At 67.1% G+C, this 56000-nt stretch carries 57 protein-coding genes, 1 tRNA gene and 1 pseudogene (1 of these 59 running past the window's edge); 30 read left to right on the top strand and 29 right to left on the bottom strand.

Features of this window, described 5'->3' with window-relative positions; translation table 11 throughout:
• A protein-coding gene (locus J2751_RS08265; RefSeq protein ID WP_209485035.1) for a methyl-accepting chemotaxis protein crosses the window boundary here: on the top strand, positions 1 to 1538 show its 3' portion. The gene continues 355 nt to the left of window position 1, outside the view; 1538 of the gene's 1893 nt are visible here — the last part of the coding sequence; the start codon falls outside the window, past its left edge; its stop codon occupies positions 1536 to 1538.
• 47 nt (positions 1539 to 1585) lie between these two features.
• Here J2751_RS08265 and J2751_RS08260 read toward each other — a convergent pair whose 3' ends face one another.
• Positions 1586 to 1984 (bottom strand): hypothetical protein, encoded by a 399-nt coding sequence (locus J2751_RS08260; RefSeq protein ID WP_209485033.1) that lies wholly within the window; start codon positions 1982 to 1984, stop codon positions 1586 to 1588.
• Positions 1984 to 2436 (bottom strand): DUF2240 family protein, encoded by a 453-nt coding sequence (locus J2751_RS08255; RefSeq protein WP_209485030.1) that lies wholly within the window; start codon positions 2434 to 2436, stop codon positions 1984 to 1986. The genes J2751_RS08260 and J2751_RS08255 overlap by 1 nt, the downstream gene beginning before the upstream one ends.
• Positions 2437 to 2561: 125 nt before the next feature.
• Between J2751_RS08255 and J2751_RS08250 the strand changes: the two genes are divergently transcribed.
• Positions 2562 to 3551 (top strand): NOG1 family protein, encoded by a 990-nt coding sequence (locus J2751_RS08250; RefSeq protein ID WP_209485028.1) that lies wholly within the window; start codon positions 2562 to 2564, stop codon positions 3549 to 3551.
• Between the two features lie 58 nt (positions 3552 to 3609).
• Here the strand turns inward: J2751_RS08250 and J2751_RS08245 are convergent, their stop codons facing one another.
• Positions 3610 to 4884 carry a TIGR00341 family protein gene (locus J2751_RS08245; protein ID WP_209485094.1) on the bottom strand — a complete coding sequence of 425 codons (1275 nt, stop codon included), beginning with the start codon at positions 4882 to 4884 and terminating at the stop codon, positions 3610 to 3612.
• Between the two features lie 183 nt (positions 4885 to 5067).
• Between J2751_RS08245 and J2751_RS08240 the strand changes: the two genes are divergently transcribed.
• Positions 5068 to 5319: a hypothetical protein gene (locus tag J2751_RS08240; RefSeq protein WP_209485092.1), complete on the top strand. Its 252-nt coding sequence runs from the start codon at positions 5068 to 5070 to the stop codon at positions 5317 to 5319.
• 129 nt (positions 5320 to 5448) lie between these two features.
• Complete coding sequence (locus J2751_RS08235) at positions 5449 to 6330, top strand: homoserine kinase (RefSeq protein ID WP_209485026.1); 882 nt, start codon at positions 5449 to 5451, stop codon at positions 6328 to 6330.
• 547 nt (positions 6331 to 6877) lie between these two features.
• Here J2751_RS08235 and pdxS read toward each other — a convergent pair.
• On the bottom strand, positions 6878 to 7786 hold the full coding sequence (gene pdxS / locus J2751_RS08230; RefSeq protein ID WP_209485024.1) for a pyridoxal 5'-phosphate synthase lyase subunit PdxS: 909 nt from the start codon (positions 7784 to 7786) through the stop codon (positions 6878 to 6880).
• A gap of 141 nt (positions 7787 to 7927) precedes the next feature.
• On the opposite strand from pdxS, the gene mobA reads away from it, so the two are divergent.
• Complete coding sequence (gene mobA / locus J2751_RS08225) at positions 7928 to 8662, top strand: molybdenum cofactor guanylyltransferase (protein WP_209485022.1); 735 nt, start codon at positions 7928 to 7930, stop codon at positions 8660 to 8662.
• A 6-nt stretch (positions 8663 to 8668) separates the two neighbouring features.
• Here the strand turns inward: mobA and J2751_RS08220 are convergent, their stop codons facing one another.
• Positions 8669 to 9190 (bottom strand): J domain-containing protein, encoded by a 522-nt coding sequence (locus J2751_RS08220; RefSeq protein WP_209485020.1) that lies wholly within the window; start codon positions 9188 to 9190, stop codon positions 8669 to 8671.
• Between the two features lie 165 nt (positions 9191 to 9355).
• Between J2751_RS08220 and mutS the strand changes: the two genes are divergently transcribed.
• The 3 genes from mutS (at position 9356) to J2751_RS08205 (ending at position 15765) form a co-directional block, all read left to right on the top strand.
• Complete coding sequence (gene mutS / locus J2751_RS08215; protein ID WP_209485018.1) at positions 9356 to 12244, top strand: DNA mismatch repair protein MutS; 2889 nt, start codon at positions 9356 to 9358, stop codon at positions 12242 to 12244.
• The gene (mutL, locus tag J2751_RS08210) at positions 12234 to 14000 is read left to right on the top strand and encodes a DNA mismatch repair endonuclease MutL (RefSeq protein ID WP_209485016.1); all 1767 of its coding nucleotides are present in this window, start codon (positions 12234 to 12236) and stop codon (positions 13998 to 14000) included. The genes mutS and mutL overlap by 11 nt, the downstream gene beginning before the upstream one ends.
• A 91-nt stretch (positions 14001 to 14091) precedes the next feature.
• Positions 14092 to 15765 carry a DNA-directed DNA polymerase II small subunit gene (locus J2751_RS08205; RefSeq protein WP_209485014.1) on the top strand — a complete coding sequence of 558 codons (1674 nt, stop codon included), beginning with the start codon at positions 14092 to 14094 and terminating at the stop codon, positions 15763 to 15765.
• Between the two features lie 907 nt (positions 15766 to 16672).
• Here J2751_RS08205 and J2751_RS08200 read toward each other — a convergent pair.
• From J2751_RS08200 to J2751_RS08185, 4 genes are all read right to left on the bottom strand, one after another.
• Positions 16673 to 17305: an IMPACT family protein gene (locus J2751_RS08200; RefSeq protein ID WP_209485012.1), complete on the bottom strand. Its 633-nt coding sequence runs from the start codon at positions 17303 to 17305 to the stop codon at positions 16673 to 16675.
• Positions 17306 to 17344: 39 nt separating this feature from the next.
• On the bottom strand, positions 17345 to 17848 hold the full coding sequence (locus J2751_RS08195; RefSeq protein WP_209485010.1) for a hypothetical protein: 504 nt from the start codon (positions 17846 to 17848) through the stop codon (positions 17345 to 17347).
• 4 nt (positions 17849 to 17852) lie between these two features.
• Complete coding sequence (gene pspAB / locus J2751_RS08190; protein WP_209485008.1) at positions 17853 to 18458, bottom strand: PspA-associated protein PspAB; 606 nt, start codon at positions 18456 to 18458, stop codon at positions 17853 to 17855.
• Between the two features lie 81 nt (positions 18459 to 18539).
• Positions 18540 to 19451: an MBL fold metallo-hydrolase gene (locus J2751_RS08185; protein ID WP_209485006.1), complete on the bottom strand. Its 912-nt coding sequence runs from the start codon at positions 19449 to 19451 to the stop codon at positions 18540 to 18542.
• Between the two features lie 197 nt (positions 19452 to 19648).
• Between J2751_RS08185 and J2751_RS08180 the strand changes: the two genes are divergently transcribed.
• Positions 19649 to 20593, top strand: a complete 945-nt coding sequence (locus J2751_RS08180; protein WP_209485004.1) for an NAD(P)H-binding protein — start codon at positions 19649 to 19651, stop codon at positions 20591 to 20593.
• On the top strand, positions 20590 to 21264 hold the full coding sequence (locus J2751_RS08175) for a DUF7530 family protein (protein ID WP_209485002.1): 675 nt from the start codon (positions 20590 to 20592) through the stop codon (positions 21262 to 21264). Before J2751_RS08180 ends, J2751_RS08175 begins: the two co-directional genes overlap by 4 nt.
• Before the next feature lie 60 nt (positions 21265 to 21324).
• On the opposite strand, the gene J2751_RS08170 is transcribed toward J2751_RS08175, so the two are convergent.
• Positions 21325 to 21492 (bottom strand): DUF5786 family protein, encoded by a 168-nt coding sequence (locus tag J2751_RS08170; protein ID WP_245202686.1) that lies wholly within the window; start codon positions 21490 to 21492, stop codon positions 21325 to 21327.
• Positions 21493 to 21627: 135 nt separating this feature from the next.
• Here J2751_RS08170 and J2751_RS08165 point away from each other — a divergent pair, with 135 nt between their 5' ends.
• Positions 21628 to 22677: a DUF5784 family protein gene (locus tag J2751_RS08165; RefSeq protein ID WP_209484999.1), complete on the top strand. Its 1050-nt coding sequence runs from the start codon at positions 21628 to 21630 to the stop codon at positions 22675 to 22677.
• 84 nt (positions 22678 to 22761) lie between these two features.
• On the opposite strand, the gene J2751_RS08160 is transcribed toward J2751_RS08165, so the two are convergent.
• On the bottom strand, positions 22762 to 23046 hold the full coding sequence (locus tag J2751_RS08160; RefSeq protein WP_209484997.1) for a DUF5789 family protein: 285 nt from the start codon (positions 23044 to 23046) through the stop codon (positions 22762 to 22764).
• A gap of 134 nt (positions 23047 to 23180) precedes the next feature.
• Here J2751_RS08160 and J2751_RS08155 point away from each other — a divergent pair, with 134 nt between their 5' ends.
• The 6 genes from J2751_RS08155 to J2751_RS08130 all read left to right on the top strand — a co-directional run bounded on the left by J2751_RS08155 (position 23181) and on the right by J2751_RS08130 (position 29253).
• Complete coding sequence (locus J2751_RS08155) at positions 23181 to 24032, top strand: PHP domain-containing protein (RefSeq protein ID WP_209484995.1); 852 nt, start codon at positions 23181 to 23183, stop codon at positions 24030 to 24032.
• A 25-nt stretch (positions 24033 to 24057) separates the two neighbouring features.
• Positions 24058 to 24222 carry a DUF6757 family protein gene (locus J2751_RS08150; protein ID WP_209484993.1) on the top strand — a complete coding sequence of 55 codons (165 nt, stop codon included), beginning with the start codon at positions 24058 to 24060 and terminating at the stop codon, positions 24220 to 24222.
• Between the two features lie 101 nt (positions 24223 to 24323).
• Entirely contained in the window at positions 24324 to 25304 is a 981-nt protein-coding gene (hemB, locus tag J2751_RS08145) for a porphobilinogen synthase (RefSeq protein WP_209484991.1), read from the top strand.
• A 221-nt stretch (positions 25305 to 25525) separates the two neighbouring features.
• A complete protein-coding gene (gene serA / locus J2751_RS08140) occupies positions 25526 to 27133 on the top strand; it encodes a phosphoglycerate dehydrogenase (RefSeq protein WP_209484988.1) in 1608 nt (535 codons plus the stop codon).
• A 647-nt stretch (positions 27134 to 27780) separates the two neighbouring features.
• Complete coding sequence (locus J2751_RS08135; protein ID WP_245202685.1) at positions 27781 to 28311, top strand: metal-dependent hydrolase; 531 nt, start codon at positions 27781 to 27783, stop codon at positions 28309 to 28311.
• A 135-nt stretch (positions 28312 to 28446) separates the two neighbouring features.
• Positions 28447 to 29253, top strand: a complete 807-nt coding sequence (locus tag J2751_RS08130; protein WP_209484984.1) for an N-acyl homoserine lactonase family protein — start codon at positions 28447 to 28449, stop codon at positions 29251 to 29253.
• A 38-nt stretch (positions 29254 to 29291) separates the two neighbouring features.
• On the opposite strand, the gene J2751_RS08125 is transcribed toward J2751_RS08130, so the two are convergent.
• From J2751_RS08125 to upp, 5 genes are all read right to left on the bottom strand, one after another.
• The gene (locus tag J2751_RS08125; protein WP_209484982.1) at positions 29292 to 29696 is read right to left on the bottom strand and encodes a PIN domain-containing protein; all 405 of its coding nucleotides are present in this window, start codon (positions 29694 to 29696) and stop codon (positions 29292 to 29294) included.
• Complete coding sequence (locus tag J2751_RS08120; protein ID WP_209484980.1) at positions 29693 to 30019, bottom strand: antitoxin VapB family protein; 327 nt, start codon at positions 30017 to 30019, stop codon at positions 29693 to 29695. The genes J2751_RS08125 and J2751_RS08120 overlap by 4 nt, the downstream gene beginning before the upstream one ends.
• 42 nt (positions 30020 to 30061) lie before the next feature.
• A complete protein-coding gene (thrC, locus tag J2751_RS08115; protein WP_209484978.1) occupies positions 30062 to 31345 on the bottom strand; it encodes a threonine synthase in 1284 nt (427 codons plus the stop codon).
• A 95-nt stretch (positions 31346 to 31440) separates the two neighbouring features.
• Positions 31441 to 31662: a DUF7569 family protein gene (locus J2751_RS08110; RefSeq protein WP_209484976.1), complete on the bottom strand. Its 222-nt coding sequence runs from the start codon at positions 31660 to 31662 to the stop codon at positions 31441 to 31443.
• Positions 31663 to 31734: 72 nt separating this feature from the next.
• Positions 31735 to 32412, bottom strand: a complete 678-nt coding sequence (gene upp, locus J2751_RS08105) for a uracil phosphoribosyltransferase (RefSeq protein WP_209484974.1) — start codon at positions 32410 to 32412, stop codon at positions 31735 to 31737.
• A 115-nt stretch (positions 32413 to 32527) separates the two neighbouring features.
• Between upp and J2751_RS08100 the strand changes: the two genes are divergently transcribed.
• From J2751_RS08100 to J2751_RS08085, 4 genes are all read left to right on the top strand, one after another.
• A complete protein-coding gene (locus J2751_RS08100; protein ID WP_209484972.1) occupies positions 32528 to 32689 on the top strand; it encodes a hypothetical protein in 162 nt (53 codons plus the stop codon).
• A 100-nt stretch (positions 32690 to 32789) separates the two neighbouring features.
• Positions 32790 to 33476, top strand: coding sequence for a DUF5828 family protein (locus tag J2751_RS08095; RefSeq protein ID WP_209484970.1), 687 nt, complete (start codon positions 32790 to 32792; stop codon positions 33474 to 33476).
• 3 nt (positions 33477 to 33479) lie between these two features.
• Positions 33480 to 33719 carry a hypothetical protein gene (locus J2751_RS08090; RefSeq protein ID WP_209484968.1) on the top strand — a complete coding sequence of 80 codons (240 nt, stop codon included), beginning with the start codon at positions 33480 to 33482 and terminating at the stop codon, positions 33717 to 33719.
• A 75-nt stretch (positions 33720 to 33794) separates the two neighbouring features.
• Positions 33795 to 34169 (top strand): helix-turn-helix domain-containing protein, encoded by a 375-nt coding sequence (locus J2751_RS08085; RefSeq protein WP_209485091.1) that lies wholly within the window; start codon positions 33795 to 33797, stop codon positions 34167 to 34169.
• Between the two features lie 9 nt (positions 34170 to 34178).
• Here J2751_RS08085 and J2751_RS08080 read toward each other — a convergent pair whose 3' ends face one another.
• Together J2751_RS08080 and J2751_RS08075 are read right to left on the bottom strand one after the other, a co-directional pair.
• Positions 34179 to 36338, bottom strand: a complete 2160-nt coding sequence (locus J2751_RS08080) for a S9 family peptidase (protein ID WP_209484966.1) — start codon at positions 36336 to 36338, stop codon at positions 34179 to 34181.
• Between the two features lie 76 nt (positions 36339 to 36414).
• A complete protein-coding gene (locus tag J2751_RS08075; RefSeq protein ID WP_209484964.1) occupies positions 36415 to 37005 on the bottom strand; it encodes an IMP cyclohydrolase in 591 nt (196 codons plus the stop codon).
• A gap of 165 nt (positions 37006 to 37170) precedes the next feature.
• On the opposite strand from J2751_RS08075, the gene J2751_RS08070 reads away from it, so the two are divergent.
• Positions 37171 to 37243 (top strand) — tRNA-Gln (locus tag J2751_RS08070).
• Positions 37244 to 37464: 221 nt separating this feature from the next.
• Here J2751_RS08070 and cgi121 read toward each other — a convergent pair.
• From cgi121 to J2751_RS08050, 4 genes are all read right to left on the bottom strand, one after another.
• Positions 37465 to 38052, bottom strand: a complete 588-nt coding sequence (gene cgi121 / locus J2751_RS08065; protein ID WP_209484962.1) for a KEOPS complex subunit Cgi121 — start codon at positions 38050 to 38052, stop codon at positions 37465 to 37467.
• Complete coding sequence (locus J2751_RS08060) at positions 38049 to 40535, bottom strand: ATP-dependent DNA helicase (protein WP_209484960.1); 2487 nt, start codon at positions 40533 to 40535, stop codon at positions 38049 to 38051. The genes cgi121 and J2751_RS08060 overlap by 4 nt, the downstream gene beginning before the upstream one ends.
• A 308-nt stretch (positions 40536 to 40843) precedes the next feature.
• Positions 40844 to 41098: a hypothetical protein gene (locus J2751_RS08055; RefSeq protein ID WP_209484958.1), complete on the bottom strand. Its 255-nt coding sequence runs from the start codon at positions 41096 to 41098 to the stop codon at positions 40844 to 40846.
• Positions 41099 to 41123: 25 nt separating this feature from the next.
• The gene (locus J2751_RS08050) at positions 41124 to 41903 is read right to left on the bottom strand and encodes a helix-turn-helix transcriptional regulator (protein ID WP_209484957.1); all 780 of its coding nucleotides are present in this window, start codon (positions 41901 to 41903) and stop codon (positions 41124 to 41126) included.
• 222 nt (positions 41904 to 42125) lie between these two features.
• Here J2751_RS08050 and J2751_RS08045 point away from each other — a divergent pair, with 222 nt between their 5' ends.
• Together J2751_RS08045 and J2751_RS08040 are read left to right on the top strand one after the other, a co-directional pair.
• Positions 42126 to 42368, top strand: coding sequence for a ferredoxin (locus J2751_RS08045; protein WP_209484955.1), 243 nt, complete (start codon positions 42126 to 42128; stop codon positions 42366 to 42368).
• Between the two features lie 93 nt (positions 42369 to 42461).
• Positions 42462 to 43742: a hemolysin family protein gene (locus tag J2751_RS08040; RefSeq protein WP_209484953.1), complete on the top strand. Its 1281-nt coding sequence runs from the start codon at positions 42462 to 42464 to the stop codon at positions 43740 to 43742.
• A gap of 6 nt (positions 43743 to 43748) precedes the next feature.
• Here J2751_RS08040 and J2751_RS08035 read toward each other — a convergent pair whose 3' ends face one another.
• Entirely contained in the window at positions 43749 to 45260 is a 1512-nt protein-coding gene (locus tag J2751_RS08035; protein WP_209484951.1) for a flippase, read from the bottom strand.
• A 171-nt stretch (positions 45261 to 45431) separates the two neighbouring features.
• On the opposite strand from J2751_RS08035, the gene J2751_RS08030 reads away from it, so the two are divergent.
• Positions 45432 to 46349 (top strand): tetratricopeptide repeat protein, encoded by a 918-nt coding sequence (locus J2751_RS08030; protein ID WP_209484949.1) that lies wholly within the window; start codon positions 45432 to 45434, stop codon positions 46347 to 46349.
• Positions 46350 to 46649, top strand: coding sequence for a DUF424 domain-containing protein (locus J2751_RS08025; RefSeq protein ID WP_209484947.1), 300 nt, complete (start codon positions 46350 to 46352; stop codon positions 46647 to 46649). It abuts the gene before it with no gap.
• Positions 46650 to 47259: 610 nt separating this feature from the next.
• On the opposite strand, the gene J2751_RS08020 is transcribed toward J2751_RS08025, so the two are convergent.
• Positions 47260 to 48444 carry a DUF2157 domain-containing protein gene (locus J2751_RS08020; protein WP_209484945.1) on the bottom strand — a complete coding sequence of 395 codons (1185 nt, stop codon included), beginning with the start codon at positions 48442 to 48444 and terminating at the stop codon, positions 47260 to 47262.
• Positions 48445 to 48531: 87 nt separating this feature from the next.
• Positions 48532 to 49641 carry a pyridoxal-phosphate-dependent aminotransferase family protein gene (locus J2751_RS08015; protein ID WP_209484943.1) on the bottom strand — a complete coding sequence of 370 codons (1110 nt, stop codon included), beginning with the start codon at positions 49639 to 49641 and terminating at the stop codon, positions 48532 to 48534.
• Between the two features lie 304 nt (positions 49642 to 49945).
• Between J2751_RS08015 and J2751_RS08010 the strand changes: the two genes are divergently transcribed.
• Positions 49946 to 50233, top strand: a complete 288-nt coding sequence (locus J2751_RS08010; RefSeq protein WP_209484941.1) for a hypothetical protein — start codon at positions 49946 to 49948, stop codon at positions 50231 to 50233.
• Between the two features lie 109 nt (positions 50234 to 50342).
• Here the strand turns inward: J2751_RS08010 and J2751_RS08005 are convergent, their stop codons facing one another.
• On the bottom strand, positions 50343 to 50543 hold the full coding sequence (locus tag J2751_RS08005; protein WP_209484939.1) for a DUF7534 family protein: 201 nt from the start codon (positions 50541 to 50543) through the stop codon (positions 50343 to 50345).
• 54 nt (positions 50544 to 50597) lie between these two features.
• On the bottom strand, positions 50598 to 50855 hold the full coding sequence (locus J2751_RS08000) for a DUF7561 family protein (protein WP_209484937.1): 258 nt from the start codon (positions 50853 to 50855) through the stop codon (positions 50598 to 50600).
• Between the two features lie 193 nt (positions 50856 to 51048).
• Here J2751_RS08000 and ligA point away from each other — a divergent pair, with 193 nt between their 5' ends.
• The 3 genes from ligA (at position 51049) to J2751_RS07985 (ending at position 55148) form a co-directional block, all read left to right on the top strand.
• A complete protein-coding gene (gene ligA, locus J2751_RS07995) occupies positions 51049 to 53184 on the top strand; it encodes an NAD-dependent DNA ligase LigA (RefSeq protein WP_209484934.1) in 2136 nt (711 codons plus the stop codon).
• Positions 53185 to 53280: 96 nt separating this feature from the next.
• Positions 53281 to 54336 carry an ABC transporter ATP-binding protein gene (locus tag J2751_RS07990; protein WP_209484932.1) on the top strand — a complete coding sequence of 352 codons (1056 nt, stop codon included), beginning with the start codon at positions 53281 to 53283 and terminating at the stop codon, positions 54334 to 54336.
• Complete coding sequence (locus tag J2751_RS07985; protein ID WP_209484930.1) at positions 54333 to 55148, top strand: ABC transporter permease subunit; 816 nt, start codon at positions 54333 to 54335, stop codon at positions 55146 to 55148. Before J2751_RS07990 ends, J2751_RS07985 begins: the two co-directional genes overlap by 4 nt.
• 107 nt (positions 55149 to 55255) lie before the next feature.
• On the opposite strand, the gene J2751_RS07980 is transcribed toward J2751_RS07985, so the two are convergent.
• Positions 55256 to 55441 (bottom strand): hypothetical protein, encoded by a 186-nt coding sequence (locus J2751_RS07980; RefSeq protein WP_209484929.1) that lies wholly within the window; start codon positions 55439 to 55441, stop codon positions 55256 to 55258.
• A 55-nt stretch (positions 55442 to 55496) separates the two neighbouring features.
• Positions 55497 to 56000, bottom strand: a pseudogene (locus tag J2751_RS07975) (ISH6 family transposase); the annotation flags it as partial.

Genomic DNA, 56000 nt, shown 5'->3' with positions numbered 1-56000 from the left:
GATTCATCGAGGCACACTTCCACTACTTCGTCGCAATCGTTTGGCTGGCCATGTACGAGGACTGGGTGCCGCTTGCGATCGGCGTGGCGGTCGTCGCCGGTACCCACCAGCTGTTTTCGATACTCGAGATGGGGATGATGTTCAACCACGAGCCGGCGATGCAAAACCACGGCTTCTGGGCGAACGTCCACGCGGCGTTCGTCCTCGCCGGCGTGTTCGGCATTCTTCAGCTGTGGTCGTCGATAGAGTCGTCACGGCGGGACGTCGAGGAGAAACTCGACACCGTCGCGGAGCAGAAGGCGGAGATACAGGACGTCGAGGCGGCAAAATCGGAAGTCGAGAAGCGCCGCGAGGAGGTCGAACGCCTGAACCAGCACCTCGAAACGAAGGCCGACGAGTACCAGACGGGCATGGACCGTGCCGCTGCCGGTGACCTGACGGTTCGGCTCGACGCCGACAGCGAGAGCGAAGCGATGGAGCAGATCGGCGCGGCGTTCAACGAGATGATGGACGATATCGAGGCGACGATGGAGGAGATCCAGTCGTTCGCCCACGAGGTGTCCGACGCGAGCAGCAAGGCGATGTCGAACGTCGACACCGCCGAGGGACTCAGCGAGGACGTGACCGAGTCGATCGGAGAGATCGCGGAGGGTGCCGACGAACAGCGGGAGATGCTCACGCAGGTGTCGAGCGAAATGAACAACCTCTCGGCAGCGATCGAGGAGGTCGCCTCCTCGACCGAAACTGTCGCTGACGCCGCCCAGCAGACGGCCGGGATCGCAGATGAGGGTGAAGACACCGCCGAGACGGCGATCGATAGCGTCCAGGAGTCGCAGGCGGCGATCGAGTCGACCGCGGAGAACGTCCGGCTGCTCGAAGAGCGGATGGACGACATCGGCGAGATCGTCGACCTCATCGGCGATATCGCCGAGCAGACCAACCTCCTCGCGCTCAACGCCAACATCGAGGCCGCGCGCGCCGGCGGCGACGGAACGGGATCGAGCGACGGCTTCGCCGTCGTCGCCGACGAGGTGAAACAGCTCGCCGAGGAGACGAAGGATGCGGCCGAAGAGATTGAGGAGCTGATCGAGGGGACCCAACGACAGACAACGGCGACGGTGGAGGAGGTCCGCACGGCGAGTGAACACATGGACGCCGGTGCGGACGCCGTCCGCGACACGGCCGACGCGTTCACTCGGGTCGCCGACAACGCCGCCGAGACCGACGAGGGAATCCGCGAGATCAGCAACGCAACCGACGATCAGGCCGCGAGCACCGAGGAGACGGTGTCGATGGCCGAGGAGGTGGCGGGAATCAGCCAGTCGACCGCCGAGGAGGCGGATGAGGTCTCGACGGCGGCCGCCGACCAGCTATCGGCGATGTCGCAAGCGACGACCGAAGTCGGATCCCTCGTCGATCAGGCCGAGCGGCTCCAAGAGCTGCTCCGAGCGTTCGATGTCAGCGACGGGTCGAGCGACGGTCCGTCGGCCGGGTCGACACGCGACGTGGCCATGGGCGATGGCGGGAGCCCGGAGTAGGCGAACCGCTCGGCTCGGAGCCACCGCGGACCGCCTCGATTCCCGTACTACGTGTCACTGTTTGCGGAACGGCTTCCCGTTTCGAGTACGGCTTCGAGCACCGGGAGGACTCGCTTTACTTCTGCGCCGCTCTCGACGAACACCAGCGTCCGCGGCGGCTGGGTCGCCTTCGGCCTGACGCGGAGCCCCGCAGTTCCGGCGGCGTCGGCGGCGGCGTCCGGCGCGACCCGGAACTCGACCCTGACGCGGTCGGGCTGGACGAACGCCTCGCCGAGTCGATTGTTGCCGTCGACGAGTGCGTACGCGAGCGCACCGTCCGGCGTCGGCTCTACGTCGGGATCGGCGTCTGTCACCGACAGATCCCGGAGCCGTCCGTGGTTCCCGGTCACCTCCGAGGCGAGCAGTTGCGCGATCCGGACGCCGTCGGTCAGGCGCTCTTCAGCCATCACTCGCCCCCCGTGAGTTCGGACCGAACGTCGGCAGCGAGGTGGTCGACCGCCGCTCCCCGCTCTTTCGCGTAGAGGACTGCCGCCGCCTCGATGGTGATCGCGAGCGCGCGCTGTCGCTCGTTGATCCCCGCGACCGCGCGCTGTTTCTCGACGCCGGCGTCGACGATGGCGTCGAGCGCGGTCTCGAACGTCGACTGCTCGCGCAACACGTCCTCCGAGGGGTGAAACCCCTCGGGTATCGTCACCTCGTCCGGGTCGAATCGGGCAAGCAGGTCACCGTCCTCTTCCTCGACCAGTCCCCGCCCGACCGCCACGTCGACGAGCCGCTTCGCTTGGTCCGGTGAGAACCAGTCACGCTCCAGCGAGAGCGCCACCACGAACTCGCCCTCGCCCAGCCGCTCCGCGGCGTGCCACTGGAACGGGGCGGCCACGGTGGCTTCAAGACTCATGTCACAGGGGCGGCCACGGACGTGCGTAAACGTATCGGAGCGTGTCGAGGGTCCGTTTTCCCCTTCGCGTCCCGCATGGCCCGGAAACGGACGCCCTTATCCCTCTCGGCGGGGTACACCGGCGTATGATATTTGAGGGCCTCCCGACGACCCCCCGCTCAGAGGAACTCGTCGACAAGGCATTCTCCCGTGCGGCACGCGCGGGTCGCGCCAAGCGTGGCCACGAGGCCCAGGAGTCGATGCTGCGGACCGCCGGCAACATCCTCTCGGACAACTTAGAGAACGTCGTCGTTTCGTGGCCGGATTTCGGCTTCGACGTCGACCCGTTCTACTACGAACTCGCGGACGCCATCGTCGATGTCGACCGCCTCCGACAGGCACTTTCACAGGTAATGTGGGCGAGTCGGCAGATAGAGGACCTCCGTGACGAGTACACGACGAAGATCCGCAACTCCGACGTCGACACCGCTCGGAAACACCGCAAGCAGGCGTTCGCCCGGATGGCGGACGTCATGGACCAGATCGAAGACGACCTCCGCTACATCGGTGACTCTCGTGACGACCTGCGGGACCTACCGGACATCCGCCCCGACGAACCCGCTATCGTCGTCGCGGGCTACCCGAACGTCGGCAAATCCTCGTTCGTGAACCACGTCACCCGCGCCGCAAACGAGATCGCCGAGTACCCGTTCACAACCCGCGGCGTTCAGGTCGGACACTTCGAGCGCGATCATATTCGTTACCAGATCGTCGATACGCCTGGACTGCTCGACCGTCCTGAAGCGGAGCGCAACGACATCGAGCGGCAGGCGGTGAGCGCGGTGGCCCACCTCGCGGATGTCGTCCTCTTCGTGCTCGACCCGTCCGGAGACTGTGGGTACCCCCTCGATGTCCAACTCGAACTCCGCGAGGAGGTCCGTGCGCTGTTCGACGAGTCGATCCCGCTTCTCACAGTCGCGAACAAACACGACCGCTTCGACGCGGTTCGTGCCGAGGCTGTCGACGCGACGATGAGCGTCACCCAGAACGAGAACGTCGAGTCCGTCCTCGATATGGTCGTCGACGCGGTCGAGTACGACCCCGACTTACCCACGCGAGACGGCGAGGAGCGGTGAGCCGTCGGAACGCCCGGACAGTCGGATAACACAGGACGCTCGCGAGTCCAGTCGTGGGCTATGCCCGGTCAACCGTTACTACTCTGACCTCCACGTCCACGCGGTCACCGGTCACCGCCTCGATCTGCTCGTCCAACCGTGTTGCGAGTCCGTCGATGGTCGTTCCTGGGGGTGCGCCGATCGTAACTACGACGCGATCAGTCGACAGCGGCGGGACGGTACCGCTCCGCTGGACGTCGAGTTCCAACAGCTCCATTCCGCCGTCGATGGCCGCCAACTCGTCGCCGACGGCGTTTCGGATGTCGGTTTCGGTGGTCGACGCGACGTACGATTCGTAGGTGACGCCGCCGAGAAACACGGAGAGGAGCGCGATAGCGACGACGAGCACCCCGACGCGCTTGACGAGCGCCGCCCGTGCGTCGTCCTCACGGAACCACTGCTGGGGTCGATAGCCGTTGTACCACAACACGACGAGCGCCGAGAGGTTGATCGAGAGGACGTTCACCGCCACGATCACGCCCGCGCCGACGACGAGCCGGGGGATCCCGAAGGCGATCCCGATGCCGACGGCGGCGGCGGGCGGGATCAGCGCCACCGCAATCATCACGCCGACGAGCGTCGCGGAGACGCCGGTCATCAGCGAGACGATACCCGCGATGCCGGCTCCGATGGCAACCGCGAGCACGAGCACGTTCGGGGCGAGCCGTTCCGCGACCTCCGCGAGTTCGAGCGGGTTGAGTCCCGGCGGAACCAACGCGAGCGAGCGCAGGGCTGCGGCGAATAGCGTCGCCGAGAGGACGGCGACACCGACGCCGATCACCTGCATTCGGACCCCACGACGGAACATCGTCTCGTCGTCGACGACGGTCCCGATGGCGGCCGACATCGCCGGCCCTATCAGCGGCGCGATCACCATCGACCCGACGACGGTCGCCGGCGAGTTCAACAGCAACCCCGCCGTCGCGATCACCGCCGAAATAACGGTCATGAGGACGTACGTCCGCATTCCGGAGGCAAGGTCGGCCGCCTTCGCCTGTAGCTCCTCACGCGATATTCGGTCTTCCGCGCGATCGGACTCCCTCGCGTACTCCTCCTCTAGCGCCTCGAACCGCCGCGATATCACCGTCTCCGCGGCGACGATGACGGTGTAGGTCCGTTCGTCGATCCCGGCCTCGCGGAGCCGTTCGAGGACCGGCTCGACCGCTGCGGTCGGGAGGGGGAACGTCGCCACCGCCGTGTACTCGCGGCCGCTGGTCTCGTCGGTGACGACGTAGTCGACCCCCTCCTCGTCGAGCGCGCGGACGACCGCCGCGCGTTTCCCCGCCGGGATCATCACTTGAACGAGTCGCACGCTTCGTGGTCGACGCGGCGGGGCTTATAATCAGGGATCGACGAGCCGCCGGAAACGCGGCAGGAGATCCGTGTATCCCGTCACGATACACCTGAGTCCGTCGATATTACGCCCCTCCCGCGAAACGGAACTTTAATGCGCGAATCCCTCCCACTCCTCGACAAGATGCTCTCGCCGCTGACCATCGACGCGTTCCTGCTCGATTACCACCTCGGGCACGCCCTGCTGCTCGCGTTCGTTGTCTCGCTTCTGGGCGCGGCCCCGTTGAAATCACAGAAGGTGATCGCGACGGTCGTCATGGGCTTCGGCGCGATCTTCCTCATGGCCCCGTTCACGACGCTGCCGGCGGTCTACGTTCTCTTCGGAATCGGCCTGGCGGTCGTCGGTCCGCTGCTCTGGACCACCGCGGACTCGTAGTCACCGTCGTCGGTTTCGCTCCCGCTCTCTCCTCCCGCTCGTGTTCCCGTTGCCCTCGATCGCGTCCCGTGCCCGCCCCACGCTTGTTCGATCCCGCTCCTTTTTGATGCCCCGGATCGACTCCCCGCCATGGTCACGGTACGGGCACCCGCCACCAGCGCGAACCTCGGCAGCGGCTTCGACGTCTTCGGGGTAGCGCTCTCGCGCCCGGCCGACGTTATCACGGTCGAACGCGCTGATCGGACCACCATCGAGGTGACCGGCGTCGGTGCCCAGTACATCCCCGAGGACCCCGATTCCAACACCGTCGGTGCGGTCGTCGATGCGCTCGACGCGCCCGCACGCATCCACATCGACAAGGGCGTTAGACCCGCCTCCGGGCTCGGATCCTCGGCCGCCAGCGCCGCGGGGGCCGCCGTCGCGCTCAACGAACTCTACGACCGGGGGCTCTCCCGACACGAGCTGGTCCCCGTCGCTGCGGAGGGCGAGGCGGTCGTCTCCGGCGTCGCTCACTCCGACAACGTCGCGCCCTCCATTCTCGGCGGGTTCACCGTCACCGCCGCCGACGGGACCACCGCAGTCGACGCGGACGTGCCGCTCGTCGTCTGCCTCCCCGATGTCGCCGTCTCGACGCGGGACGCCCGCCGCGTCGTCCCCGAGACGGCCTCGATGGACGACCTCGTTGCGACCGTCGGCAACGCTGCCACCCTCGCGGTCGGGATGTGCCGGTCCGACCCTGATCTCGTCGGATCGGGAATGTGCGACCCGGTCGTCACCCCCGAGCGCGCACGCCTCATCACCGGCTACGACGACGTTCGCGAGGCCGCGTTCGACGCCGGCGCGACCGGCGTCACCGTCAGCGGAGCCGGTCCCGCGATCATCGCCGCCTGTCACGACGATCGGCGGCAGGCCATCGCCGCTTCCATGCTCGACGCCTTCGCCGCCGCCGGGATCGAGGCCCGCGCGTACCAGACCAAGATCGGCCGCGGTGCGACGATACTGGAGGAGTGAGGCGAGGCGTTCGTTGGGTTCCACGAGTAGTGAGTGATCTCGGGAGTGAGTTTCTCACATCGGCAGCGACGTGATCGAATGTAAAAGACTGTGAGCGGCCGCGACGATCGATTATAAATGGACGACACGGTGGCGTCATCGGCGGCTCCGCCGCCGGTTGCTAGCGAGAGCGTCGCTCTCGCCCCGCGCCTCGGTGAGCGGCTCTCCGAGCCCCGAACCGCGAGGGAGTCGCTGGCGGCTGCCGCCGCCAGCGACGAGGCTGGGGCTTTGGAGGCCTTCACCGTCGATCCGCAGTCTCCGACTTATAAACGGAGAGCTGGGGATTTAGAAGAGATATCCCTTGCCTCGTTCATTTATAAACCGCCGCCAGCAACACCGCTCTCTCGCTTATAAACACCACCGTCTCAGTATATCCGATCTACTCCCGGTATCGAGTACAGAGGTTCGAGTAGCGCGAAGCGTCCAGTGGAACGGAGTCGACATTCGCCGGGAGACCGCTCGCAGCCATTTATAAGACACCGCACCGGCTCAGAGCCCGGATTCCCTTTTAAACGCCGCGGCCTTGGAGCTTCTCCTCCTCGGCCATGTCCTCGTTGGACTGCCCCTTCATGCCCTTGCCCGTCCCGGAGGCGATCCGCGCGAGCTCCTCGGGGTCGTCCCAGTTATTGACGGCCTCGACGATGGCCTTGCCCATCGCCTCGGGGTCCTCCGCGCCGAAGATGCCGGAGCCGACGAAGATGCCGTCACAGCCGTGATACATCATCAGCGCCGCGTCCGCTGGCGTGGCGATGCCGCCCGCCGCGAAGTTGACGACCGGGAGCCGACCGGCCTCCGCGGCCTCGTGGACCAGATCCCGCGGCGCGCCGTGCTCGCGGGCCCACTCCTCGCGCTCCTCGTAGTTGAGCCCGGTGAGGGTGCGGATCTGCTTTTTGATCGTCCGCTGGTGTTTGACGGCCTGGTTGACGTCGCCGGTGCCGGCCTCGCCCTTCGTCCGGATCATCGCCGCGCCCTCGCGGATCCGGCGGAGCGCTTCGGGGAGGTTCCGAGCCCCGCAGACGAACGGAGACGTGAAGTCGCGCTTGTCGGTGTGGTACTCGTCGTCGGCGGGCGTGAGCACCTCGCTCTCGTCGATCATGTCGACGCCGAGCGCTTCGAGGATCTCCGACTCCTTGCGGTGACCGATCCGGGATTTCCCCATCACCGGGATCGACACCTCGTCGATCACTTCCGGAACGCGTTCCGGGTCGGGCATCCGCGCGACGCCGCCACGCTTCCGGATGTCCGCCGGGACGTTCTCGAGCACCATCACCGCGACCGCCCCTGCGTCCTCGGCGATGCGGGCCTGCTCGCGGTTGACGACGTCCATGATAACGCCGCCCTTCTGCATTCGCGCGAAGCCGCGCTTGACCAGTTCGGTCCCCCGCTTCAGCTCCTCCAGATCCGTTGCCTCTGGCATGTGTATCGGTAGGGCTGCCGGCCACTTAACGGGTCGCTTTCGGCGGAACGAACGCCGGAAACGGGGATCCGTTCCCATCGCTCCCCGACCCCGATACCCCCGACCGCAAACCAGAAGCCGCTCCGCTTCGACCGGGTTCGTATGCCAACCGGTGCCATCGTCGCCGGCGGCCGGTCGACCCGCTTCGGCGACGTCGACAAGTCGGTCGCCGAGCTCGGCGGCGTCCCGATGATCCGTCGGGTTGCGAACCGCCTTGCTGGCGTCGACGATCCGGTCCCCCCGGGAGCCGACCGCGCAAGCGGCTGCGACCCGGTCGTCGACGACCTCGTGGTGAACTGCCGCCCCGACCAGCGGGACGCCATCACCGCGGCGATGGAGGGAGTCCCCCTGCCGATCCGCTGGGCACTCGACGACGACAGCGATCGGGGGCCGGTCGCGGGGATCCGCAACGCCTGTCGGGCCGCACCCGACGAGTACGTCCTCGTCGTCGCCTGCGACATGCCGTTCGTCGACCCCTGGTTCGCGGCCTCCCTCTTCGACGACGCCCGGGGCCAGGGAGTCGACGGCAGCGACGGTGCGAGCGGCACCGGTGTCCACGACGACGCGCGCCGCAGCTACGACGCCGCAGTCCCTCGACTCTCCGACCGATGGCTCCAGACGACGCAGGCGGTGTATCACGCGGACGCGATGGCGACCGCCTGTGACCGGACGCTCGCCCGAGGGGAGCGCAAGGTCCTCGACACGGTCGAGGGGCTCGACGCGGTCGTCGTCGACGACGCCACCATCCGCAGCCGGACGACCGAGCGGACTTTCACCAACGTCAACACGCAGGCGGAGCTCGACGACGCGGAGGCGTTCCTCGCTCCCCACGTCTGACCTGCTTCAGTCGGTCAGAACCTCGTAGGCGCGGTTCAGGTCTTTGAACGCGTCCTCGTCCCCGTCTTCCCCGTCGGGATGGAGTCGTTTCGCGCGCTCCCGGTACCGCGATCGGATCGCCTCGCGGTCGGCGGTACGGTCGAGATCAAGCGTCTCGTAGGCCTCGCGCTCGGACATGCCGTTCGTGCGGGGTGCCCGCTCTCGCCGGTCCCGGCCTCCTCCCGTCCCGCTCCGGCGTCCACCGCGTCCCCCGGCACCGGCCGCCCGATAGGCGTCACGTCGGTTCTCGGCCGCCCTCGCGCGCTGTCTGGCGCGCTCGCGCTCCGTCGGGCCGATCCGGTCGGCCTCGACCCGCACTCGATCGCGGAGCCGACCGCTGGCGTGGTACCACAACAGGTACGCGACGACGCCGAAGGGGACGGCGACCGCGAGGAGGACGGGACTGACGACGACCCCGCCGACGAGCAACAGTGCCGTGAGCCCGATGAACGTCGCCGCCAGCCCGACGAGTATCGTACGGTTCTCCACGTCCCGGATCACGGCGTCGAGGACTGTAAGACTCTCGGGAGACGGGCCTCATCCGCTCGACACCGACCGCCGCCCGCTCGTCCGTCCGAACCGCTCGTCCGCCCGAACCGACGGTCGTTTCGGTGCTCCGTGCCGTTTATGTTCTCGGCCGACCCGATCGGTGGTATGTCAACGCCGGATCGGGAGACAGTCACGGGGCTCCCGCCCGGGATCGCGGCGGCCCGCGAGGAGCTCACGCCGATGCTCTCGCAGTACGCCGACCTCTGTGCCGCCCACGAGGACGCGCTCGTCCTGTTCCAGGTGGGTGACTTCTACGAGGCGTTCTGTGAGGCCGCCGAGACCGTCGCCCGCGTCTGTGAGGTGACGCTCACCGAGCGAACCGACTCGACCGGCGAGTACCCGATGGCAGGGATACCCATCGACAACGCCGCGCCCTACCTTGACACGCTGCTCGACGCGGGCTACCGCGTCGCGCTCGGCGATCAGGTCGAGGACGCAGAGCAGGCCTCGGGGCTCGTCGACCGCGCCGTCACCGAGGTAATAACGCCCGGGACCGTCGTCGAGGACGACCTGCTGGAGTCGGGCACGACGAACTACGTCGCCGCGCTGGCGTCCGGATCGGCCGAGGAAACCACCTCCCACGACGAGCCCGATCCGACGCTCGGGCTCGCCGCCGTCGACGTCTCCACCGGTGAGTGTCTCGTTACCGCAGGGGATCCCGACACCGTAATCGGGGAGCTCGACCGGGTCGCGCCCGCGGAGCTGATCGTCGGACCGGACGCGGCCGCGTTCGCTCCCTCGGACGCCGCCGGCAACTGGGAGCGCCACGAGTACGATCCCGAGGCGTTCGACCGCCGGGCGGCCCGCGATCGACTGGAGCCGTACGTTTCCGCGCCCGAGCGTCGGTTCGAGTACGACGCCGAACTCCGTGCCGCGGGCGCGGTGTTGGCGTACGCCGAGTACACGCAGGGCGACGACGGGCCTCTGGAGTACGTCTCGCGCGTCCGCCGGTACGACCCTCGCGACGGCCTCCGGCTCGACGCGGCGGCCCAGCGCAGCCTCGAACTGTTCGAGAACCGCGGGCTCGGCGCGAGCGACACGCTGTTCGACGTGCTCAACGAGACGAACTGCGCGCTCGGTCGCCGGCGTCTGGAACGTTGGCTCCGCCGTCCCTTGGTCGACGCCGACGCGATCCGGAGCCGACACGACGCGGTCGGCGAGCTGGCGGACCGGACCCTCGCTCGGGAGGGGATCGCGGACGCGCTCTCGACCGCGTACGACCTCGAACGGCTGATCGGACGGGTGTCCCGCGGCCGTGCCGACGCCCGCGACCTCCGGTCGCTACACGCGACCCTCGACATGGTTCCCGAGCTGAAGGCGACGCTCTCGGAGGCGGCGACGGACGCCACGGACACCGCCGGAGCGAGTGGGAACTCGCTCCCCCGAACCGACCACCTCACGAACCTCCGTGACCGCCTCGACGAACTCGGCGAGATCCGCGAGCTGATCGACGACGCGATCGCCGCGGATCCGCCACAGGAGATCACCGATGGCGGAGTGATCCGCGACGGGTTCGATCGCGACCTCGACGAGCTGCGCGCCACCGAGCGCGAGGGTCGCGAGTGGGTCGCCGAGTTGGAGGCGAGCGAGCGCGATCGGACCGGGATCGACTCGCTCTCGGTCGGACACACGCAGGTCCACGGCTACTACATCGAGGTGACCGACGCCAACCTCGACCGAGTGCCGGACGACTACCACCGCCGGCAGACCCTAAAAAACAGCGAGCGCTACTACACGCCGGAACTGAAGGAGCGGGAGGAGGAGATCCTCGGGGCCGCCGAGCGCGCCGATGCGCTGGAGTACGAGCTGTTCGTCGAGGTGCGCGACCGGGTTGCCGAGGAGACGGAGCGGATCCAGGCGCTCGCGGACGCGCTCGCGGATCTGGACGTGCTCGCGTCGCTTGCGGCGGTCGCGGTCGCGAACGATTACGTCAGACCCGAAGTGACCGAGGATCCGGACGCTGGAATCCGGATCGAGGGCGGTCGGCACCCGGTCGTCGAGCGGACGGAGGACGCGTTCGTCCCCAACGACGCGGACCTGCCGCGCGGCTCGGTCGCCGTGATCACCGGCCCGAACATGAGCGGGAAGTCGACGTACATGCGGCAGGTGGCACTCGCGGTCGTGCTCGCACAGACCGGCTCGTTCGTCCCCGCGCAGGCCGCCCGGCTCCCGGTACTCTCGCGGCTGTTCACGCGGGTCGGGGCCTCCGACGACATCGCCGGGGGGCAGTCGACGTTCATGCGCGAGATGAGCGAGCTGACCGAGATCCTCCACGACGCGGGCTCCGACTCGCTCGTCCTCCTCGACGAGGTCGGCCGCGGTACCGCCACGACGGACGGACGAGCTATCGCCCGCGCGGCCGCCGAGTTCGTCCACGACGAGCTGGGCGCGACCACGCTCTTTGCGACACACTATCACGAGCTGACCGACCTCGCTGCGGAGCGCGAGCGTGCGTTCAACCTCCACTTTTCCGCCACCCGCGAGGACGGCGACGTGACCTTCCTTCATCGGGTCGTTCGGGGCGCGTCCTCGTCGTCGTACGGAGTCGAGGTGGCCGAGCTGGCTGGGGTTCCCGCTCCCGTCGTCGACCGGTCGCGCGAGCTGGTCGCGGTCGACGAGGGCGAGAGCGACTCCGCTGCCGGCGGAAGCGCCGTCGGCGGCGACGACGCGGACTCCACTGACGCGGACTCCCATGACGACGACGCTCCCGGTGACGTTGACGATGCTCTCGGTGTTGACGATGCCCCGGACGTCGACGACGCCTCGCTCCGCGAGTTCCTCACGGAGGAGACGGAGGGAGACGAACGAGCCGACCCGTCGCTGACGGACGCGTCCGGGGGCGGATCGTCCGCGGGCGACTCCCCGGAGTCGACGGCGGATATCCCACCCGACGTCGCCACGATCCTCCGCGACCTCGATCTCGCGAGAACGACTCCGATGGAGGCGCTGAACACACTCTCCGACCTCCAGGACCGCCTCGCACATGACGACTGATCGGCCCGACGCCGAGCGCAACGCCGACGCCGACAGAGAGCCGATCCGCCGGCTCGACCCCGCCACCGTCGATCGGATCGCCGCCGGCGAGGTGATCACCCGACCGGCGCGGGTCGTCGCCGAGCTCGTCGACAACGCGCTCGACGCGGGGGCCTCGCGGGTCGAGATCGCGGTCGACGGCGACGGAACCGATCGGATCCGGGTCGCGGACGACGGTCGGGGGATGTCCCGAGCGGACGCCCGGCTCGCGGTGGAGCGACACGCGACGAGCAAGCTCGCGCCCGACGCCGACCCCGTCGGGGTCGACTCGCTCGGCTTCCGCGGGGAAGCGCTCGCGGCGGTCGCCGACGCGGCTCGTCTCGAGGTGACGACCAACGACGGCGGTGCGGTCGGAACCCGGGTCGTCGTCGACCCGCGAGACGGGGGCGGAGCTGATACGGAGGATCGCTCCGACCCGGACGTCTCCGATGTCGGCCGCGCCCGCGGCACGACCGTCGTCGTCCGTGACCTGTTCGCGACCCGGCCGGCCCGCCGGGAGGCGCTCGCCGGGTCGCGCGCGGAGTTCTCGCGGATCTCGGCTCTCGTCGCCGACTACGCGCTCGCGAACCCCCACGTCGCCGTTACCCTCGATCACGACGGCTCGACGACTCTGTCGACGCCCGGAACCGGGGTCACCGACGCCCTGCTCGGCGTCTACGACCGGGAGACCGCCAGCCGGTCCACCGCGGTGTCCGCGAGCCACACCCTCGAATCCGGCGACGACGCGGTTCCCGTCGAGATGGGCGGCGTCCTCGCGTACCCCTCCGTCACCCGCGCGTCGCGTGACCACCTCCGGGTCTCGGTGAACGGTCGCCCGGTCCGTGACGACCGGGTCGCCGGCGCGGTGCGGGCGGGCTACGACCGGCTGCTCCCAGACGGCCGCGAGCCGGTCGCCGCGGTCGACGTCGGACTTCCCCCGGACCGGATCGATCCGAACGTCCACCCGGCAAAGCGGGAAGTCGGCCTCCGCGACGCCGACACCGTCGCCGACGCGGTCGAATCCGCGGTCGCGGACGCGCTCACCGGCGCGGACCTCCGGCGGCAGGCCGAGGTCGCGACGGACCTCGACACCGCGCTCGACCCGGTCGGTGAGGCGGACGGGTCGCGGTCGGCGACGTTCGCCGACGCCGAGCCGATCGGAACTTTTCGAGACCTCTACGCGCTCGTCGAGTCGGGCGACGAGCTGCTCGTGGTAGACGCCCACGCCGCACACGAGCGAGTGAACTACGAGCGGCTCGCCCGCGCGTTCGACGGCGACCCCCTCCCGACCGCCGAACTCGACCCCCCGGCAGCGGTGTCGCTCTCGGCGTCGGAGGTCGCGACCGCCGAGACGCACGCCGACGACCTCGCCGCGCTCGGCTTCGAGACGGAGCCGTTTGGCGGTGGAACCGTCAGGATCCGGACGGTGCCCGCGCCGTTCGGCCGCACCGCCGATGTCGGGGCGTTCCGGGACGCGCTCGCGACGCTGTCGGACCCCGGCTCGGGATCCGGCGGCCGGAGCGGTCGCGATGCCCGTGACGCCCGCGAGCGCCTGCTGGCCGACCTCGCCTGTCACCCGTCGTTGAAGCGTGGAGAGCTCACCGACGCCGACGCGACTCGCGCACTGCTCGACCGCCTCGGGGAGTGTGAGCGTCCCTTCGCCTGTCCGCACGGCCGACCGACGGTCCTCTCCGTCTCCGAGGCGACGTTCGCCGCCGGGTTCGAACGGGATCGGTAGTCGTCGAGCCACTCTGCGACCGATAGCAGGACGTCTATCGGCCCCGCCCCGCTCCGCAATCGTTTTGCGTCGCTCCCCCCTCACCTCTCTCGTGCCGCTGGAGTCGAACGCCCGGGTCGTCAGCGAACTGGCCAGCCGCGGGTACAACGCCGAACGCGAGGCGGTAACGTTGCTCGCGGGCGCGGAGCGACCGGCTGCGACCCTCGAAGCGGTCGTCGACGCCGCGCCCGACGACGCCCTCCGGATCACGGCCGACCACGTCCGCGCGGTCGTCGACGAGCGAAGCGACGGCCCGGCCGACGACCCCGCCCCGCCGTCGAGGGACAGTGACGATCCCGATCCCTCGCCGACGAATCCCGACCCCTCGCCGACGAATCCCGACCCCTCGCCGACGAATCCCGACCCCTCGCCGACAGAGGCGACCGGATCCTTCGAGAGAGACGATGAAAACGGCGGATCTCCAGTCGAAACGAAGGGGTCCGGGGACGCGGTTCGGGACGGTTCCGACGCGTCCAGTGCTCCTGAACCCGGGTCCGCCAGCGCTCCGGCCGACCCCTCCCGCCGCGAACTCGAGATCGCCAACGACATGACCGGCCGGAGCACCGGCACCGGAGAGTACGACGACTTCGTTCGGACGTTTCGGGACCGCTACGAGCGGCTCTCGAAGCTGCTCCGGGGACGCGTCAACCACCGGCCGGCGACGGCGATCGCCGATATGCCCGGCGGGAGCGAGGCCGCGATGATCGGGCTCGTCAACGACGTCCGCTCGACGAAGTCGGGCCACTGGCTGATCGAGTTGGAGGACAGCACCGGAACGTTCCCGGCGCTGGTGATGAAGGACAAGGGCCTCGCCGACGTCGTCGATGAGATCCTGATGGACGAGTGTGTCGCCGTCGACGGCACGCTCGCCGACGATTCCGGGATCCTCTTTGCCGACTCGCTCCACTTCCCCGACGTCCCCCGAAGCCGCGTCACCGGCGGGGCCGACCGCCACGTACAGGCGGCGCTGATCTCCGACGTCCACGTCGGCAGCGACGAGTTCGTCGCCGACGCGTGGAGTCGCTTTACCGACTGGCTCCACACGCCAGAGGCTGAGCCCGTCGAGTACCTGCTGATCGCCGGCGACATGGTCGAGGGCGTCGGCGTCTACCCGGACCAGGACGAGGAGCTAGAGATCGTCGACATCTACGACCAGTACGAGGCGTTCGCGGAGCACCTCAAGGAGGTCCCGGCCGACACCGAGATCGTGATGATACCCGGGAACCACGACGCCGTCAGACTCGCGGAGCCACAGCCCGGGTTTAACGAGGAACTCCGCTCGATCATGGACGTCCACGACGCGCGGATCGTCTCGAACCCCGCGACCGTGACCGTCGAAGGCGTTGACGTACTGATGTACCACGGCGTCTCGCTCGACGAGGTGATCGCCGAACTCCCCGAGGAGAAGGCGAGCTACGAGGAGCCGCACAAAGCGATGTACCAACTCCTCAAGAAACGCCACGTCGCCCCGCAGTTCGGGGGACATACCCGTGTCGCCCCGGAGGAACGGGACTACCTCGTCATCGAGGACGTGCCCGACGTGTTCCACACCGGCCACGTCCACAAGCTCGGCTGGGGGAAGTACCACGACGTGCTCGCGGTCAACTCCGGCTGCTGGCAGTCACAGACCGACTTCCAGAAGTCCGTCAACATCGATCCTGACGCAGGCTACGCGCCGATACTCGATCTCGACACGCTGAACATGACCGTCCGGAAGTTCACTTAATATACCCGAGTTCAATGGCGGCGACGCAGCGAACGATGGCGGGAGTGGGTATATCGATATGGCCGATCGGTTGTTTATAAGTGATCTAGTGGTGTTGCTGTCGGCTGTTTATAAGTCGTTGCTGACGCGGTGAGTGCGTCCAAAGCCCCAGTCGCTCGCTTATAACTGGCTGCTGGCGGATCGGCGGTAAACGCCTCCAAAGCCCCAGCCACGAGGACTCGCGCGACTCGCTGTGCTCCTCAGTCGCTCGTTTCACTCGCTCCTTGCGGTGTCGCCGGCGGCTCCGCTACCGGCTTCCCGTGGCGCGTAGCGCCACGCTGCTTGCGTCGTCGTGCTTCGTCCTCGTGGCTCACGGGCCTCCGGCCCGTTCGCTGTCGGGGCCTCCCTCCGGTCGGCCCCGCTCCCTGCCCCTTTTAGTCCCACCCCGCACAGCACCCGCACCTCACGCCTCCCCAGCCTCGTCACCGGTGCTCCGCGCCGGCGACTCCCTCGCGCCGTCGTCGCCGGCGCGTAGCACCGGCTGCCAGAGGGGCCTTCGGTCCCTCGCGGTTCGCGCCTTTATAAGGCACGAACCGGGGCGCAGGGCGAGAGCGAAGCTCTCGCTAGCAACCGGCGGCGGAGCCGCCGGTGACGCCGATAGTATCGCTCGTTTATAAGTGGTCGTCGCTACCGCTCATACTCCTTTTAAATACGATCTCGTCGCCGGCGATCTGCTATACCCACTCCCGAAATCACTCACTAAACACTCTATGAAGATCAGTCGGTCCACTGAGCCGTCTATTTATAACCGAAGCCGCGGCCAACTCCTCCGTGACGTGACCGTCGCCCGCGGCGCACTGGACGGGAGCGCGACGCCCCGCCGCGGAAAACACACAGCGGCCGCGTCGCCTGTTCGTCATTTCCGCGCTCACCGGTCGATCTCGACCCGCCCGCTCGTCGCACTGTTGAGTCGCTCGACGAGGGACTCGATTTCCTCGACTGGTATCCGCAGTTCGAATCGAACCCGTTCGTCGTAGTCGGCGTCGAACTCGACGCCGGACGACTCGATCAGTCCGCGAAGGGTCCCGGAGTCGTCGTAGTCGGTTCGGACGATCAGCCGCCGGTGTGGACGCTCCTCGATCACGCCCGCCTCGTCGACGGCTTCCTTGACCGCCCGCGAGTACGCCCTCGCGAGCCCGCCCACGCCGAGGTTCGTCCCGCCGTAGTACCGGGTTACCACGCAGACGACGTTGCGAACTTCCCGCTGCTGGAGAACGTTTAATGCCGGCTTTCCCGCCGAGCCGCTCGGCTCGCCGTCGTCGTCGCCGTACTCCCGGAGCATCACGTCCGAATCGGGCGTCCGCTCCGACGCCTCCCCGGCTGGTACCCGGTACGCCGGGACGTTGTGCGTTGCGTCCGCGTACTCCGCCCCGACGGTCTCGATGAACGCCTCGGCCTCGTCGACGCTGTCCGCGGGCGAGACGTGGCCGAGGAACTCCGAGCCACGGACCTCGAACGTCGCGGTCGCCCGCCCGCCGACCGTCCGGTAGGTGTCGCTCACTACCGAAGGATCCGCCGTCCGGCTAATAAGTCGTGTCGGTCAGTCCTCCCTCTCGCCGCCATCATCGACGGGACGGGGGTCGGACCCGTCTGCCCCGCCGGAGTTACGACGCTCCACGACGACGTTCGTCGGCGGTGCCAACCGGTAGAGCGCGAGGAACGCGACCACGCCTACGAGCTCCGCCCCCTTCCCGACGATCGCCAGCGGATCGCCCACGAGCGCGGCAGCCACTTCCCCGCCGTGCCAGCCGACGTAGCCGAGGAGGTACGCGGAGAGCGTCCCCGCGCCGAGCGCGTACAGCCGCCGGTACTCGTCGGCTTTCAGCGTCGCTGCCGCCACGAGGACGGTGAAGACTGCGCCGAGGACGAACACGTACGGCCGGGGATCGGCCGGTTCCGCGAGCTGTGGCCACGCCCACAGCAGGTGGACCGCCGCGCTCAACACCGCGGCCTGAGCGGCGACCGCGCGGAGGACGCGTTTGTGGGCGGCGTCGCGGCCGTCGTTCCCGCCATGGGTTGACGCGGCCGAGGGGTCCACACTCATCCGATCACTCCCACGGGTGTCGTCCCGGAGCGTCCGGCCACAGCGGGTACCAGTAGGACTCGTCGTCCTCAATGCCCAACTCGCCGTCGAGAACGGACTGGAGCTTGAACTCCCTCCGCTGGTTCCGACTGTTCGCGCCGTCGGGCGCGAACGGGTAGTACGCGCCGCGGCGGAACGAGTAGATCCAGTACGCGTCGCCACTGTCGTCCTCAAAGCCGAAGACGGCCGCGAGGAGTCGCGATCCGAACCCTTCCTCGATGAACTGGTCCGCGGCGAAGTGGATGCTGGTCACGAGATCCTCGGGGTCGTCGTCTTCGAGGACGAACCAGTGGTAGCCGTGGTCGTCCTCGTGACGATGGAATCCCGTTCCGGTTTCCACCTCGCCGGCCGCGAGGATCTCCTCGACGGTGCTCACGGCGTCGTCGAAGCGGGTGCTGTCGACGCCGGAGAAACACAGCGCCGCCTCGCCGCAGTGGTCGTAGCCGAGGTCGGCCTCCATCGTCATGTACGCCGTCGACATCCCGAAGAGGTCCTCGGGATCGGCTTCGCGGGTTGCGCCGGCCTCCGCGTTCGTCCCGAGCACGGCTCGGATCGTATCGAAGATGCCCATTCGTTATCGAACCCTACGCGGCGTGGACTTTAGGGCGTTTCTACGTCGACCCGCCGGATCGTCCTCGCACCCGGCGTCGTCTCACTCTTCGGTGCGATCGAGATACGTCAACACGCCGCGCGTGTTCAAGCTGGCGTCCGCCCGTGCCCGCTCGGGATTCCAGAATTCCACGTCCGCGCTCGTCGACTCGAAGTGTTCGACGACCGCCTCGTCGTCACCGTCGAGCTCAGCGCGCTTGGCTCGCACCGCCTCTACCCACTCGACGTAGGCTCGCTTCGCCTCGCCGATCAGGGACTCGTCGTACTTGCGGGGACCAAAGTGGCCGAAACAGCAGTACTCCGGCTCCAGATCGGCGACGGCTCCGAGGTCCCGAAGACACTGGTCCAGATCGAACTGCGGCGGTGGTGTCGTCTGCCGGACTGTGTCGACTTCGGGCACGTAGATCCCGGCGGCGTCGGCGGTAAAGACGACCTCCGCGTCGGGCTCGTGATACACCGCGTGGTGGGGGGCGTGTCCCGGCGCGTCGTGGACGACGAGTTCGCGATCCCCGAGATCGATCCGATCGCCGTCGGCGAGCCCGGTAATTCGGTCTTCGGGAACCGGCTCCGGATCGTCGTAGTAGCGCCACTGGTCTCCGACCGCGGACTTCGTGCCGGCGACGAGAGCCTCGGGATCGACGAGGTGTCCGACACCCTGTTCGGGGACGACTACTTCCGCCTCCGGATATCGTTTCGCCAGATGTCCGGCCCCGCCGGCGTGATCGAGGTGGGCGTGCGTCGCGACGATCCACGCGAGGTCGTCGCGCTCGATCCCGACCTCGTCAAGGGTCTTGAACAGCGTCTCCCGATTCGCACCGGTGCCCGTGTCGATCACGGCGGGCTCGTCGGCGTCGTACACGTACACGGAGCCGTACTCGTCGGTGTCGAACATTCCGGTGTCATGTACGAACAGATCTGGGACACCGTGAACCGGCTCGAACTCGCCAGCGTTCATATCGGTTCGACATCGGGCGTGCCCTTTTACCAATCGGTCGACGACGGGCGTTTCGACGGTCCGCTGATCACCGCCCGTCCGTCACGCCCGGAGTCGTCGGCGTCGGCGTCGACGGTGCCGAGCGAGACGACCCGGCGACACTGCCGACGGCCTCGACCGTGGCAGGGTCTTATATTCGCCTAGACCGTGTATGATGTATGCGCGTTCTCGTCACTGGCGCGACCGGGTTCGTCGGAACTCGACTCGTTCCCACGCTGCTCGATCGGGGCCACGAGGTCGTCACGCTCGTCCGCGATGCCGACGGCTACCACCCGCCGGAGGGCGTCCACGTCGTCGAGGGGGATCTCCTCGAACCCGAGACGCTTCCCCCCGCGTTCGAGATCGATGGGGAGACCGTGGACGCGGCGTACTACCTCGTCCACTCGCTCGACGGGGGGCCCGGATACGAGGAGCGGGACCGGAACTGCGCGAGCAACTTCGCGGCGGCCGCATCCGGAGCTGGCGTCGAGCGCGTGGTGTATCTAGGCGGGCTCGGCGAGGACCGTGAAGGACTCTCCGAACACCTCCAGTCGCGTCGCGAAGTGGAACGGGTGCTCGGCGACGGCGAGTACGCGTTGACGACGCTTCGGGCCGCGATCGTCATCGGTGCGGGCAGCGCGAGCTTCGAGGTGATCCGCGGGCTCGCGAGCCGCCTTCCGGTGATGCTCACGCCGAAGTGGGTCGACACGCTGTGTCAGCCGATCGCGATCGACGACGTGATCGCGTATCTGAGCGGTGTTCTCGATGCCCCGGAGACCGCGGGCGAGACCTACGAGATCGGCGGCCCGGACGTGTTGACGTACGCGGAGATCCTCCGCCGAACCCGCCGACAGTTCGGGCACGGACTCCGGATCGTTCGAGTTCCCGTTTTGAGCCCCGGGCTGTCCGCCCGGTGGCTCCGGCTCGTCACGGACGTGAACCCGTACCTCGCGCGGTCGCTCGTGGAAGGACTCCGCAACACCGTCATCGTCGAGGACGACCGGATCCGTGAGCTGGTGCCGGTGGAGTCCACCCCCTTCGATCTCGCGGTCGCGCGGGCGGTCGACGCCGCCGGAACCGCCGGAACCGCCGCCGTCGACGATCGCGAGGACGCCTCGTCGTGAGCCGACAGTACGGCGAGACGTGGGTGTACGAGAGCCTCGTAAGTGGAATCCCGGGCCTTGAGGTTCCGCGAACGCTCGCGGTCACGATCCAGTTCGTGATCTTTCAGGCCGGCGTTCTCCTCTTGGGCTGGTACTACGGGCTGTGGAACGCGGTCATCGCGGGCACCGCGGCGGTCGTCGTCGCGGCGATCGGCAGCGTCGAGATGCACCGGCTCGGCGAAAAGAACCGACTGTTGTCGACGCCGTCGTCCCACAAGCGTCTCCTCTTCGGGTCGAGCGTTGAGATCGTGTTGGGCGTGCTCGCGTTCATCGCGCTCGTGACGTATCTGTTCGTTTGGGACGGGGCACTTCTTCAGCGGCTGTTCGGCTCGGATCCGCCGATCCCGGTCGTGTATCTCACGCTGTTGATCCTCTGGGACCTCACCTATCGGATCGGCACGTCGTGGTGGAGCGCGGTGGTCGCGCTCTGGCGGGCCGTCCACGTCGACCTCTCGCCCGAGGACGCCGCGAGCGTCCGCCGGCTGGACGCAGAGAACATCGGGTTCTCCGTGCTCCAACTCGGGCTCGTTCCCTTCCTGCTGGCGGAGCCGATCCTGTTGGGGGCGGTCGTCGGCCACGTGCTTGCGGTTGCCGTCGTCTGTTCGACGGCGATACTGCTCACGGATTCCTGACCGACGGGACCGATACTGCGAGAAGGGATCGAACCGCCGCACCGTGTCCGGGACGCGGCGTCAGTCGTCCTTCAGTTCTTGAAACGTGTCGAGGAGTGCCTCCGTCGAGTTGCCGGAGTCGTAGGTGAGCGATCCCGCGTACTCCGGCCGTTCGGCGTCGAAATCCGCGTCGACGACGCTCGTCTTCTGCGCACGGCGCTCGTGTTCGTCCTCGTCATAGGCACCCATTGACATGGTACGCCTTGACTATGGAACACCCATTGATATACCTGTCGACGATCTACCCACTACGCCCCCGTGATCAGGTGGTCGTACCTCCTTCTCCACCGGAAGCCATTAGCCGGCCGGCCGGGTAGCGAACCCGTGGCACAACCGCTCCGATTCAGGCGCGCCCCCGGCCGTTGGGACCGGAACCGAGTGCGCTCGCGGATCGAACGCCCGCTCGACGAGAACCTCGGCGTGGTCGCTGACGACCCCTGGTTCGCGTCACCCTCCGGATACGACGCGCGGCGGTTCGACATGGACGACGGGTCGATGGCGCTGTTCTGCTGGACGGACTCCGACGACGACCCACCGGCGGGTGCGAACGCCGGCCCCGTCGGCTACTGGCTCGGCAACACGGAGACGCCGAGTGACCTCTGGCGGACGGACAAGTACGGGTTCGACGAGGTCCCGTATGCTGTTTCGCGGTGGGCACAACGGGAACTGCTCGCCGGGCTTCACGACGACGAGCCGTGGCTCGCCGACTACCCGCACGTCTCGTGGTACTTCCTTCCCGTGTTCTGCTCGAAGGACGGATCGGAGACGACGCGGGCGTTCTTCCGCGACCACGCCGCCGGCTTCCCGGACGCGACGCGCGAGGCGGCGGTCGGCTACGTCGAAGAGCTTCTTCGTCCCGGGATCCTCGACGAGTTCCGGGAGACGATGGCGGGCAAGCTCGGCACGTCGATGTCGATGGATCTCGTCCGGATGAGCGCGACGATCGCGGAGTTCACGGCCGCCAGCCTGCTCGCTCGCGCTGGCTACGAGGTCACGCCGGAGATCGAGGTGACGACCGGTCACTCGCTGGATTTCCGCGCCGCGGATCCCGATACGGGAGCCGCGTGGCTCGTCGAGGTGACCCGTCCGCAACCCGTCGCGACTCGGTCGGCAAACGACCCCGTCGCCGCCGTCCGCGACACCGTACAAACGAAGACGAGGGGGCAACTCGAGGCCCACGGCGGCGGGGCGACCCTCCTCGTCGACTGTAGCTCGTTCCCGGCCGACGACTGGGGCGCGGTCGCCGCCGCGAAACCCGCGGTTCGACACAAACCCGCGATCGTTCTCCGTGCCCGCCCAAGCGGGCGAGTCGAGGGGTACCGGAGCGGATCGGTACCGCTTGACCTCTCCGGTGTGATCGAGTGGCTCGACTGACGCTCTCGCCGCGTTTATAAGCGTCTCGTGGCTCCCGGTAGCCCGTACAAAACTGAGACCACTCCCGGTCGTTCGCCCGTCCGCTCAGAACGAGACCGGCTGTGGTCCGTTTTCGCCGGCGGCCGTCGGATCTCGGTCCGAGTAGAACCGGCGACCGACTCCCCGGTGACAGACGCCGGCTCGTAGCGTGTCGAGCACCTCTTCGGGCGCGTCGAACGTCTGCTCGCCGAACCGTTCGAGCACGTCGCCGAGCCGCTCGGAGCCCTCGGCGAGCTCTACCGTCGCGTTCCCGTGAGCCGCGATGATCTCTTCCGAGGTGGTCGGGAACTGGTGCCGTTCGATCCGGTCGTCGACGCCATTCAATCGCATCAACAGATCAAAACCGCCGACGGTTCTTAATGATTGTCCATGTACGTCCTTAGTCGAGTGGTACTCCTTATATATCCTAATACATCTGCGTCGCGCATCGTCGATCCTTAGTGACACGGCCGCGAACGGGCGATATGACCGCCGATGCTGACGCCACGGAGACGGACGCCGGAGTCGTTTCGGACGGGTCCGTCGTTGCCGACCTCCACACGCACACCACCGTCTCGGACGGAACGTTGACGATCGAGGAGGTGCCGGCCGCCGCCCGCGAGGCCGGTCTCGACTGGGTCGCCGTCACCGATCACGACCGCATCCATCCGGGGATCGACGCGCCGGTCGTCGAGCGTGACGGAGTCCGGATCGTCCGCGGGATCGAACTCCGGGTCGACGCCGGCTTCGAGCGGCTCGACCTGCTCGGTTACGCCGTCGAACACACCGACGCGCTCGACGCCGAGATCGACCGGCTCCAAACGGATCGTCAGGAGCGCGGCGCGCGGATCCTCGCCCGCGTCGAGGACCGACTGGGGATCGACCTCGACGTCGAGCCGCGACCCGGGCTCGGCCGTCCGCATATCGCTCGCGCCATCGATGAGTCGTCTGCGCCGTACGACTACACTGACGCCTTCGACGAACTGATCGGCAACGACGGCCCCTGCTACGTCGCCCGCGACGTGACCGATCTCGACCGCGGCGTCGCGCTCCTCCGCGAGGCCTGTCCGGTCGTCGGGCTCGCGCACCCGTTCCGCTACGACGACGTCGACGCCGCGCTCGATGTCGCCCGCGATCTCGACGCGGTCGAACGGTTCTATCCGTACGGCCGGCCGGTCGATGTCGAGCGCGTCGACCGCGTCGCGGCCGACGCGGACCTCCTCTTGACGGGCGGGAGCGACGCCCACGAGCGGACGCTCGGCGCGGCCGGACTCTCCGCGTCGGCGTTCGAGCCGGTCCGCGAGCGACTCCCCGACCCGGATGAGGAACAAGGTTAACTCCCGGCGCGACCGAGAGCCGAGTATGCGGTGTCACTACTGCGACCACGAGGCCGCGTTCGAGGCCGAACAGGCCGGCGTCGTCGTCGGACTGTGTACGGATCACTTCCGCGAGCGGGTCGAGGAGCTGGCCGAAGACGACGGATTGGAGGCGCTTCGCGACCGGATCGATGTCGAGTCGACGGAGTAGGCGGGTGCTTCGTTCCGCGTGGACACGCACTCGGATCCCGCGAACGCCTCATTGATCCCGCGAACGAATTATAAAAGACGGTCCGGCACCGATCCCCGCGTATGTACCCGACCGACCGTCCCCGCCGACTCCGTACCGACGGCGTCAGCCCGCTCGTCAGCGAGTCGTCGCTGGCGGCGTCAGACCTCGTCGCGCCCGTCTTCGTCGACGCGACGACCGACGAGCGCGTCCCTATCGAGTCGATGCCGGGCCACGAGCGCGTCCCCGTCGACGAGGCCGTCGCTCGCGTCGAGGAGATTCGGAGGACGGGCGTCGAAGCCGTCATCCTGTTCGGGATTCCGGAAACGAAGGACGCGACGGGGAGCCGTGCGTATGCCGAGGACGGCGTCGTTCAGCGTGCGATTCGGCGCATCTCGGCGGAGACGGACGCCTACGTCATCGGCGACGTCTGTCTGTGTGAGTACACTGACCACGGTCACTGCGGGGTCGTCGAGGAGAGCGCCGAGTCGGACCCGACGCTGACGGTGAAAAACGACGAGACGCTGGAACTGTTGGCGGAAACGGCCGTCTCGCAGGCCGACGCGGGGGCGGACATGGTCGCCCCCTCGGCGATGACGGACGGGCAGGTTCGGGCGATCCGGGAAGCGCTCGACGACGCCGGCCACGAGGGGGTCGCGCTCATGAGCTACGCCGCGAAGTACGAGTCCGCCTTTTACGGTCCGTTCCGGGACGCCGCCGACGGCGCACCCGCGTTCGGCGACCGCCGCCACTACCAGATGGACCCCGCGAACCGCCGCGAGGCGCTTCGTGAGGCCCGTCTCGACGCCGAGGAAGGAGCGGATGTCCTCATGGTGAAACCCGGACTCCCGTACCTCGATGTTGTCTCGGACCTTCGCCGAGAGTTCGACCGGCCGATCGCCGCATACAACGTCTCCGGCGAGTACGCGATGCTCCACGCGGCCGCTGAAAACGGCTGGCTGGATCTCGAGGCGACCGCCCACGAGTCGCTGCTCTCGCTCAAGCGCGCGGGCGCGGATCTGATCGTGACGTACTTCGCCGAGGATCTCGGCGACCGCTTATAAATAGCACTCGAGAGCGGAACGTATCCGTCGCCGAACACGCGGACCCTCTTCTCGTGACGGACACAACGCCGGCCATACGCACGAACGACTTGGTTCCACCCGAAACGGAGGGGTTATACTTACACGATCACGGATCGGGCGGTCGTCCCTGCTCCGCTATCGGACCGGCAAAACCGCGCGATGAGGAAAGCGTTAACCTCGCGCCGCCGGTCCCTACGAGCATGAAAGTACTCGTTACGGACCCGATAGCCGATCCCGGTCTGGATCGGTTACGGGAGGCCGGCCACGAGGTGCAGACGGACTATGACGTCGAGGGTGACGCGCTGTTGGACGCCGTGAGCGACGCCAACGCGCTCATCGTTCGGTCCGGAACCGACGTTTCCCGGTCGGTGTTCGAGGCAGCCGACGATCTCGTGATCGTCGGTCGTGCCGGCATCGGCGTCGACAACATCGACATCGAGGCCGCTACCGACCACGGCGTCATCGTCGCCAACGCGCCCGAGGGGAACGTCCGCGCGGCCGCCGAACACTCCGTTGCGATGACGTTCGCTACCGCGCGATCGATCCCGCAGGCTCACGGCCGACTGAAGGGCGGCGAGTGGGCGAAAGGGGCGTTCCTCGGCACCGAGGTGAACAACAAGACGCTCACGATCGTCGGCCTCGGTCGCGTCGGTCAGGAAGTGGCCAAACGGCTCGACTCGCTTGGGATGGATCTCGTCGTCTACGACCCGTACATCTCCGAGGAGCGTGCCGACCGGCTCGGCGCGGAGCTCGTGGACGACCTCCACGAGGCGCTCGGCCGCGGCGACTTCGCGACGATCCACACGCCCCTCCTGCCTGAGACGGAGGGCATGATCGGCGAGGACGAACTGGCCCAGCTGGAGGGTGGCTACCTGATCAACTGTGCTCGCGGCGGCATCGTCGACGAGGACGCGCTGGCCGAGGCCGTCGACGACGGCGTCGTGGCCGGTGCCGCGCTCGACTCGTTCGCCGAGGAGCCGCTCCCCGACGACTCCCCGCTTCTGGACGTTGAGGACGTCGTCCTCACGCCACACCTCGGCGCGTCGACGGAGGCGGCACAGGAGAACGTCGCGGTCGACACTGCGGAGGCGGTGATCGCGGCGTTCAACGGGGAGCCGGTGTTGACCGCGCTCAACGCTCCGTCCGTGGACGAGACCGCGTTCCCGCGGATCGAGCCGTACATCGCGGTTGCGGAGACCGCTGGGAAGGTCGCCGCACAGCTCCTCGACGGCCGGATCACGAGCGTCGAGGTGACCTACGAGGGCGACATCGCCGAGGAGGATGTCGATCTGGTCACCGCCTCCGCGCTGAAGGGCGTGTTCGAGCCGCTGGAGTGGCAGGTGAACGCGGTCAACGCTCCCCGGCTGGCAGAGGAGCGCGGTATCGACGTGACCGAGTCGAAGACCCGGCAAACCGACGACTTCCAGAGCATCGTTCGAGTCACCGTCAACAACGGTGACGACTCGCTCAGCGTCGAAGGGACGCTGTTCGCGGGCGAGGACCCCCGGATCGTCCGGATCGACGGCTTCCGCGTCGACGCGGTCCCGTACGGCCACATGCTCGTCGCGCGCAACACCGACGAGCCGGGCGTCATCGGGCTGGTCGGTACCGTCCTCGGTGACCACGGCGTGAACATCGCGGGGATGTACAACGCCCGCGAGACACAGGGCGGCGAGGCACTCACCGTCTACGACCTCGACCATGACGTTCCCGACGAGGCTATCGAGACCCTACTCGCGGACAGTCGGATTATCGAGGTGACGGAAATAACCCTCGACGACGAGGCGGCACGGGAAGCGGAGCTGTAAGCGACGGCGGCAACCTGCGGCCGGGTTTCTCCGGGAAAGAACGGGGGAGTTCTGTTGACTCGATGGAAACGCTGCTATCCCTAGAGAACGTGAACCAAGATATGGGGCGCAAGAGACCGATAAGGATTCCGTGCCATAGAGCACGTTCTGTTGACTGGTCCGTGCGCGAAAGAAGTCGAGTCATGGGCGCTACAGCCCGGATGCCGCGGCGCGCGGCATCCGGGAAAGCCCGAATACGTGAATCTCTGCTTCACGTGCTGGCGTCCCGAGTCACAAGATCGCCTCTCCGAATGATGATGACCACTGGCCGGGCAGACAGACGAGGGAGCTGAGGGCCGCCAATCGGCGGCCCTCAGCGGTCGGTCGGGGCCCTTCTTTAGCATCTGCTATCGCTAGACAGCGACCGCACCGCACACACGTTTCGACCGCCTACCGGCTGTGGAAGAAGCAGATCCCTAGACGGCGTAATCATTTTGTTGTTAGCCGTGGTTTGGCTAGCTAGCAGCGTTTCCATACGTGAAATCCTTAGATAGTGACCGGTTTCGCGCGTCGTGCTGGACGTAGAGGATGAGTTCAGCAGGGCCGATTACTCGTTTGTCCAACGGGAACTGCTATGTCATTAGTAAGACACTGTCCTCATGCGAGAGATGAACCCAATCGTTCATCCGGTCGTCGGGTACCTCTGCTATGCGGGGTACACGCGTATCCGACACGAGAGACAACCGCAGGGAGTGCCAACAGTCGTCGCGGTCTGTGCCGCAGCTCTTCCGGATCTAATCGATCAACCGCTGTGGCTCGTTGGAATCACACCCGTTGGGCGGACGTTCGCACACTCTCTATTCGGGGCCATATTGATCGTTGGGGTAGTTGGATTCCTTGTTCATCAGCGACATCGGTTCGATCTTGCCGTTGCGTTTGCGATCGGCTACGGGTCACACATCGCAGCAGATATCCCGTGGCACGTTTTGGCCGGTGACTTCCACGAACTCGGTTTCCTGCTGTGGCCGATAACAGAAATGCCACCGTACTCCGGGGTGAAAGTCGTTGGGACGATCGGGGGAGTTGAAATTACGACGCTGTGGTTTGAGGCGGTCACTTTCGTCTTTGGAGTGGCAGTCTGGTGGTCCGATGGTCGGCCGGGACTGGACGTAGTTACTCGATGTAGATCCAAGAACTGAGTAACGAACTGGACACGACTGGAAGAAGCCGGTGTGTGAGAAATTCCCGCCTGTATTCAGCACGGCTCTCGTATCAGATGTGAAGGGTTTCAACAGAGTCGAAAGGGTCTATTCCTCCCGCGAGAACGGCAGAGCATGGTCGACGCCGAGGTCTATGTCATCGATCGCGGGGGAATCCGCTGCGACATGAACTACATGCTGGAGGGGAACACGCTCGCCACCCGCACCGATCGCAACCCCGATATCGACTACGACGAGATCCCCGTGTGGAACCTCGTGATCGACCACCCGGAGGCGACGATCCTCTGGGACACGGGCTCACACCACGAGGCGGCCGACGGGCACTGGCCCGACGACCTCGTCGAGGCGTTTCATCCGCACGACGCGAGCGATCACCGACTCGACGACGACCTCGCGGCCGCCGGCTACGCGCTCGACGACATCGACGCCGTGTTTGTGAGCCATCTACATATCGACCACGCCGGCGGACTGGAGTTCTTCGCGGGCACCGACACGCCGATCTATGCGCATCGGAAAGAACTGGAGTTCGCCTACTACGACGCGAAGGTGGGCGCGGGCGACGGCGGCTACCTGCTCGCGGACTTCGATCACGACCTGAACTGGCAGCCCCTCCACGCCGACCGCGAGGAGCACTTCACCGACCTCGAGTTCGTCCGTCTGCCCGGTCACACGCCCGGACTAACCGGCTCCGTGCTCCATCTCGACGACGAGGGCACGCTCGTGTTCGCAGGCGATCAGGCGTACATGCGGGCCAACTACGACGACGAACTCCCACTCGGCGGGCCGCTCCTGTGGGGGAAGACGGAGTGGCGCGAGAGCCTTCGACGACTTCGGGCGATCGAGCGCCGCCACGACGCCGAGGTCGTGTTCGGCCACGACTCGGATCAGTTCGAGTCGATGCGCCCGGGCTGGGGAGTATAAAAACCGAACACGCCGAACGGCGATCGAGGAACTGGGTCTCAGTACGTCGCCGTCGGAACACCGAACCGCTCGAAATCCTCCACGTTGCGGGTGACGACGGTCGCGCCCTCCTCGTCCGCGACCGCCGCGATGAGGAGGTCGGCCGCGGCTGCGTCTATCTCGCGTCGAGTGTGCTCCGACGACTCGTAGAGCGACGCCGCGTACTCGCTCGCGGCCACGGCGTGTTCAATCCGGAAGGGGACGACATCGACCCAGTCGAACGTCGAAAAAAGGCTCTCGGGAGCGAACTCGCCCCGAAGCCGCCACCCCGTGGCAACCTCCTTGAGGTTGAGCGTCGTTGTGAGCAGGGGGTCGTCCTCCGTCTCGGTCAGATACTCCTTGACGCCTTCGTCACCCCTGAGATAGTCGATCAGGAACGTGGTGTCTAACAGGTGTGTCGTCACGCCTCCTCCTCGCCGTCAGCGTCGGGCCCGTTTTCGACGGTTCTCTCGTCTCCGTCGTCTGCCCGGCTTGCGGTCTCAAACTGCCCGACTCCGCGGCGCTGTCGGGCAGAGAGCGCGGTTGCTGTATCGCCTCGTGACTCGCGGGTGGCCTCACGCAGCGCTTCTGTCTCCTCTGCTGGAAGCGTTCCGAATCCCTCTCGCCAGTCGCCGCCCGACTCCTCGATCAGTCGGTCGATGGTGTCCGTGAAGCTCTCGCCCTCGCGTTTCCGGGCACGCAGCCGCTCGTACACTGCCTCCCGGATCCCGATCGTCTTCGTTCCCATATGTTGTGTTTGTGTTTGTGTACACAAATACGTTCGGGCCTGTCAGTCCCGCAGGTGTTCGACGACCGCGTCGACGTCGTTCGGGACGGGTTCGGGGTCGCCGCCGGCCTCGTAGGCCGCCTCGGGGTCTTTTAAGAGGTGTCCGGTCGTCAGGCAGACGACGCGCTCGTCGTCGTCGACGACGCCCTCTCGGCGGAGTTTCTTGAGGCCGGCGAGACTCGCCGCGGAAGCGGGTTCGACGCCGACCCCCTCGCTTGCGAGGTGTGCCTGTGCGGCCGTGATCTCCGGGTCGCTGACGGCGACCGCGGTGCCACCCGTGTTGCGGATCCCCGGAATCGCCTTCGGCGCGTTGACCGGGTTGCCGATACGGATCGCGGTCGCCCGCGTTTCGACCTCCTCCCACCGGCGGATCTCGTCGTTCCCCTCCTCGATCGCCTCGACCATCGGGGCAGCCCCCCCGGCTTGAACGCCGGTCAGCTTGGGAACCTCGTCGACGTCGAGCGCGCCAGCCTGGACGAGTTCGCGGAACCCCTTATAAAGCGCAGAGGTGTTCCCGGCGTTGCCAACGGGGAGCACGATCCGGTCCGGGAAGCCGCCGTAGTCCGCGTAGAACTCCTCTAAGATCTCGAAGCCGATCGTTTTCTGGCCCTCCAGACGGAACGGGTTCAGCGAGTTGAGCAGGTACGCCTCCCCCCGGGCCGCCAGTTCTTGTACGATGTCGAGACAGGCGTCGAAGTTGCCGTCGACCTCCAGGATGCGCGCGCCGTGGAGGCTCGCCTGTGCGACCTTTCCCGCGGCGACCTTCCCTTGCGGCAGGAGCACGAGCGTCTGCATGCCGCCGCGGCCGCCGTAGGCGGCGAGCGCGGCTGAGGTGTTGCCCGTCGAGGCACAGGCGAGCGCGCCGACGCCGAGCTCCTCGGCGACCCGGACCCCGACCGTCATCCCCCGATCTTTAAAAGATCCGGTGGGGTTCATTCCCTCGTGTTTGATCCGGAGCGCGTCGACGCCGACGGCCTCCTCGATCCGGGGCACGCGGTGAAGCGGCGTGTCGCCTTCGGGGAGCGTCACGCCCAGATCGAAGGGGAGCGCCTCGCGATAGCGCCAGACGCCGCGGTCCGGGCCGTCCGTCGACGCGCCCGACCCGAACTCGTCGAACGTCGGCGGGTCGTCGTACCGCACTTCGAGCAGGCCGTCACACTCGTCACAGGTGTACCGCACGTCCTCGAAGGGGGCGAACGTCTCGTCGCACTCGATACAGGCGAGCCACGTCCCGTCGTCGGCGCAGTCCGGTGCCGACGGGGTCGGGGTGTCGATCGCGAGATCCATTACGTCCGGTTCCGTTCCGCCGCGGCTTAAGACGGGCGGTGGGGTCGGACGTTGCCAGCCAGGGCGTTGCCCGGTTCGAACCGAGAACGAAGCCGTCAGTCGACGATTATCTCGGAGTCGGATCCACCGTCGGCGTCCTCGCTCCCACCGCTCATCTCGGACTGGTACCGGTCGATCCAGTCGGCGAAACACTCGGGACAGAGCCGCTGGGTGTCGATGTTCGCCCGGTCGACGCTGAGACGGACGGTCCGCGCGAGCGCGTCCGTCGTCGCCTCGCCGCAGGCCTCACAAGGGTTGGTCGTCGGCGCGTCGCTCATACGGATCGCTCGTGGGGGGAGCCCTTAAAACACGTTACGACCACGCTCACCCGGGCGAGGTCCGCGTCGTTCTCAGTTCGTTCGGAACGCCCGGTCGCCGGCATCGCCAAGGCCGGGGACGATGAAGCCGTCTTCGTCGAGGTGGTCGTCGATGGCGACGGTCAACAGGTCGGCGTCGGGAACGGCGTCGGCGACGCGGACCAGTCCGTCGGGCGCGGAGACCGCGGAGAGCACGAACAGATCCTCGTAGTCGTCCGCTTCCGCGAGAATGTGGTCGAGGACGGCACACATCGTCGACCCCGTTGCGAGCATCGGGTCCGCGACGATCACCGTGTCGTCCTCGCGTATCTCCGGCAGTTTCACGTAGTCGATGGTGATCGGGAACTCGCCGTCCGCGTTCATTCCCGCCTCCTCGTCGCGGCCGGCGGAGATGACGCCCTGTTTCGCCCGCGGGAAGGCTTTTAAGAGTCCTTCGACGAACGGCGTTGCCGCCCGGAGCACGTTGATGATGACGACGTCGTCCAACCCCTTGACGCGCTCGCCGGTCGTCTCCGCGAGCGGGGTGTGGACCGGGACGTACTCCGTCCCCATCGCCCCGTCGATGATCTCGTACCCGCAGATCCGGCCGAGCTTCACCAGTCCCTTTCGGAAGGCGACCTGCTCAGTTTCGACGTCGCGTAGCCGCGAGAGGGTGTCCTTCGCCAACGCGTGCGTGACGAGATGGGCGTCATCCCGGTCTTCGATCGTCATTGTCGAAGGGGGGTCCCCGCACGCCTTAAAACGTGATCACGTGGCCACGCCGCGTCTGACGGACGATCCGTCACGAGCCGATACGTTGATACACCATCACCGCCCATCCGCAGGTATGTTCGGTCTCGTCTCCGTCTCCATGGTCGGTATCGTTGGATCGATAGCGACGCTCGCGATGGTCGCTGCGATGGTGTACATGGTCTGGATCGCCCTCGGCGACGAAGTCCACCAGCCGAGCCCCGACACCGGCAACGAGCCGGAACCCGCGGAGCAGTAGCGCGGATCCGCACGGTGGGACCCACGTCGATCGATCCGCATCAGAAATGATAGCCGACAGGGGAAACTTATACCCATTCGCCACGTAGCCCGCGCCAACAATGGAAGAGAGTATCTCCGGGTTCAAACAACGCGGGGACTGGGGCGACATCGTCGAACACGGCGAGCGGATCACGCTCGCGCTCCGGGAGGCCGGTACCGACGGCGACGCGTTCCACGACTTCGACGACTGGCGACCGAAGGCCCACGAGCGGATCGACGAGGACGTCTCCGAGAAGACTGCCGAGCAGGCGTCCGTGAGCGAGGGGAACGGCGAGAAGGCCGGACAGAGTCCGGGTGACGACCTCCAAACCGCGGGCGAGAAGCTCACGGAGTCCTACGAGAAGGTCGAGGACGACGACACGGAGGGCGCGATGGAACGGTGGGGGGAGTCCATCGATCACGTCGCCCGGGCGGCCGACTCCGCGGGCCGGAAGGCGATCCGAAAGGTCGAGAACACCGTGTATCAAAAGGTGATGACGCAGGTCGCGCCGTACTACTTCGACAACGAACTCATCAGCGCAAACGTCACCGAGGTCGGCCGCGGTGCCGACGGAGAAACGTTCGAGTTCGAGGTGAACGTTAACGACGACCGCCTGAAATCGGAGGTCCGTGAGATCCTCGACGACTACGAGTCGGAGATCGACCGCTGGCACGTCGAGACCGAGAAACGGACGGAGGATGTCGCGGCCGCGGAAGGGGTTGAACCGCCCGAAGAGCAGGGCGGCCCCGAGTCGACGATCACCTGATCGATGGACGGACCACTGCGGATCGAACCCGGTGAGCGCTCCGCCGACGAGATCCTCGATGAACTTCGGGCGGGCCGTCGGATACTCATCGGTGTCGAGGTCGCCGGCGGCACCCACGAGGTCGTGCTCCGATACGACGGGGAGACGTACCACTGTGACACGCCGACGAACCTCCACAGACACACCGAGGAGGCAGAGATGCGCAGCTGCCTCTATCGAATGGGCTACGCTGCCGAGGAGTGAGTACCCACCCCGTCACCGCCGAGGACCGATGTTTAAGCCCGTCGCCACCGATCGTATGACATGGCCGAACCCGATATCCCTCAGCCGGACATCGAGGAGCTCGTCGGCGACGCCTCGCCCTCCTTCGATCACGTCCTCTCCTGTGTGTTCGGCATCCGGGACCACGAGAGCCGAACGTATCTGACCCTGATCGAGCATCCGGGGAGCACCGTCGCCGAACTCGCGGCCGTCCTCGACCGTGACCGCTCGAACGTGAATCGATCGCTGTCGACGCTCCGCGAGAAGGGACTGATCGATCGTCGCCGTCGGCTGCTCGACTCAGGCGGGTACGTGTATCAGTACACCGCGATCCCCGTCCCGGAGGCGAAGACGCTGTTACACGACGCGCTCGACGAGTGGGTGGCGGGCGTCCATGACTCGATCGACCAGTTCGACCCGGACGGCGAGTAGGTCGACCGATCAGGCGTCCTCGCTCTCGTCGTTCTCGCCGGCCGTCAGTCCGTCGTCCTCGGAGCGATCCAGCGTCCGCGGCGCGTCGTGGTGATCGGAGTACCCGTCGAACCAGCGAGCGATCCGCTCGATGCGATCGACGACGTGGGCCGGTTCGCCCGACCGCGACAGCTCGTGCCCCTCGCGGGGATACCGCACGAACCGGGTGTCGACGCCGTTCTTCCGGAGGATCCGGTGGTACAGCTCCGCCGTACAGATCGGGGTGCGGGTGTCGTCCTCGGAGTGGATCAGTAGCGTCGGCGTGTCGACCGCGTCGGCGTGGCCGGTCGGCGACTGCTCCCACAACCAGCCGGGCTCCGCGGAGGGGACCGTGTCGAAGTCGCCCTCGACCAGCTTGTACGCCCCGTCCGTGGAGCCGTAGAACCCAGTCAGGTCGTAGACGCCGCGCTGAGCGACTGCGGCGCGGAACCGGTCGGTTTTCCCCACCGCCCACGCGGTCATGAATCCGCCGAACGAGCCGCCGGTGACGAAGACGTTCTCCTCGTCGACCGGGTAGTCGTCGAGCACCGTGTCGACGCCCGCCTCCACGTCGGCGAGGGTGACCCCTCCCCAGTCGCGCTCGATCGCTTGGAGGAACGACTCGCCGTAGCCCGAGGAGCCACGCGGGTTCGACCAGAAGACTACGTAGCCGCGGGCCGCGAGCGTTTGGAACTCGTGCCACATCGTTCCCGATGTCGTCCACATCGCGTGGGGGCCGCCGTGGATCTCGACCGCGAGCGGGTACTCGTCGTCTTCCGCGCCGCCCGAGCCGTCACCCGCGTCGAACCCGGGCGGCGTGAGCACCCAGCCCTCTATCTCGGTCCCGTCGGACTCGAAGCGTAGCTCCTCGGGCTCTCCTACGTGGCGCTCGGCCAGCAGCTCCGCGTTCAACTCGGTCAGCCGGACCGTTTCGTCGGCTCCGGCGTCGAACAGGAACACGTCACCGGGGTGGTCCCACTCGCTGAGCGCGGCGGCGACGATGACGTCGTCGCGCGCGGTCGAACCCACGGTTGCTCCGGCGATCGCGCCGCGTCGAAAGCGACGTTCGGGGTCCGCGCTCTCGTCAGCCGGAACGCTCCACAGCGCGGTCTTCCCCTCGTCGGGCGTGGCAAAGTAGAGTTCCTCTCCATTTGGACCCCACTGCGGGGATGTCTCGTAGCCGAGTCCGCGGTCGAGCCCCTCGGTGGGCGAGCGAACCGTGTCGCTCGCGCGATCGAGGACGTGGAGGTCGCTCTGGTTCATCGACGCCCCCTCCGGCTCCGTGTGTGCGAACGCGACCCGGCCGTCCGCGGTCGCCGCGAGCGACGTTCCCCACCCGGTCGTGGTGTGGATCCGCTCGACGACATCGTCCGCGAGGTCCCGTGCGTGGATCGCGATCTCGTAGGAGTCGTCGGGGTCATCACCGACCGACTCGGTGTAATACAGCGTGTCGGCGTCACCCCACTCCGGCGCGGCGAAGTCGGCGTCGCGGTCGGTCACGCGCTCGACCGCGGACGACTCGGGCTCGGCGGAATCACCCGCTTCCGGGCTGCTCTCGACGCCGTCCACGACCGCGTCCGCGTCGACGACGTACACGCCCGACCGGCGGCCGTCGAAGTACGACTGGTTCGTCCGGTAGACTGTGCGGTCGATCACGCGGGGATCGGGGTGCTCCTCGGGTTCGTACTCGTCCGGAACCGACAGGTCACGGTCCGCCTCACGGTCCTCGGCGGTGACCGACTGGGTGAACGCGATCCGCTCGCCGTCCGGCGACCACGCAATCCCGGAGACGCCACCGACGACGTCCGTGACCTGCCGGGCCTCCCCGCCGTCCATCGGGAGGACCCACAGCTGTTGGCGGTCGTCGTCGGCCCCCCGCGTCGAGGTGAACGCGATCCGGTCGCCGGAGGGGCTCCACCGCGGTTCGGCGTCGGCCCCTTCCGCGAGGGTGAGTCGCCGGGGTGCCGTTCCGCCGTCGACCTCGCTCCCGCCGTCGCCAGCCCCGGCGTCGACGACGTACACCGTCGACTCGTAGTCCTCGTCGCCGTTCGGCTGTCGCCGGAGGAAGGCGACCCGATTGCCGTCCGGTGAGAGTCGCGGGTCGGTCGGCTTCGTGATATCGTGGTACGTAGCCGCTGTAACGCGCTCCATACGCGGTCGTCTCCCCGAGGGCTCAAAAGGCGTCGGGAGCCGGAAGCTGCCGGGACCGACCGAGGAGTTCTCGGACCTACTCGCCGTTGTCGAACGCCAGCGAGACGCCCTCCCCGTCGACGGTCGCGGCCGCGGCACACACGGAGTGCTCGAAGTCGGCCGTGAGGAGCTCGGTCGCGGCCGACGCCGCGTCGGTCGCCGCAAGGTCATGAGATTCGGGCGCGTCCAGCTCGTAGGTGGCGACGAGGGTCGGCGAGTCCACCGTCTCGACGATCAGGGCGTCGCGTCTGACGGTCGCGATCGTCGCCGTGTCCGCGCCGACGACGCCGGCGATCCGGGGCGTGTCGTAGTCGTCCTTCTCGAAGTCGAGCGCGAGCAGCGCGGTCGCGAGCGCGTCGCGGGCGGGATAGCCGAGCTCCGCCTTCTCCGCGACCGGGTCGACGTGTGACCCGTTGCCGACGACCGCCAGCGGCTCGCCGGTCGGCGTCTCCACCTCGCGGACGCAGTTGTAGGAGACGTACGGGTTGTCCGTCTCGGGCGCGTCAGGGGTCGGGCCCACGGTCAGGGTATCGCCGCGGTCGACCACGCGGCGGTTCGGGAACGAGCGCGAGGAGACGCGGTAGGCACCGATGCCGGGAGCGACGACGAGGAACCGTCCGATGTACATACACGACTGTGGTCAGTCGGATCGCTAAAACGCGTCGATCGATCCATATGCGACGATCACGACGAGGGAGGTTGCTCGCGCCGCTTCCGACGAATGCGACCGAATACCACGGAGGATGCGACGCGCAACGCTTACAAACACGCGTGGAGTAGCGGTGATGCGCACAGTCCATTGGGGTAGTGGCCAATCCTGAAGCCTTCTGGGGGCTTCGACCCTGGTTCGAATCCAGGATGGACTATTCTACCCGCCGACCGTGTTCTTGGACGGGTTCCGCTCCACGAGTCGACGTTCAACCACGGGGTAGCGCTGGCTTCGACTGGAACGAAACCATTCCGCAGTCCGTCGGTTTGGAGGCGAAGCGAAGGGGTTCGATACCGATCCTCGGCGCGGTTCGCGACGTCGACATCGCCCACCTCTCGACATCGCCCACCTCTCGACATCGATCGTTCCCGGCCCCAGTCACTTCTCGACGTCGAGCAGCGCGACGCGCTCGTGAACGACGTCGGCGAGGTCGCCAGCGGTCGCCGCGAGCTCGCGGTCGCTCACGTCGTAGTACTCGCGGACCGCGACCTCGTCGAACGTTCCGAGCGTCGCCTCCGGGGTCAGACCCGCCGCAAGTCTCCGTTCGGCCGCGTCGAGATCCCCGGTCGAGCGGTCGGAACCTGGGACCCCTCCGAAGTCGGCGACGACGAGAACGACGCGGTTCTCTCCGGACGAGACGCCGAGTTCGAGCCCTCGGTCGATCTGCCTGCGGCCCGCGGCGTACAACAACACCTCGACCGCCGGGTCGCGGGCGACCGCCTCGTCGCGGGCGATGGCGCGGGCCGCGAGCCGCGTCGCCCGCCGGAGATGGTCGCCGTCGACGACGTAGTCGGCGTCGAACGCCTGGACGACCGCGTCCGTCTCCTCTCCGACCTCCTCGATGAACGCCAGGAACTCGTCGAGGTCGTCGATCTCCACCGTCCCCTCCACGAGCCGGCAGTCGGGGTGGGGCGTCGGCTGGGCGGGCTCCTCGTCGTCGGCCCGTTGGGCCAACGGGTCGGTCATCCGAAATCACCGAGGCTTGACTGGCCGTCACCGCCGCCGTCGCCGCCGCTGCTCCCCGCGGTCGCGGCCGCCGAGGCCGAGGCGTCGGCGTCGACGGTGTCCATTGAGGGGTCCTCGCGGCCGGCGTGTTCGAGGATCCGCTCCGCCGTCTTCTCCCGGCCACGGAGCGCGCCGAGCACCACGGCCTTGTCCGCCTCCCGGAGGTCCGCGCGGGTCTCGACGCCCGCCTCGTACAGCCGCCGTGCGCGCTTCCGGCCGACGTTCCGCACGCCCGCGAGGTTGAGGAGCGGTTCGCGCACGCCGTACTCGACCCGCTTTCTGGCCCGCCGAACCGCGAGCACCGCGTCGCCGTCGATCCCCTCCACGTCGCTCGCGAGGGTTTCCGCGGCGCGGAGCAGCCACTCGGCCGTGTCGACCTTCCCGCGGATGTCTCCGGGACCGACTCCGTATCGTTCGGTGATCCGGTCCTCGTCGACCTCGTCCGCCCAGTCCTCCAACAGGCGGGCGGTCTTGAGCGACGCGAGCCAGTCCTCGAACCGGACGTCTTCGTACTCCGAGGGAACGTCCCCGAGGAACTCGGTCTCGCGCTCGTAACAGATCTCCGTGTACGTCTCCCGATCCCCCGACTTGAGGTAGAGCTCGTACATGTCGGGGGTCCGGCTCACGAGGTGGTAGCAACCGAGCGGGGTGATGTCGGTCCGCTTCCCGTCCTCCTCGCCGGCCGCGTCGTCGGTATCGTCGTCCGCGTCGCCCACGTCGTCGTCCGCGTCGCCCACAGGACTGTACGTCCCGAACCCGGGCTCGCCGTCCGCATCGTCCGGAGCTACCCGCTCGTACTCCCCGGATTCGGCGGGCATCGCATCCGTTGTGTTCGTCGCGTCGTCGGCGCACGCGTCGCGGAGGCCGTCGATCATCTCCGCGGCACTCATCGGGTCGAGGTAGAGCCGCGAGACGGTGTGGCCGATCCCGGTCGCCGACAGCCGCTCGGTGCCGTCCACCTCGTCGCGCTCGCGCTCGATGAAGTCGTTGACGGCGAGGTAGTCGAGGACGGCGTCGGTGACGGCCGTGAGCCGCCCCTCGTCGTCGGTCTGGGTCGCGTAGAGGGTGTTATCGAGGAACGAGAGTAGCCCCTCGCGGGTCGCGGCGAAGCCGGACGCGACCGTCGCGAGCACGTGGGTCCGGAGCGCGGGCTCGGCCGCGAGTTTCGACCGGACGGGCTCGGCGTCCGCCCAGACGTACCGGTCGAACAGCTCCTCCATCCCGTCCGCGTCGTTCGCGAGCAACACCGCCTCGCCGTACGGATCGAGACCGGGACGCCCCGCGCGGCCGCACATCTGGTGGACCTCCAGCACGTCGAGGGGTTTCATCCCGCCGAAGTCGCCGTCATACCGCCGCCAGTCGCGGACGACCACCCGACGGGCGGGGGTGTTGACGCCGGCCGCGAGCGTCGGCGTCGCGGAAATAACCTTGATGAGGCGGTCCCGAAACGCGTCCTCTATCAGACTCCGGTGTTCGCTTGCCAGCCCCGCGTGATGGAACGCCGACCCCTGCTCGACCGCGTCGGCGAGGTCCTCGGAGGTGTCCGTATCGGAGACGCTGCGAAGCTCCTCGGCGAGCTCGCGGAGCCGGTCGCGCTCGTCAGTCGTGAGCCGCGATCCCGTGACCTCGGTCAGCTTCCGGGCCGCCGACTCGGCATTTCGGCGGGAGTTAACGAACACGAGCGAGGAGCCGCCCTGCCCCTCTTCCTCGGTGTCGAGCGCGTCGGCGACGAGCCGGGCGGTCTGTTCCTCGCCGCGGTCGACCGGCACCTCGCGTTGGCTCCCGTCGTCGAAGTTGATCGCGTTGCCGAAGTGGACGCCGGTCCGGAGGTCGATGGGTCGCCAGTCGGACTCGACCAACTCGGCGTCGAGCCACTCGGCGATGACGTCCGCGTTGCCGACGGTCGCCGACAGCGCGACCGTCTGGAGACCGGTGTTCACCTTCCGTAGCTTTGCGAGGGTGACCTCTAGCGTCGGGCCGCGGCCCGAGTCGTTCACGAGGTGGACCTCGTCGCTGACGACGCAGGTGAGGTCGTCGATCCACGGCGCGCCGTTGCGGATCAGCGAGTCGACCTTCTCGCTCGTGGCGACGATGATATCACGCGAGCCGAGCCACTCGCCGTCCGACTCGTAGTTGCCCGTCGAGACGCCGACGGTCACGCCGAACTCCGACCAGCGCTCGAACTCCGCCTTCTTTTCGCTGGCGAGCGCGCGCAGCGGAACGATATATAAGGCCTTGCCGCCGCGCTCTATCGACGCGAGCATCGCCAGCTCCGCAATGAGGGTCTTGCCGGATGCCGTGGGGACGGCCGCGACGAGGCTCTCGCCGTCGACGACTCCGGCCTCGACGGCCGCCTCCTGTGGCGGGTACAGCTCGGCGACGCCCTCCGCCTCGAGCGCCTCGCCGACGCCCGCGGGGAGCCCGGAGAGCGAACTGGGTTGCATTACCGGCAGTTAGCCCCCGATCCGATTTAAGCCGTCGGAAGCGTGGCTGGAGCGTTTATAAATGAGATCGCTGAACGAGTTGATCGTCCGACCTCCTGTCGTCGTGTCCGCGAGCGACTTATAAATGCCCGAGCGGCCTGCGAGGGTGGCTGCGGACCGGCGCGATCGCAGTGTGGTTGCGGTCCATTACACCCCATACTCCAGGCCGCTCGCTCCAGTTTATAAGATGATGGTGTTTTCTATAAATACGAATCATCGAAGGCGTCTGACCGACCGTCCACTATATTCTCTTATAAACGACTGACCGTTCACACCGTGTCGTCGAGCGCGTGTTCGGCTGCCATCCGCGACGCCTCCGCCGCGAACCGCTCGATTTCCTCCGGATCTGTCTCGCCGAGCGCGCTCGCGTCGACGTCGCGGCCGGCGGTGACTCCGCCCCCCGTCACGAGCCGCTGTTCGGCCAGCTCCTTGGTGTGGACGCGCTCGCCGTCCTCGGTGGCGTACGTCAGCCGAACGAGTCCCTTCGAGTCGAACTGCCGGTCGACTAACCAGACTTCGGTCATCGTCGGAGTATGTGTCGCTCCGCGCTTAAATAGGACGGTCGACCGACTCCGCAGCCGCCCGATACGACTCGAACGTCTCGTTCGCCCACGCGACCGCGTCGGGTGCGTCGTTGGTCACCATTCCGGCACCGCCGCCGGCTCCGCGGAACGTGACGCCCGCGCGGTCGCCCTCGGGCGTCTCCATCACCCAGAGCGCGTACGGGAGTGGCTTGGAACTCCGATACAGCGAGAAGGCGTCGCGGGCGACGAGCGCCGATACCGGGGTGTCCGAGAGCGCGGAGAGCGCCTCGACGACTTCGGGTTCGGCGACCACGTCGATCGTCAGGTCATCGCGGTCGAGCTCGCGGTTCAGAATGAACACGTCCGACTTGAGCACCGTCGGCGCGAGCCCCCGCATCGCAGTCGCCCGTTCGAGCAGTCGGCTACTCGTCGTTGCCGCGCTCGATGGCGCATGGGGATCTCCGACCGTCACCTCGGCACCTTCGAGGAACACCGACGGGAGCGTCGTGGACTCCGGGAGCCCACTGAGCAGGTCGCTCGCCTGCGCGATTGTCTGCGTCGTGGACGCGTATCGCTCGTGTTCCGTGAGGGCGAACCGACCGGTTGCCGACAGCGAGTAGGTTCCGTTGCGCGACTCGACGCAGTCGACGTCCTCGAGATCACTGATCGCCCGATCTACGGTCGACCGCGAACTCGACAGCCGGTCGACGAGCTCCGGCTTGCTCGCGGACGACTCGTCGAGCGACCGGAACACGTCGATCCGTTTGTGGAGGACGGACCGTAGAGTGCGCCCATCCGGTTCCATACGCGTCGATGTAGCGTCGAATATAAAAACGACCCGACCACGAGAGAGGGAGGGCGTCGGCGTCACCGGGCGTTTCGACGAACGAGCCGCAGGGGGCATACCCTCATCGTCCGGTGAAACTCCCGCGCTGCGGGATCCGGGCATCGGATCCTGCCGACGCGGCGGCCGTCCCGCGTCACGCGGCGTCGTCACCGCTTTGTATCCGGTCGGCGTAGCAGCGGTATGCGAGTACGATTCGACCGCGACACCTGTATTGGCATGTTCCAGTGTGTCGCCGAGTGGGACGGGTTCGAGAAGGATCTGGACGACGGAAAAGCCGATCTGGTCGGTGGTGAGGAGACAGAGGGGGATATCTTCGAGGTTGAGGTCCCCGAGGACGAGGAGTTCGATGCGAAATTCGCGGCGCGGGTCTGCCCGGTCGACGCTATCGAAGTGTACGACGACGACGGCGAACAGGTGGTGTGAGCGGACGAGTTGCCGACTCTCGGGGTGCGGTGAGTCGTCGCTCGCTCGACGGACGCCGGTACACCCTTTCCGGTCGGGGTTCATCGGGGTCGTATGGACCTCACGCTCACGCTGTTCGGAGCGATCGCGATCGTTGGGCTGACCGCGATCAGCGGGTTCTTCTCCAGTTCGGAACTCGCCGTCTTTTCGGTCGCAAAACACCGCGTCGACTCACTGGTCGCCGAGGGTGTCCCGGGGAGCGCGGCGCTTGCGACGCTGCGAGAGAACCCACACCGCTTTCTGGTCACTGCGCTGGTCAGCAACAACGTCGCCAACATCGCCGCCGCCTCAGTCGCCACCGCGGTACTTGTCCAGTACCTCCCGGCGAGTCAGGCCGCGACCGGATCCACGGTGTTCACCTCGTTTTTTGTCATCGTCTTCGGCGAGATAGCGCCAAAATCGTACGCCGTCGCGAACGCGGAGAAACACGCGCTCCGAGTCTCCCGTCCGGTCGTCATCGCCCAGCGGCTCCTCCGACCGGTCCTCGTCGTCTTCGAGACTGCCTCCGGGTTGGTAACACGTCTCATCGGTGGTGACACCGACATCGGGTCGTACGTGAGCCGCGAGGAGATCGAGACGCTCGTCCTCTCGGGAGAGGCGGGCGGCGCGCTCGACCCCACGGAGGGGGCGATGATCCGCGGCGTCCTCGATCTGGAAGCGACCCGCGTCACGGCGGTGATGGTCCCCCGAACCGACATGGTGGCCGTCCGCGACACGGCGACACCCGCGGATATTATCGAGACGGCGGCGAGCGAACACGTCACCCGGCTTCCCGTCTACGGCGAAAACCGCGACGACGTGGTGGGAATCGTCGACGTCCGCGATGCGATCCGCGCCGACGCGGCCGGCGAGGACCTCGCGAGCGCAACCCGGGAGGCGACGTTCGTCCCCGCGTCGAAGCCGGTCGACGAGCTGTTCGCGGAGATGCGCGACGACGGGACTCGGATGGTGATCGTCGTCGACGAGTTCGGCGCGGTCGTCGGGCTCGCGACGATCGAGGACGTGATCGAGGAGGTGGTCGGCGAAATCGTCGGGCGGGGGGAGACCGAGCACGTCCGGCCCACAGGAGAGGGAACCGCGGTCGTCAACGGCTGGACGACGGTGGCGTATCTCAACGAGAGTCTCGGGACCGACCTCCCTCTCGCCGGCGAGTTCGAGACGGTTGCCGGGCTGATAACGGAGTCCGTTGGCCGGCTTCCCGAGGAGGGCGACCGCGTCGAACTCGGCGAGGTCGTCTTGACCGTGACGAGTGCGACCCCGACGCGAGTAACGCGGGTTCGGGTGGAGCACCCGGACGGTTCCGGTGCCGAGGGTGGTGTCGGAGCTAAAGAGTAAGCTGGATCACTCGTCGGGAGACGCGGTAAGCAGTCGGTACACCTCCCGGTCGACTGGCTCGGTCCCCGCTACAGCGAGAACGATACCGTAGCATCCGGCCGCAACGACGCTTCCAACGGCGACCGCGGGAACTCCGCTGAGTGTGGCCTCGACGACGAGCGCTCCAGCGGCCGCGACGACGGCGGCCATGAGCGGTTTCACGAACGACGACGAGTAGGGGTGGAGTCGTTCGAAGTACCACACTGCCGCTATTTTCGTGACGTTCCGAGCTGCGAGCACGCCCGCGGACGCGAGCGCGGCCCCCACGAGGCCGAACGCTTGAATGAACACGTAGTTCAAAACGACGTTAGCGACCCCAAACAGCCACTCCGTGGCCATAACAACGTACTGGTGGTCCGTCATCATCAGTAGATACCCGCTCGGTCCGGTAGCACAGTTCCACAACTGGCTGACGACGAACAGCGTTAATACGACTGTGCCGGCGGTGAACTCCGAGCCGAACAGGGCAAGTATCTCGACGCGGAACACGACGACGACAACCGCGATAAGCAAACTCGCGGTCAACGTCCACCGCGTCACTACGCTATAGATTGCTGTCAGATCTGCCCGGCGGCGTTCCGTGTACAGCCGTGAGGCTACCGGCGGGAACAAGCGGTTAACAGCGAGTAGCGGAACGTACAGCACTCCGGCGACCAGCACGGAGACGTTGTACACGCCGACCGCAGTCGATGAGAGAAGGAACCCGACCATCAGGACATCGACACGGCCTTGCATCACGGTTCCCGCTTCCTTTGCGGTCAGCGGAAGGGAGTACCCGTAGTACTCACGAACGGTTCCCCGCGTGTTGCCCGGTGAACGGAGCGTCGGTCGGATCTCGGTTCGTCGGAGAAAATACAGCACGGCAACCGCGAACGTTACCGCGCTCGCCACCACCATCGCGGTGACGACGCCGTATAGTGATCCGCCGACGGCGATTACGCCTCCAACCCCGAGCACGCGGAGCGCCGGTTTGAGCACCCGCTTCGTTAGTACCTCGTACTCGACCAGTTGTACCGCGCGGAAGGTCGAGTACAGCAGGCCCGCAAGCGTGTCGATGAAGAGCACGGCCGCGAATAGCCGGAGCACCGAGACGAACTGCGGGTCGGAGAGCGTCAGATTGGAGACGATCGGTGCGAGCAGAAACAGTGCGCCGCTAACGATCAGTCCCCCGCCCGCCGAGGTGACCCACGCAAGCCCCAGCATGAACCGCCGCTTTCGGGGCTCGTTCTCATACTGTGGGAGGTGCTTGAGAATTGACTCGTCGGATCCAAAGTTAGTCACCAGCAGCGCGGTAAACGCGAGCGTCTTTCCGTACGCGAACAATCCATAGCTGGCTGCCCCCAACAGCCGAGACACGAGCAGATGAAGCAGAAACTCTCCGACATCCGAGATTACCTTGCCGATGGTGTACAGCGAGGCGCCACGTGAAATGGACGCGAGGGACCCGACACGGGACTGGTCCTCGCCACCGTCTGCCATACCGATCGCTGTTTCCGGACGAATTTGATTCCACGGATCCATCGACCAGCGGGAGCAACGTTGGATCGCTCTGGGCGCAGGGCTGGTGATCGGAGGCCCGGATCTGCTGCCCCGATCGCTCACAGTCCGCCGACGTAACCCTTACCCATCGTGACCGTCAAATCCGGGCATATGACCGACGAACGCGACGCCGACGCCCACGAGTTCTCCGCGGGCCAGGGCGTCGACGCCGACTACGAGGAGTTCACCCTCGACCCCGAGGAGCTGGACGCCGACCCGAACACGGTCGATCCGGTCGACTCGCGGGTGCTCACGGACGTGCTCGACCGACGGAACGTCGAGAGCGACGTCGTCGATGTCGACCGACTGATCGATGTCGGGCTCTCGTACATGGGGATCAACCGGTTCGAGGAGGCGACGGAGACGTTCGAGCGCGCCGCCAGCTTCGCCGAGGAGGACTCGCTAGAGGCTCAGGAGGCGTGGGTGAACAAGGGGGCGGCCCACGCACAACTGGAGGAGTTCGACGAGGCGATCGGCGCGTACAAGGAGGCGTTACGCATCGACGACGACTCCGAGCACGCGGCGACCGCCGAGACGAACCTCGCGTACGCGCTCTGGGAGTTCGGCCGTTCCGAGCAGGCGCTCGAACACGCCGAACGCGCCGTCGAGAAGGACTCGCGGTTCGCGGAGGCGTGGTACAACCGGGGCTTCTTCCTGGTCGAGCGCGGCCTCGCCGAGGACGCCGTCACCTGCTTCGACAACGCGATCCGGCTGGGATATCGCGATGCTGGTGTCCTCGAAGAGAAGGCGCGCGCACTCGAAGAGGCGGGCGAACACGAGCAGGCCGAGGAGGTCGCCGACCGCGCCGAGGAGATCCGTCGCGAGGCGGAAGGCCAGATGGTCGACGAGCAGACCGGCCAAGGTGGGATGGGCGGCGGGAACGCAGGGCCCGGTCGCGGCGGCCCGGGGGCTGGCGGCCCGGGCGGTCGCGGTGGCGACCCCGGGACTGGTGGCCGAGGCGGGCGCGGTGGCGGACGTGGCTCCCCGGACGAACGCGAGCTACAGGGTGAGGGTCCAGAGGGCTTCTAGATGCTACTCCGCGAGCGCGACACCGCCGAGGGACGACTCGTTTCTGTCTGTGACGCCGACTGTCTCGGCGAGACGTACGACAACGGTCGCGCTACGCTCACCGTGAGCGAGGAGTTCTACGGCGGTCCCGAGGCCGAGGAGGCCGACGCCGAGGCGGTCGTCGATGCCCTCCATCGCGCTCAAGTCGGCAACATCGTCGGCAACGAGGCGGTCGGCATCGCGGTCGAGGCCGGCCTCGTCGACGAGGAAACGGTGCTGGAGTTCGACGGAACGCGTCACGCGCAACTGCTCTGGCTATAAACCCGGGTCTCCACCAAAACCCACCCTTCAGACGGACCGTCGACCGAAACAGCCGGTCGCTGGAGTGCGGGTATCGAGCGATTTCGGGAGTGGGTCTCGCAATACGGTGGAGTAGTTGTTTATAAGCGAGCAAGTGGTGTTGCTGGCGGCTGTTTATAAGTGGTTGATGTGGTACTGGATGCTTCCAGATCCTGAATGATCCGTTTATAAGTCAGCGACTGCGGATCGACGGTGAACACTGTCAAAGCCCCAGTTGCGAGGACTCGCGCGCTTCGCTGTGCTCCTTGTCACTCGCTCCGCTCGTTCCTGCGGTGCTTGCCGCAGCGTGCTTCGTCCTCGCGACTGCCCCTTTGAGTCCCACCCCACACCGCCACCGCACCTCACGCCTCCCCAGCCTCGTTGCGGTCGCCCGTCGCTTCGCTCCGGGACGACCGCAACTCCCTCGCGCGCGCTTCCCGCGCGCGCCACCACGATTGTCCATTTTGTCCGTTTATAAGTGAGCGTCGCTGCCGCTCAGATGTCTGTTGAATACGATCTCATTCCCGATGTTGTTCACGTCACCAATATCGAAGCGTTTCAACGAAGCCTCTCGGTTCGATCGTGGCCTGTCTCACCCCATCCGCGAGAGCACCTCGCGTCGTCCTCGCTCCGCGCCGAGCCCGGCACCGAGCAGGACGAGGCCGGCGGCGACGAGCGCGAGCGGCCCGGACGTGACGTCGGCGACGGGACCGACGAGGAAGGCACCGACCCCGAGCACGAACCCGAGCGTCGCGACGTTGACGAGCGCGGCCTCTTGGAGCCCGACGGCCGCGACGACGAGCGCGAGGAGGAGTCCGAGCAGACAGGCGAGTCCGACCACGGCGACGACCACCTCGTCGAGTCCGACGCCCCCGAGCGCCCACGCGATCCCGAGACTCGCGGGCGCGGCGATCGCCGGTGCGGCCGCGTATCTCGCCCGCTCGCTGCGCCACGATCGGGCGACTGCGACGACCCCCGCCACCGCGGCCGCACCCGCGATCGCGACGGTTCCGGGGTCGTCCGTGATCGGCGGCGGCGATCCGGAAACGCCGATGGCCGCGATCACGCTGACCGCGAACGCGCCGCCGACCCACCGGAGCGTCCCCGCGAACCGAGTCGGCGATGCCTCGGTCGTCGCTTCATCACCTGCCTCCGGCAGCGTCACGTCCGTGAGCACCCCTGCGGCGTACACGATCCCGCCGTAGAACCCGGCGACGAGAAACGCGTTCCCCGGAACGGCAGCGGCGATCGCGCCCAGTCCCACGGCGACGCCGACGACGGTCACCGGGCGGGAGTCGAGGCCGCTTCCGATTCCGATCGCCACGGCGGCCCACGCCAGCCAGAGCCACGCGTCGAGCCCCTCCACATCGGCGATCGAGAACAGTTCGGCCAGTTGGAACAGGGTAACGCCGGTGAAAAGCGCCGCCAGCAGCCACAGACCGTGTGCGGTTCGCGGGGACCGGTCGCCGAGGTGGACGGCACCGCCTGTCGCCGCGAGCGGGACGCCGAGGAGAACGAGTGCCCGGAGGCCGACTGGGATCGACTCCCAGCGCTCCAAGAGGAAGGTCCCGACCCCGACCGCGATCAGCGCACCACCCATCAGGGCGAGCGCGACGACGACGCGCCGGTCGCCGAGGAGCCCATCCTCGCCCGCGTCGTCCGACTCGAATTCGGTCTCGCTCGTCTCGAACGCGCGGATGCGCGCCGCAGTCGACTCGTCTATCACATCTTCTTCGACCCATCGGTTGAGGGCGTCTCGGAGGGCATCGGGGTCCATGACCGGGTGTTCCGACGCGTCAGAAAAGTAGCTTGCCCCGGGTATTTCACCGAGACCGACGCTAGATCCTGGCGACGCCCCCGACGTTCACAGTTCTGCGACGTCCTCGATCGCGTCGGTGAGTTCGCGGATCGACTCGACGGTGTGTTCTCCCATGTGCCCGATCCGGAACGTCTCTTCCGCGAGGTCGCCGTAGCCGTTCGAGAAGGCCATGTCGTACTCCTCGCTCACCTCTTCGATGGTGGCCGCGACATCGATGTCCTGTGTGTTCTCGATACAGGCGACCGTCTGCGACTCGTATCCCTCCTCCGGGAACATCGCGAAGTGCTCGTCGGCCCAGTCGTGGACGTACTCCATCATCTCGCGGTGGCGCTCGTCGCGGGCCGCGTGGCCCTCCGCCAGCATATGTTTCATCTGCTTGCGGTACGCTAACATGATCGGGATCGCGGGCGTCGAGTGGGTCTGTCCCTTCCGGTCGTAGTAGTCGATCGTGCGGCGGAACCCGCCGTACCACGAGGAGTCCCCTTTCTCGGCCTCGCGGTCGTAGGCGTCGTCGCTGACGACACAGATCGCGAGCCCCGGCGGCATCGCGAACGCCTTTTGACTGGAGGCGAAGATGGCGTCGATACCGTGGGCGTCGATGTCGATGTAGTCGCCGCCGAGCGACGAGACGGCGTCGACGGCGAAGTACGTGTCCGGGAACTCGCTTATGACGTCGCCGATCTCCTCGATCGGGTTGCGGACGCCGGTCGACGACTCGTTCAATACGCCGGCGACCATGTCGTAGTGCGTGTCTCCCGATTCGAGCGCCTCGCGGACGTCCTCGGGCTTCACTGCCTCCCCCCACTCGTACTCCAGTCGGTCGACGTTCTTCCCGAGGCGCTCGGCGACGTTTGCGTAGCGCTCGCTGAACGCCCCGCAGGTCGGGACGAGGACGTTCTCGTCCACGAGGTTCAGCGTCGTCGCCTCCCAGAACTCCGTGCCGGAGCCCGTGAGGATCACCACGTCGTTGTCGGTGCCGAGGAACTCCTTCGTGTCTTCGACGATGGTCGTATACAAGTCGGTCATCCGGTCCATGCGGTGGCCGAACGGCGACTCCGTCATCGCCTCGATCACGTCCTCACGGACCTCCGTCGGCCCGGGGATGTACAGCGTCTTATCCGTGTAGTCGTCTCGGTATTCGCGTTTCTTCGTCACTGGCTCCACCTGTTGTCTTACTCGGGGTTGCGAGAGAGTATGGTACTTGTGAATGGCGCATCGATCTACGGGCCGTCATCGACAGCAGTTCGTGGTCGACGATCGGCGTTCGTCAACCCTCTCTGGTCACATGATAGATCGGTATATATTCGATATTGAACAAGTACCACAACTAGTACCATGTCACTCATTACACCCTACTATCGGAGGTTTCAGCCGATTTACGACTGTGTGACATGGTACCGAGTATCAGAAAGTGTTTGTAATATGAAAGCTTATTAGCGTGCGGATACAACGAGTATGTATGGAACCACTACTCGCGAACTCCGCAGACGGATCGTCGCTGCCGCCGCGACGTCCCCCGTCGATCGGCGGATCGATCCTCACGCTGCTGGTGTTCTTCGCGCTCGCAGCCCTCGCACTGTTCGTCATCAGCTACCCGGTCGCGGCCGTCGTGTCCGCGGCTGCCCTCATCGTCGTCGCCGGCGTGGTCCGAAACCTCGCCCGACTCGTCCGACGACACCGCGGCTCGCTCCGCCGGATCGACATCCCCGGGATCGGGACGGTCGAGTACCGCGTCCTGCGGTCCTGATCGGCGTCGACTCGGCGTTCGTTCTTACGCCACTGCCGCGGCCACGCTAACGCCGCGGCTCACGCATCGCTGACGGTCGCTCGTTTTCATTCGATCAGACCTCGACCCCTTAGATCGCGGCGTTGATCCGGTCGAACCCACACTTATAAACGAGGACGTACGCGACGACCACCGTGATCGGGAACATCGGCAAATAGTAGGACAGTTGCGTGAACGGGTCCGGCGGCGAGACCACCGCTGCGATCACGAACCCGATCCCGTTCGCCACGAGGAGGACGAGGAGGAACCTGCCGAGCGCAGCAGTGTCCATACGCCGCGGATGCGACGCGTTGATATATAAGCTCGGAAGCGATTCGCCCCGCTGCTACCCCCAGTGCCAGAAAGAGTTGCCGTCCTCCTCGACAGGCTCGGTCCGCTCCCGGAGCGCCTCGACGTCCGATTCGGTCGGCTCGTGGTCGCCGGGAAGCTCCTCCATACACTCGAAACAGAGGAAGAACTCGGAGCCGTCCGTCAGTTCGAGGGTCATCCCCTGGGTCGACTCGAACGCGAAGTTCCACAGGTCGCCGATCCCGCCGGCGATCCTGACGGACCGCTCACAGACGTCACACGACTCTGAGGCCATGGTCGAGGTTGGGGCTCCGCCGGTTAAGACGTATCGACGCCCGTCGGGATGATCGAGCGCCAACCCGTTGGCTGACACGGTACTGCGTCCGGAGGACGGGAGTTCCACGGACTCCCGTTTCGTCGCCTGTCTCCCCGGCGATCCCGAACCCGCTTCGTACCGTTTTAACCGGAACGGCCCCAACGATCGCTCGATGACACGCTCGTCGACGAGTCACGCGGACCCGGCCGAGAACCCCTACGTCGAGGAGCCCCCGACCGACTTCGATCCGGTCGCCGAGCTGTCGCGGGAAGCGGCCGAGCGACAGGCGACCCTGCTTCGAGCGGCGGTCCGCGAGCACGATCACCGGTACTACGTCGAGGCGGATCCGTTGATCGACGACGCGGTTTACGATCGGCTGTACGCCCGCTTGGAGGCGTTGGAGCGGGAGTTCGATCTCGCGACCGACGACTCCCCGACGCGCCGGGTCGGCGGTGAGCCGCTCGACGAGTTGGAGACGGTCGAACACGTCGCGCCGATGCGCTCCATCGACAACGGAAAGACCGCCGAGGCGGTCCGAGAGTTCGACGAGCGGGTTCGGTCCGGACTCGAAACGGCGGGGTTCGACCCCGACGACCTTCGGTACGTCTGTGAGCCGAAGTTCGACGGCCTCTCGATCGAAGTCGTTTATGAAAACGGGAGATACGTCCTCGCGGCGACCCGGGGAGACGGTATCGAGGGCGACGACGTCACCGAACAGGTCCGCACGATCCCGTCGATCCCGGGTCGACTTCGCGGGGATCCGCCCGAAACCCTCGCGGTCCGCGGTGAGATATACATGCCCCGGGACGCCTTCGAGGCCCACAACGAGGAGCGCCGAGAGCGCGGTGAGGACCCCTTCGCGAACCCCCGGAACGCCGCGGCCGGGACCCTCCGGCAGCTCGACCCGGCCGTCGTCGCCGATCGCCCCCTCGACGCCTTCTTTTTCGACGTGTTGGCGTGGGAGGAGGTGCAAAACGCCTCCGCTACTCGTCCGACCACGAACCGCGGCCAGTTCGACGCCTTCGACGCGTTCGGTCTCCCGCGAACCGACCGGATCGAACTCGTCGAGGACATCGAGGCCGCGATAGCGTACCGCGACCGAACCGGCGAGGACCGGGAGACGCTGAACTACGCGATCGACGGCGTCGTGATCAAGGTGAACGACCGGGTCGCCTGCGAGGCACTCGGCTCGACCTCGCGGGCCCCCCGCTGGGCGTTCGCGTACAAGTTCCCGCCGCGGACGGCGACGACGACCGTCCGTGGGATCACAGTTCAGGTCGGTCGCACGGGCCGGCTCACGCCGGTCGCCGAGTTGGAGCCCGTCGACGTCGGCGGCGTCACCGTCTCGCGGGCGACGCTCCACAACCCCGCGGAGATCGAGGGGCTCGGCGTGAACGTCGGCGACCGCGTCCGGATCTACCGTGCGGGCGACGTGATCCCCTACGTCCCCGAAGTGGTCGAGAAACGCTCCGAGGGGAGCTACGAGTTCCCCGAGACGTGTCCAGTCTGTGGCGCGCCGATCGAACGCGACGGCCCGCTCGCGTTCTGTTCGGGTGGGTTGGGCTGTCCCGAACAGCTGGAGCGAGCGGTCGAACACTGGGCCCGGCGTGACGCGCTCGATGTCGAGGGGCTCGGGCCGGAGCGGGTCGAACAGCTCCGGGAGGCCGGCCTCGTCGAGTCGTTGCCCGACCTGTACGACCTGACCGCGGCGGACCTCGCGAGCCTGGAGGGATGGGGCGAGACGAGCGCCGAGAACCTGATCGACGCGCTGGACGCCACCCGAAACCCGCCGCTCGACCGGTTCCTCGCCGGTCTGGGGATCCCGGACGTGGGCGCGACGACGGCCCGCGCGCTGGCGACCCACTTCGGCGATCTCGACGCGCTCCTCGACGCCGACGAGGCCGCCCTCCGCGAGGTCGACGACGTCGGCCCCGAGGTGGCCGCCTCGATCCGGACGTTCTTCGACGGCGAGGAGAACAGGGCCGCGATCGCGGGGCTCCGCGAGCGCGGCGTCGATCCGGAACCCGTCGAGGGTGCCGGCGAGGACGCGTCCCCCCCGCTCGACGGACTCACGTTCGTCTTCACGGGGTCGCTGTCGGTGGCCCGGAACGACGCGCAGGCGACCGTCGAGCGCCACGGCGCGAACGCCACCTCGAGCGTCTCGGGCAACACGGACTACCTCATTGCGGGCGAGAATCCCGGCCGGTCGAAGCGCGAGGACGCCGACACTAACGATGTCCCCGTCCTCGACGAGGCTGCGTTCGCGGACCTGCTCGCCGACCACGGGATCGACTGGCCGCCGGCGTAGCCGATCTGTCCCGGCCGCCGGCGTAGCCGGTCCGTCCCGGCCGCCGGCGCAACCAGACCCACGACCATTTATAAACCGGCCGGCGGAACGGGAGGTATGACCGCCATCGAGCTGCGCGGAGTGACCAAGGAGTTTCCCGGAGTCACGGCCGTGGAGGACCTCGATATCACCGTGAAGGAGGGCGAGGTGTACGGCTTCCTCGGGCCCAACGGAGCCGGCAAATCGACCACGATAAACATGCTGCTCGATCTCGTTCGACCGACCGAGGGAACGGTGACCGTTCTCGGACGCGACGCCGGCGAGGAGAGCGTCGCGATCCGACAACGGACGGGCGTCCTTCCGGACGGGTTCTCGGTGTACGACCGGCTCTCGGGTCGGAAACACGTCGAGTTCGCGATCGAGTCGAAGGGAGCAGACGCCGATCCCGAGACGCTCCTCGACCGTGTCGGGATCCTCGATGACGCCGACCGGAAGGCCGGCGACTACTCGAAGGGGATGCGTCAGCGGCTCGTGCTGGCGATGGCGCTGGTCGGCGAGCCGGACCTGCTCGTCCTCGATGAACCCTCCTCCGGGCTCGATCCCGCGGGCGCGAAGGACATGCGCGAGATCGTCCGGGCGGAGGCCGACCGCGGCGCGACCGTCTTCTTCTCCTCGCACGTGCTCGGACAGGTCGAGGCGGTCTGTGACCGCGTCGGGATCATGCGCCAGGGCGAACTCGTCGCTGAGGACTCCATCGACGGGCTCCGGGAGGCCGTCGGCGGCGGGGAGACGCTGGAGATCGACGTCGACGCCGCGACCGACGAGGGGATCGACGCGGTCCGGGCACTCGATGGCGTCACGGACGTCGCTCGCGCGGGTGGGAGCGCCGGAGCCGACGCCGCGGGGGCCGACACGCTCGTCGTGAGCTGTGTGGGCGGGGTGAAGACAGCCGTCATCGGTGCGTTGGAGGACGCCGGCGTGACGGTACGGGACTTCCACACGCGGGAGGCGTCGCTGGAGGATCTCTTCTTGGCGTACACCGAGGGCGACGCGCCGACACGCCGGGAGTCCGACGAGACCTCGGAAACCGCCGGTGGCTCTCCGGAGTCCGCGGACGAGTCTCCGGAGTCTGCGGACGAGTCTCCGGAGTCCACCGACGAGGTGGACGCATGAGCCTCGTCGCCGTCGCGAACAAGGACTTCCAGGACACCGTCCGGTCGCGCGGGATGGTGATCCTCGTTGCGCTGTTCTCGCTTCTGGTCTCGCTGTTCGCGTACCTCGTCCGGCCGCAGGGGGACGCCCAACAGTTCGCGACCGAGCTCCTGTTGAGTCAGCTCGTCGGACCGGTGCTGGTGACCGGGCTGATACCGCTCGTCGGTATCGTCGTCGGCTACAACGCGGTGAGCGGCGAGCGCGACTCCGGATCGCTGAAGCTGCTGCTCTCGTTGCCGCACTCCCGTGCCGATGTCGTCTTCGGAAAGGTGATCGGCCGTGGCGCGGCGCTGGCGCTGGCCGTCCTCGCGGGCTTCCTCCTGCCCGCGCTTGTCTTGATAGTCGTTCCCGTGACGTTCAACGCCGGGTCCTTCCTCGGCTACACGGTGTTCGCCGCGGTGCTCGGGGTCGTGTTCGTCGCCATCGCCGTCGGCTGTTCGGCCGCGATGGCGACCCAACAGCGCGCGCTGATCGCCGGGATCGCGGTGTACGCGGTGTTCGTCCTGCTGTGGGGGCTCCTCACCGGGCAGGTGGTCGACGCGCTCGACGGCGTCATCGCGGCACTCCCCCTCTCGATCGAGCAGGTTCGAACGTTCCTCGACGTGGCGAACCCGACGACCGGAATAGAGGAACTGGCGAACGGGTTCCTCGGCGGCCAACTGTTCACCGGCGAACGGGTCAACCAGCAGATCTCGGCGGCCGCGATGCTGGTGTTCTGGACGCTCGCACCGCCACTACTGGGCCTGTTAAAATTCGACCGCGACGACCTGTGACCCGGTGTGCGGCGCTCCAGCCGTACACGTGTATTTAGGTGCGGTTCGCCGGCCCAACTGAAAAGCCCGCGTCCGACCGCGTCGTTTTTCAGCGGACTAAGCCACGGTCAGCCGTGGGGGCGATCCGACTCGGCACCGTACACTTCGATCCAGAGATACGCGACGCCGAGTACCCCGAACGTCGCGCCGAGTGCGGTCGGAACCACCTCTCCTTGTACGCCATAGAGGACGGTCTGTATGGCCCCTACTGCTATCATCGCTGCTCCGATGGCGGTCCTAAGTCGCTTCCCCATACCGAACCGAACGCGTCGGCGTTCGGTTAACTTCTTGGTCGTGTTGCAAAGCGGTCTAGAGTTTGCCTCTGGTGCTCTCAATTGAGAGTTCACAGCTCATTGCTGTTTTGGTCGATCGTTGGAGCAGTTCGTCAAGGAACGATTGGTAGTACTCTGGATCAGCGTACTTCACCAGCCGAAGCTGGAGTATCGCCTCCAATCCATCCTTTGTCCAGCGCATCCACTGGTTCTTACAGCGCTTGCTGACCTCACCCATCAGCCGTTCGACGGGGTTCGAGGTCCACGGCACCTCGAACCCCTCGACGGCCTGCTCGGCAAACGTCACGATCGACGGCAACCACCGCCGAAGATACCCCGCAGCCTTCCCTGATCCGTACTGATCCAGCTGCCACGCTGTCTTCTTGATGCGCTCGGTCGTTCGCGCGATCCGCTCGCGGATCGCCGCGAACTCTTCTTCTGGACGATGCTTGGCAACAGAGTTCTTCAGATGGAATACCTCGTCGATCACTTCCGAGACGATCTCGTTGCGCCGGTCCAGAGAGAACACACCGTCATCCCA

Source organism: Halorubrum alkaliphilum (assembly GCF_017873815.1).
Taxonomy (GTDB): domain Archaea; phylum Halobacteriota; class Halobacteria; order Halobacteriales; family Haloferacaceae; genus Halorubrum; species Halorubrum alkaliphilum.
This window is presented reverse-complemented; position numbering and strand designations above follow the sequence as displayed.

Coding starts and splice junctions, on each gene's coding strand:
- J2751_RS08185 (WP_209485006.1), bottom strand. CDS start 19,451: ATGAACGCTGGCGAGTTCGAGCCGGTTCACGGTGTCCCAGATCTGTTC.
- ligA (WP_209484934.1), top strand. CDS start 51,049: ATGACACGCTCGTCGACGAGTCACGCGGACCCGGCCGAGAACCCCTAC.
- serA (WP_209484988.1), top strand. CDS start 25,526: ATGAAAGTACTCGTTACGGACCCGATAGCCGATCCCGGTCTGGATCGG.
- J2751_RS08030 (WP_209484949.1), top strand. CDS start 45,432: ATGACCGACGAACGCGACGCCGACGCCCACGAGTTCTCCGCGGGCCAG.
- J2751_RS08160 (WP_209484997.1), bottom strand. CDS start 23,046: ATGCGATTGAATGGCGTCGACGACCGGATCGAACGGCACCAGTTCCCG.
- J2751_RS08005 (WP_209484939.1), bottom strand. CDS start 50,543: ATGGACACTGCTGCGCTCGGCAGGTTCCTCCTCGTCCTCCTCGTGGCG.
- J2751_RS08240 (WP_209485092.1), top strand. CDS start 5,068: ATGCTCTCGCCGCTGACCATCGACGCGTTCCTGCTCGATTACCACCTC.
- mutL (WP_209485016.1), top strand. CDS start 12,234: ATGACGACTGATCGGCCCGACGCCGAGCGCAACGCCGACGCCGACAGA.
- J2751_RS08195 (WP_209485010.1), bottom strand. CDS start 17,848: ATGAGTGTGGACCCCTCGGCCGCGTCAACCCATGGCGGGAACGACGGC.
- J2751_RS08255 (WP_209485030.1), bottom strand. CDS start 2,436: ATGAGTCTTGAAGCCACCGTGGCCGCCCCGTTCCAGTGGCACGCCGCG.
- J2751_RS08155 (WP_209484995.1), top strand. CDS start 23,181: ATGACCGCCGATGCTGACGCCACGGAGACGGACGCCGGAGTCGTTTCG.
- J2751_RS08095 (WP_209484970.1), top strand. CDS start 32,790: ATGGAAGAGAGTATCTCCGGGTTCAAACAACGCGGGGACTGGGGCGAC.
- J2751_RS08130 (WP_209484984.1), top strand. CDS start 28,447: ATGGTCGACGCCGAGGTCTATGTCATCGATCGCGGGGGAATCCGCTGC.
- J2751_RS08025 (WP_209484947.1), top strand. CDS start 46,350: ATGCTACTCCGCGAGCGCGACACCGCCGAGGGACGACTCGTTTCTGTC.
- J2751_RS08120 (WP_209484980.1), bottom strand. CDS start 30,019: ATGGGAACGAAGACGATCGGGATCCGGGAGGCAGTGTACGAGCGGCTG.
- J2751_RS08150 (WP_209484993.1), top strand. CDS start 24,058: ATGCGGTGTCACTACTGCGACCACGAGGCCGCGTTCGAGGCCGAACAG.
- hemB (WP_209484991.1), top strand. CDS start 24,324: ATGTACCCGACCGACCGTCCCCGCCGACTCCGTACCGACGGCGTCAGC.
- J2751_RS08020 (WP_209484945.1), bottom strand. CDS start 48,444: ATGGACCCCGATGCCCTCCGAGACGCCCTCAACCGATGGGTCGAAGAA.
- J2751_RS08260 (WP_209485033.1), bottom strand. CDS start 1,984: ATGGCTGAAGAGCGCCTGACCGACGGCGTCCGGATCGCGCAACTGCTC.
- J2751_RS08010 (WP_209484941.1), top strand. CDS start 49,946: ATGGAACCACTACTCGCGAACTCCGCAGACGGATCGTCGCTGCCGCCG.
- thrC (WP_209484978.1), bottom strand. CDS start 31,345: ATGGATCTCGCGATCGACACCCCGACCCCGTCGGCACCGGACTGCGCC.
- pdxS (WP_209485024.1), bottom strand. CDS start 7,786: ATGCCAGAGGCAACGGATCTGGAGGAGCTGAAGCGGGGGACCGAACTG.
- pspAB (WP_209485008.1), bottom strand. CDS start 18,458: ATGGGCATCTTCGATACGATCCGAGCCGTGCTCGGGACGAACGCGGAG.
- J2751_RS08235 (WP_209485026.1), top strand. CDS start 5,449: ATGGTCACGGTACGGGCACCCGCCACCAGCGCGAACCTCGGCAGCGGC.
- mutS (WP_209485018.1), top strand. CDS start 9,356: ATGTCAACGCCGGATCGGGAGACAGTCACGGGGCTCCCGCCCGGGATC.
- J2751_RS08090 (WP_209484968.1), top strand. CDS start 33,480: ATGGACGGACCACTGCGGATCGAACCCGGTGAGCGCTCCGCCGACGAG.
- J2751_RS08050 (WP_209484957.1), bottom strand. CDS start 41,903: ATGGAACCGGATGGGCGCACTCTACGGTCCGTCCTCCACAAACGGATC.
- J2751_RS08245 (WP_209485094.1), bottom strand. CDS start 4,884: ATGATCCCGGCGGGGAAACGCGCGGCGGTCGTCCGCGCGCTCGACGAG.
- J2751_RS08060 (WP_209484960.1), bottom strand. CDS start 40,535: ATGCAACCCAGTTCGCTCTCCGGGCTCCCCGCGGGCGTCGGCGAGGCG.
- J2751_RS07985 (WP_209484930.1), top strand. CDS start 54,333: ATGAGCCTCGTCGCCGTCGCGAACAAGGACTTCCAGGACACCGTCCGG.
- J2751_RS08000 (WP_209484937.1), bottom strand. CDS start 50,855: ATGGCCTCAGAGTCGTGTGACGTCTGTGAGCGGTCCGTCAGGATCGCC.
- J2751_RS08075 (WP_209484964.1), bottom strand. CDS start 37,005: ATGTACATCGGACGGTTCCTCGTCGTCGCTCCCGGCATCGGTGCCTAC.
- J2751_RS08110 (WP_209484976.1), bottom strand. CDS start 31,662: ATGAGCGACGCGCCGACGACCAACCCTTGTGAGGCCTGCGGCGAGGCG.
- J2751_RS08045 (WP_209484955.1), top strand. CDS start 42,126: ATGCGAGTACGATTCGACCGCGACACCTGTATTGGCATGTTCCAGTGT.
- J2751_RS08135 (WP_245202685.1), top strand. CDS start 27,781: ATGAACCCAATCGTTCATCCGGTCGTCGGGTACCTCTGCTATGCGGGG.
- J2751_RS08100 (WP_209484972.1), top strand. CDS start 32,528: ATGTTCGGTCTCGTCTCCGTCTCCATGGTCGGTATCGTTGGATCGATA.
- J2751_RS07990 (WP_209484932.1), top strand. CDS start 53,281: ATGACCGCCATCGAGCTGCGCGGAGTGACCAAGGAGTTTCCCGGAGTC.
- J2751_RS08035 (WP_209484951.1), bottom strand. CDS start 45,260: ATGGCAGACGGTGGCGAGGACCAGTCCCGTGTCGGGTCCCTCGCGTCC.
- J2751_RS08170 (WP_245202686.1), bottom strand. CDS start 21,492: ATGGGTGCCTATGACGAGGACGAACACGAGCGCCGTGCGCAGAAGACG.
- J2751_RS08040 (WP_209484953.1), top strand. CDS start 42,462: ATGGACCTCACGCTCACGCTGTTCGGAGCGATCGCGATCGTTGGGCTG.
- J2751_RS07980 (WP_209484929.1), bottom strand. CDS start 55,441: ATGGGGAAGCGACTTAGGACCGCCATCGGAGCAGCGATGATAGCAGTA.
- J2751_RS08055 (WP_209484958.1), bottom strand. CDS start 41,098: ATGACCGAAGTCTGGTTAGTCGACCGGCAGTTCGACTCGAAGGGACTC.
- cgi121 (WP_209484962.1), bottom strand. CDS start 38,052: ATGACCGACCCGTTGGCCCAACGGGCCGACGACGAGGAGCCCGCCCAG.
- mobA (WP_209485022.1), top strand. CDS start 7,928: ATGCCAACCGGTGCCATCGTCGCCGGCGGCCGGTCGACCCGCTTCGGC.
- J2751_RS08250 (WP_209485028.1), top strand. CDS start 2,562: ATGATATTTGAGGGCCTCCCGACGACCCCCCGCTCAGAGGAACTCGTC.
- J2751_RS08080 (WP_209484966.1), bottom strand. CDS start 36,338: ATGGAGCGCGTTACAGCGGCTACGTACCACGATATCACGAAGCCGACC.
- upp (WP_209484974.1), bottom strand. CDS start 32,412: ATGACGATCGAAGACCGGGATGACGCCCATCTCGTCACGCACGCGTTG.
- J2751_RS08180 (WP_209485004.1), top strand. CDS start 19,649: ATGCGCGTTCTCGTCACTGGCGCGACCGGGTTCGTCGGAACTCGACTC.